Here is a 57,671-nt window from a genome sequence, read left to right as displayed (position 1 = left end):
AGCACCGCACGCGGGGTGTTGGCCAGGCAGACCAGCAGATCGAACTCCGTCGGCGTCAGGTGCACGTCCTCGGCGCGCACCCGGACCCGGCGCTGCGCGTGGTCGATCTCCAGCTCGCCCAGGCGCAGGATTCCGCTGCGCGGGGTGACCGCGGCCAGCGCCGCACGCTCCACCCGGCGCAGCAGGACGTGCACCCGGGCCGCCAGCTCGCGCATGGAGAACGGCTTGGTCATGTAGTCGTCGGCGCCGACGCCGAGGCCGACCAGCATGTCGGTCTCGTCGTCGCGGGCCGTCAGCATCAGCACCGGCACGGGGCGCTGGGCCTGCACCCGGCGGCAGACCTCCAGCCCGTCGAAGCCGGGAAGCATGATGTCGAGCACCATCAGATCGGGCTGCCAGGCCTCGGCCGCGTCCACGGCCGCGGGCCCGTCCAGTGCGGTCTGCACCAGGAAGCCCTCGGCCCGCAGCCGGGCGGAAATGGCGTCGACGATCGTGGGGTCGTCCTCGACCACCAGCACCCGGCGCTGAGCCCCTGGGGTGGCCGCGACGCCGTTGTGGGTGGTGTGTGTCTGTTCCATCGCCCCGCCCCTGCCCGTTTCTCACGGGGGTCATACCCCCGCAAGGCACGGTCTTCGCTCGTGGATTTCGTGGGTGATCCCTTGCTACCGCTCAGCAGCGTAAAGGCAGCGGACGGCTCCCGGCTACGCAGGGTGTTGTCACGCATCGACGAGTTGGGCCCCGCGGTGAGGCGGATCGTCGGCCTTGTACCGGATGCCCCGGGGCGCGACGGGCCCCCGCATGCCGGACAGGGGTTCAGTCCGTCCGGAGTGCGAGATGGACCACGTCCGGTACACCTCGGGCAACGGCTACCTCTTCCGTCCTTACCGCACTGAACCCGGCATTCCGCAAAGCCTGTTCGAAGGCGTGCGACGGCTGCGCGGACCACACGGCGAGCACTCCGCCCGGGGTCAGACGCGCGTGGCAGTCCGCCAGACCGGCGGGGGAGTAGAGGTTCCCGTTGTCGTCCGTGACGGTCCAGTCGGGTCCGTTGTCGATGTCCAGGCACAGAGCGTCGTAACGCTCCGTGGTCGTCCGCAGGTGTGCGACCAGGTCCGTGTGCAGGATCTCGGTCCGTGCGTCGGCCAGCGCCTCGCCGGAGATCCGGTCCAGCGGCCCCTCCCGGTGCCAGTCGACGATCGCCTGTTCCCGCTCGACGACGACGATCCGCCCCCAGCGCTCCTCGGCGGCGGCCCGCGCCAGCGAGAACCCGACCCCGAGTCCGCCGATGAGGACGGCGGGGCCGGGCCGGCCGGCGGGGAGCGCGGCGAGCGCCGCGTCGATCAGCAGCCGCTCGGACCGCCCGTCCGAGGTGTCCATCAGGAAACAGCCGTTGGCGATGATCTCGAAGTCCTCCCCGCGCTCGCGCAGGACGACCTCGCCGAAAGGTCCTTCGCGTCGGTCGAGCGTGACGGGGCTGGTGCTGGCGGACATGACGTGGCTCTCCGGTCTCCGGTGGCGGTGGACGATGTCCCGCCATCCTGTCCCGGCGGACCCGGCCGGGGCCAACGCTTTGGCACATCCGCCCCGGTGGGGGCCGGTTCACCGTCTTTCCGGACGCTGCCCGCGCAGTACGAGGAGACCTCCCCCCACGATGTACGCCGACAGTGCCACCGCCCACGCGGCGGTCTGCGGCCCCGGCTGCATCGGCCAGGCCCAGAGGGCCGCGGCCCCGCCCGGGGCCCGGGGCGCGGCCAGGTAGACCGCGCTGCCGTAGACCGTCATCGGCAGCCAGCTGGGCCGCGCCCCCAGCAGGGCCGCCGAGGCCGCGACCACCCCGGTCGCGCCCAGCACGTTGCGTACCATCGCCGGGGCGCCGAACTCCTCCGGATGCCCCGGTACGGCCAGGGCGAGCACCCCGGCGGCGAGGGCGGTCAGGGCCAGCAGATGGGCCAGCCGGAGCGGCCACCACCGGCGTACGGCGGTGCGGTCCAGCTCGTCACTGTGCGAGTACAGGCTGGTGCCGATGGCGGACGAGGCGAGCAGCGGGGCGAGCGCCACCACCGGTGCCCGCGCGCTGTGGTCGAAGTACGGCCGGTCCTCCAGCCAGTCGGCGGCCCACGCGGCGAGAAGGGCGAGGCAGACCAGTGCCGCGACGGTGGCCGGGAAGGCGCGGGAGCGGAGGTGGAGGGCGGGCAGCGCCTTCGGGTGCGTACGGAGCCGGCGCGGCACCGGACCGGCCGGGGTGGCAGGGATCCCGGGAGGCGGTACAGGAGGAGTCGCGGGAGCGCTCACAGGACCGGGACCTGCTTCGGGTCGCAGCTGCCTGCCGAGGCCAGATAGCGGCCGAGCCAGACCCTGCGGTCGGCGTCCGCCATGGCGGTGAGCCGGGCCGGATGCGGGGAGCCGGTGAAGCGCTCGTCCCGGGCCGCCAGCCAGCTCGCCACCGCGTCATCGGTCTCCAGGAGTCGCAGACGTTCCGCCGGGCCTCCGTACTCCGCGTCCGAGCACTCGCGGTGGGTCAGCTGGTACGCGACCTGCGAGACGTAGTCCGCGGGGTCGGGCAACTCGTCGCGGATCACGCCCCAGCCGCGGGTCAGACCCGGCAGGACTGCCTCGCCGCTTCCGGGCCGGGCCTCGCCGTCCACGTAGCGGACCGGGGCACCGGGGACGCCGTCCAGCCGGGACAGCATCCCGGCCAGCGCCCCGGACACCTCGGGCAGCAGCGGGCCCTCCAGGCCGGCCACGCAGATCTGCGGGACGGTGTCGCCGCAGACCGGGCGGGCCGCCGCCGGGTCCGCCCGGAACATCCCCTCACCGGTGCTCACGATCAGCGGAGCGGCACAGAGGGCCGCCGCGAGCGGCACCAGAGCGAGGACCCGGCGCCGGGCCGCGTAGCCGAGCACCAGCGCGAGCGTCAGACCGCCCGTCCAGACGGCCATGACGGGAGCGAACCACCACACGGGTACGGAGTCACGGAGCCAGTACTGCGTGGCGGGGCTCAGGAACCGGGCCTCGGACGACAGATAGCCCGGGGCTCCCAGGCCCACGTACAGGAGTCCGGCGAGAACCGGAGCGGTCAGCCGCCACCGGCACACGCGTCCCACCACGAGGCCCACGAACGCCAGGCACACCAGCACGCTGAGGTCGCCGACGGCGAGCGCCGGGGAGGGGCCGCCCGCCCCGGCGTACGGCCAGGTCGCCGCCAGCACCCCGGCGAGCGCCACGAGATACCCGACCGCCGCCCACAACGCGACGGGAAGAGCCGCCATCACCAGCCGCGTGAGGCGGGCGCGGGGCACGGACAGCCACAGTCCTCCGGTCCGCCGCCGGTGCTCACGGCCGCCCTGCCAGCAGCCCGCAGCCGCGGTGAGCGGCCCGGCGACCAGGGTGGCCGAGACATGCAGCAGGTCCTGGGTGTCGTTCCAGGACCCCTGCCACTCGGCGGACTTGGCGACCATCGTGGTGAGAATGGTCGCGGCGACGGCGGGGCCGGTCCACGGGGCGGAGCCGCGCCGCAGCTCGGTGCGGAGCACGGTCATGGCGGGGCGGGGGTACGGCCGCCCCGCGGCGGCGGTCCCGGCAGGCTCCGGCGGGCCGGGGGCCTTCGTCCGGAGCTCGCGGGGCCCGTGTTCCCCGGGTGTCAGGCTCATCGGGCCGCCACCGCCTCACGGTGCGCGCGCAGGGCGGCGGTGTAGCCGCGCTCGATGGGGTTGGCGCCGAGCCCGTCCGGCTCGCCGCCCAGCTCCATGAGCTCGGCGGTCGTGCCCCGGTAGGCGATCGCGCCGGCCTCGATCAGCGTCACCTCGGAACAGGCCACGGCGACGTCCTCGACCAGGTGCGTGGACACGATCACGGTGGATGTCCTTCCCAGCTCCCGCAGCAGCGCCCGGAACTCGACCCGCTGCTCCGGGTCGAGCCCGGCGGTCGGCTCGTCGAGCAGCAGCAGCGCGGGTTCGTTCACGATGGCCTGGGCGACCCCGACGCGCCGGACCATGCCGCCCGACAGCGTCTTCACCTTCGCGTCGATCCGGTCCGCGAGACCCACGCGCTCCACGGCGTGTTCCACGGCGGAGGCCACCCGCGCCCCGTCCATCTCCTTGAGCCAGGCCACGTAGGAGATGAACTCGCGGACCGTGAATCCGGGGTAGTGGCCGAAGTCCTGCGGCAGATAGCCGAGCCTGCGCCGGACCGCCGCGCGGGCCCGGTGGTCCGACGCGGCGCCGACCTCGCTGCCGAGCAGTTCCACGCGCCCGGCCGCCGGTGCCGCCACGGTCGCCAGCACCCGGATCAGCGAGGTCTTCCCCGCGCCGTTCGGGCCGAGCAGGCCGTGCACACCCGGCGCGAAGTCCAGGTCGACCGCGTCCAGTGCGGTTTTTCTGCGGTGCCGGACGGTCAGTCCGGTGACCTTTGCGCTCACAACGTCTCCAGATGGTCGAAGGATCTACGGCGTACGGCGAGGAGCGCCGCACACATCAGGGCCGCCGCCGCCCAGCAGCCCTGGACACCCGGCCCGGCGAAGTACGGGCCGGCCCCGGCGACCAGCGCGTCCGCCCCGGCTCCCGACGCGGAACCGACGGACGGCAGCACGACCGCGGCGGCCCAGCCCACGGCGACGGCCGAGGCGCCCGCACGGCAGCCGACGTACGAGCCGAGGGCGAGCGCCGCGAGGGTCAGCGCCAGCCCCGGCAGCAGCCACGCCGCGGCACCGGGTCCGCCAGCCGACGCGGGCAGCAGCGCCCCGGCGCAGGTCAGCGCCGGAATGCTCAGCCCGAGCACGGCGGCGGTCCTGGTGAGCAGCAGCCACAGCCCGCCGGACGGGGTCGACGCGGCGATCTCGTGCAGGGGGTCGGCATGCCGCCCGTACGAGACGACGACCCCGGCGAGCGGCAGGACCGGCGCGGTCACGAGCAGCAGGGGGCGCGCGGCCGGTCCCAGCCCCGCCCCGTACGCCAGGACGACCGCCCCCACGGCCACCAGCACCAGCGCGAGCGGCCACGGGCCGCGCAGGGCGGGCCCGGCGGCCCAGAGGACCCGGGCGAGGCGAGTGGCGGCGGGCCTTCGGGCCACCCCGGTTCCGGGTCCGGTTCCGGGCTCGGCGGCCACATCCGTTCCGGGCCTGACAACCACCCGCGATCCGGGTTCGGTGAGCAGTCCCGCTCCGGATTCCGCCCGGACCGTTCCCGCCCGTGCCTCGGCCAGTACCGTCGCCAGTACGGCCGCCCGGACGTCCGCCAGCACGGCTCCCGCCGCGGGCCCCGGCGTCTCCGCTGCCCCTGCCGCCGCCCCCGCCGTCCCCGTTGTCGCCCCTCCGGCCCGGACCGCCGCGGACACGCGGGCCGCGCAGGCTCCGCAGGCCTCGACGTGCATCTCCAGTGACCAGGCGTCCGGCTCCGCCGCGGTGCCGTCCGCGTACCGCGCCGCCAGATCCCGGCCCACGTGCCAGGCCTCGCCCGCGGCCGTCCCGGGTGTCATTCCGAGCCTCATGCCGTTCCTCCCAGCGGTTCGCCGTCCGGTGTCAGCCGTTCCAGGGCGGCGCGCAGTTCGCGTCGCGCCCGCATCGCGCGGGTCTTGACCGTGCCTTCCGGGACGCCGAGCAGCTGCGCCGCCTCCCGGGTCGTCATGCCGTCGATGACCGTCGCGCGCAGCACCTCCCGCAGCTCGGGCGAGATCCGGCCGAGCGCGGTGCCCACGTCCCCGTACTCCAGACCGGCCAGCACCCGGTCCTCCGCGGAGGGTGCGGCGGCGTCCCGGCCCGTGCCGACGGGCGGCTCCGGCCGGGCCCCGGCCCGCCGGGCGTCGACCAGCCGACGGGCGGCGATCACCCACAGCCAGCCGCCGACCCGCGCTCCCCGGTGCGTACCGGCGGAGCGCCAGACCGTCACGAAGGTGTCCTGGAGGACCTCCCTCACGGTCTCGGCGTCCGCGCACCGGCGGCTGAGCCGGGCGTGCAGCCAGCCCGCGTGCCGGTCGTAGAGCGTGCCCAGGGCCGCCGTGTCCCCCCTGGCGACCGCGCGCAGCAGCTCGGTGTCGTCGGTGTCGTCGTTCACGTAGTCCCGGTGGTCCGGGTCCTCCCCCGCAGGGCGCAACAGCCTCACACCTCCCCTATCGGAGGCCGGACCGTATCCGGTTCACGGAAGGCGGGAGCGGCTGCCGGTGTTGCACCCGGTACGGAGGCGCGGAGCGGGGGGCGCGGCGGCCGGGCCGGTGGGTGATCGCTCAGGGCGAACACGGGGCGGGGAACAATCAGACGCTCAGGAGCATTGAGTCGACATAGCTCAACTTGCCTGCCGAAGGGGAGATCATGACTACGGAGTCCAAGGCGTTCACAACGATCGACCTGCCCGTGCTGCCGCTCGACGACGAAGTCGTACTGCCCGGAATGGTGGTGCCGCTGGATCTGTCGGACACGGAGGTACGGGCCGCCGTCGAGGCCGCGCAGGCCGCCGCGCGTGCCGGTGACGGCAAGCCCGAGGTGCTGCTGGTGCCACGGATCGACGGGACGTACACGGGGACAGGTGTCCTCGGTACTGTCGAGCAGGTCGGACGCCTCTCGGACGGTGACCCGGGCGCGCTCATCCGGGCCCGCGACCGGGTGCGGATCGGCGCCGGGACCAGTGGGCCCGGCGGGGCGCTGTGGGTGGAGGGGACCAGGATCGACGTGGTCGTCCCCGACCCGCTGCCCGGTGCCGCCGCGGAGCTGGTCAAGGAGTACAAGGCGCTCGCCACCAGCTGGCTGAAGAAGCGCGGCGCCTGGCAGGTCGTGGACCGGGTCCAGCAGATCGAGGACATCTCCGCGCTGGCCGACAACTCCGGCTACTCACCCTTCCTGACCACCGCCCAGAAGGTGCGGCTGCTGGAGACCGCGGACGCGGTCGCCCGGCTGAAGCTCGCCATCCAGTGGCTCGGCGAACACCTCGCCGAACAGGACGTCGCCGAGTCGATCGCCAAGGACGTCCAGGAGGGCGTCGACAAGCAGCAGCGCGAGTTCCTGCTGAGGCGCCAGCTCGACGCCGTGCGCAAGGAGCTCTCCGAGCTCAACGGCGACCCGGAGGACGAGTCCGACGACTACCGGGCCCGTGTCGAGGCCGCCGATCTTCCCGGGCATGTCCGTGAGGCCGCGCTCAAGGAGGTCGAGAAGCTGGAGCGCTCCTCCGACCAGAGCCCGGAGGGTTCCTGGATCAGGACGTGGCTGGACACCGTTCTCGAACTGCCCTGGACCGAGCGCACCGAGGACGCCTACGACATCCGCGGCGCGCGGGAGATCCTGGACGCCGAGCACGCCGGTCTGGCGGACGTGAAGGAACGGATCACGGAGTACCTCGCCGTGCGCAAGCGGCGTGCCGACCGCGGCCTCGGGGTCGTCGGGGGGCGGCGCGGCGGTGCGGTGCTGGCGCTCGTCGGCCCGCCCGGGGTCGGCAAGACCTCGCTCGGCGAGTCCGTCGCGCACGCGATGGGCCGCAAGTTCGTCCGGGTCGCGCTCGGCGGTGTCCGGGACGAGGCGGAGATCAGGGGCCACCGGCGTACGTACGTGGGCGCGCTCCCCGGACGTATCGTGCGGGCCGTCAAGGAGGCCGGTTCGATGAATCCGGTCGTCCTGCTCGACGAGATCGACAAGGTCGGCTCCGACTTCCGGGGCGACCCGGCCGCAGCTCTGCTCGAAGTCCTGGACCCGGCCCAGAACCACACGTTCCGTGACCACTACCTGGAGGTCGAACTCGACCTCAGCGATGTGGTGTTCCTGGCGACGGCCAATGTGCTGGAGGCCATCCCGGAGGCACTGCTGGACCGTATGGAGCTGGTCCGGCTCGACGGCTACACCGAGGACGAGAAGGTCGTCATCGCCCGCGACCACCTGCTCCCGCGCCAGCTGGAGCGGGCCGGTCTGGAGAAGGACGAGGTCGGCCTCGACGAGTCCGCGCTGCGCAGGCTGGCGGGGGAGTACACCCGGGAGGCGGGCGTACGGAACCTGGAGCGGGCCATCGCCCGGCTGCTCCGCAAGGTGGCGGCCCAGCACGAACTGGGCGACCGGGAGCTGCCGTTCACGGTGTCCGAGGAGGATCTGCGCGGTCTGATCGGACGGCCGCACCACGTTCCCGAGTCCGCCCAGGACCCGGCCGAGCGCCGTACGGCGGTGCCGGGCGTGGCCACCGGACTCGCGGTCACCGGAGCCGGCGGGGACGTGCTGTTCGTGGAGGCGTCGCTGGCCGACCCGGAGACCGGGGCGTCCGGACTGACCCTCACCGGCCAGCTCGGCGACGTGATGAAGGAGTCGGCGCAGATCGCGCTGAGCTTCCTGCGGTCGCACGGCGCGGAGCTGGAACTGCCGGTCGCGGACCTCAAGGACCGCGGCGCGCACATCCACTTCCCGGCGGGCGCCGTCCCCAAGGACGGGCCCAGCGCCGGCATCACCATGACGACGGCGCTGGCCTCCCTGCTCTCGGGGCGGCTGGTCCGTACGGATGTGGCGATGACCGGCGAGGTGTCGCTGACCGGCCGGGTGCTGCCGATCGGCGGACTGAAGCAGAAGCTGCTGGCGGCCCACCGCGCGGGGATCACCACCGTGGTGATCCCCAAGCGGAACGAGGCCGACCTGGACGACGTCCCGGCCGAGGTCCTCGACACGCTGGACGTCCACCCGGTCACCGATGTCCGCCAGGTGCTGGAGATCGCCCTCGTCCCGGCCTCGGCCGGGGTGCGGGAGAGGATCCCGGCCGCGGCCTGACTGCCACGGCGTGACGGGCGTGGCACCAGGTGCGCGGCCGGTACGGACGGCCCGCCCACCCGAGTCAACGGGGGGCGGGCCGTTCCGCGTCCGGGAGCGGCGGAGGGCGGCGGAGAGCGGCCGGGGCGGGGGTGCCGGTCCGGTCAGCGGCGCCGGTCCGGTCAGGGGCGGTAGATGGTGCCCGGCACCGGCGTGGCGGGTGCCATCAGCTCGGGGACCGTCACGAAGGTGTAGCCCTTCTTCTGGAGCGCGTCGATGATCCCCGGCACCGCGGGCACCGTGCCCTTGTAGATGTCGTGGAGCAGGATGATGCCGTCCTTGCCCGCCTGGTCGAGTATCCGCTTCTTGATCAGCGCGGAGTCGTTCGTCGAGTAGTCCTTGGCGGTGGCGCTCCACAGGATCTGCGAGAGCCCCAGGTCCCTGCTGATGTCGGAGACCGTGTCGTCGGTGCGGCCCTGCGGCGGACGCATCAGCCGGGGCTTCTTCCCGGTGATCTTCGCGATGGCGTCCTGGGTCTTCTTCAGCTCGGCCCGTATCTCGTCGGGCTTCTTGTCCGTGAGGATCTCGTGCGACCAGGTGTGGTTGGCCACCTCGTGGCCCTCGTCCTGGATGCGCTGCACGGTGTCGGGGTGCTTGAGCACGTGGTTCTTGCCCAGCAGGAAGAAGGTGGCGTGGACCTTCTTCTCCTTGAGGATGTCCAGGAGGCGCGGGGTGTCCTTCGCCGGGCCCGCGTCGAAGGTGAGCGCTATGCACTTGGCCTTGCGGCAGTCCACCGGGCCGAAGGAGCCCTTGGCGTCGGAGGCGGCGTCCTGACGTGCCGAGCCCGGAGCCGTCGTCTCCATGGAGCAGCCGCTCAGTGTGAGGGTGAGCGCGGTCACAAGGGAGGCGGCCAACCCCATACCGAACGACTTCGTCTTCCTGGGCAAGGCAGGTCACTCCTCCGTGGATGGCTTCCGCACACTCGTGCGGCACGGCGAGGACTATACACAGCGCGTATACGCGTGATTCATAGTGGGGGCGGGGCGCGGCGCGACGCCCCGGCGACGCCTGCTCGTCACCGGGGCGCGGTCGTGCGGAGTCGCGGGGTGCGCGACCGGGGATCAGCCGTTGGCCAGCGCCTGTACGCGGTCCAGAGCGCCGTTGAAGCGGTTGTGGTCACCGACCGTCGGACCGGACGAGGTGTACTGCCACATCGTGTAGAAGCCCCAGCCGGCCGGGAGTTCGCCGACGGTCGAGTTGTACCGGGCCACCCAGAGCGGGTTGGTGGCGCCGAAGCTCGCGTTGTTGCCCGTGCAGTCCTTCCACCAGCTGGTCGCGGTGTAGATCACCGGGTCCCGTCCGGTGCGCGCCCGGTAGGTGTTCACGAAGTCGCGTATCCAGGCGACCATGCCCGCCTGGGACAGGCCGTAGCACTGGGCCCCGTACGGGTTCCACTCGATGTCCAGTGCTCCCGGCAGCGTCTTGCCGTCCCGGGACCAGCCGCCCCCGTTGTCCACGAAGTAGTTCGCCTGGGCGGCGCCGCTGGTCGTGTTCGGGGTGGCGAAGTGGTACGAACCCCGGATCATGCCGACGTTGTACGAGCCGTTGTACTGCTGGGCGAAGTCCTCGTTCTTGTAGTACGTGCCCTCGGTGGCCTTGACGTAGGCCCATCGCACGCCGCTGTTCCACAGCGTCGCCCAGTTGACGGCGTTCTGGTGGCCGCTGACGTCCACGCCCTCGGTCTGCACGGCGCGCGAGTCGCGCGGCAGTCCGCCCTGGCCGTCGTGCTCGATGACGCCCTGGCCCATCCGGGCCGTACCCCGGGCGGGGGTGTCGCCCGCGGTCGCCGTACCGGGCAGGGTGATGAGGAGGGAGAGGGCTGCGAGAAGGGTTCCCGCGGCGGCTGTGCGCGAGCGGCGGGACGATCCGAATCTGAGGACAGGCATTCTGGGTTGCCTCCGAGGCCTGAGTGGGGGGAGCTGGGGGAATTGCTGCCGGGGGCGGTTGGGGGAGCGCCCCTGTCGGGCTGCCATGGTGTGTCCATGCCATCTTTGACAGTGATGACGCTACGCACGTAGACCGGCGTGGCGGAAGGGGGCCTGCGCGCCGCCGTTGGTCTACGCCTGCGAAATACTGACCGAGCTGCGGCGATGACCGGTGGCGAAAGAAACTTTCAGCGGCGGGAAAGCGTATGAGGGGTGCTGACGTGCACGGGAGCGAACGAGGGCGTGAACCCGGCGCAACCGCCGGAAGTGGTGTGGACCACGAATTCCTCGCGCTGGAGCGTGAGTTGGCTGTCTTCCTGCGCCGGGCGCGCGCCAATTCGGGCGAAATGGCCCGTGAGGTGCACCCCGATCTGGAGGCGGCTGCCTATGGCCTGCTCGTACGTCTGGAGTCGGCGGGGCGGCAGCGGGCCACCGATCTCGCGGCCTACTTCGGTGTCGGCAAGGCGACGATGAGCCGTCAACTGCGCGCCCTGGAAGGCCTCGGACTGGTGGCGCGCGAACCCGATCCGGCGGACGGCCGGGCCTGGCTGGTCCACCTCACCGACGAGGGGCTGGCCCGGTTCCGCAGCGTCCGGGACGCCCGTCGCGGCCGTTACGTGCGCAAGCTCGCCGACTGGGACCGGGCGGAGGTCGCGGAACTGGCCCGGCTGCTGCACCACTTGAACGCCCGCGCCGAGGACTGAGCGGGACCCGGGGCGTACGCCGCCCGGGGGCGCGCGACGGGGCTCGGCCGGGATGCGGCTCAGAACTCCGCGTACACCGCCGTGGCGTCGTCGTGCGTCTTGCTCCGCCGCAGATACGCACGGTCCGTGTCCGCGTTCTCCAGCTCCCGGACCCGGTCGACCAGCCCCTGGGGCCCCGCCTTGCGCAGCAGCCCCAGAGCGGCCGTCCAGTCGCCCTCGTGGAACATCTCCGTCCAGCGGCCGGCCCCGTCCGTCAGCGCGGCCAGCGCCCGCACCTCCGTGCGCGGGGTCTCACCGGTCACCGCGCGTGACGCCGCCCCGGGGTCGGCGGCGGCGGTGAAGAACCCGCCCTCCTGGTTGCGGAACTGCGTGTCAACGATCGCCTCGGAGGCCAGCGCGCCGGGCGGCAGCCGGTCGAGACGGTCGTCGAGCACCGGCCGGACCGTTCCGTCCGGTGCCTCCAGGAGGAGGGCGGAGTCGGACAGCACCAGGTATTCGACCCGGTGTTCGTCCCAGCGGGCGAGGACCACCGTGGCCTGAGGTGTACGCACGTGAGAAAGGTCACACGTGGCCCGATGGGCGTCGGCGGTGCGCCGGATGGACTCCGCGAGAATCTCGGCGAGCGTCAGATCTCGGCGTGAACCGGACAGTTCGGCCAGCGCGCCGCCCAGCCGCGCGGTGAACCAGGGGACCGAGTGCACACATCCGTCGTCGCCCTGGGGTGGAGTGACGCCGTCCAGCAGGACCAGCGATCCACCCTGGCCGGACGCGGGAAGAGCCGTGGAGACCCAGTCCTCGTTGGGGCGTTCGGGATTGCCGGGGGCGGAGGCGAGTTCGATGCGCATACTGTCAGTCTGCACGAGCTCTTCACAGAGCCTGCACGAGGCGGGCATTGGCTTGTACCAGCAGGTCAGCGCGGCCCGATAGGGCGGAAGGAAAGGCTCCGGGGCGCGTGCGGGCGGGCATCCTGCCAAAGCCGGGGCCGAAGTTCCACCCGGTGTCCGTGCATGGCCGACGGCGCGCGCGGGGAGACTTGTTCGTCAACTCGGGAGTGTTGTTCACTCGTTTGAGTGGCGGAGCGGTTGATGCGCGCCCCCCTCTCAAAAGCGCTGGAATGGTCGGAAGCCGTACCAGGAGCGGGGTGCCTCCATACGTGACCGAGCGTCACCTCCGCTTCAAGGGTGGACGAGTCGAGATTGCGAGCACCGGTGCAGAAGAAGCGGCCGCGGAGCAAGGGCAGCACGCGCGACGGTTCCGGGGCGATGCCCCCGGTGGCAGCGGAAGCGGGAACGGGCAAGCGCACTGTGCGGGTACGCAGCCGGCTCGTCGCGGGCGTCGCCGTGGTCGGGATCACCGTCATTGCCGCGGGCGCGCCCGCGGCTCTCGACGCCTCCTCGGAGCTCAACGAGTCCCAGAGCCTGGTCACCCTCGCGGAGCTGAACCAGCAGGCCATCACCTTGGCGCACTCCCTCGCCGACGAGCGCGACGCGGTCACCGCGTACATCGCCGCCGGCCGTGACGGGGGCGGCAAGAAGGGGGGCAAGAACAGCGAGGCCGCGAGCCGCAGCGCCCGCGTCGACCAGCAGATCGACGAGATCCGCGCCGAGGCCCCCGACATGCTGCGACGTGACCTCTCCACGGTCCCCTCCCTCCGCCGTGACGCCCTCACCGGCAAGGGATCGGCACTGGAGGCCCACCAGGCGTACTCCGAGGTCATCTCCAAGCTCCACGACCTCGCCGACGAACTCGCGGAGAAGACCCCGCCGCGCGCCGCCGACGCCACCCGGGCCCCGCTCGCGCTGGCCGGTGCCGTCGAGCAGGCCTCCGCCACCCGCGGACTCCTCCTGGCCGCCCTCGCCGTCCCCGGCGAGAAGGACACGGCCCCGCGGAACGACCCGCTCACCGGGCTGCCGCTCCAGGACGAGGGCGACTCCGACGACACCCGCGACCGGGACGAGCTGAGCGCCGCCGCCCAGCAGGCCCGTGTGCGTGAACTGGCCTCGCTCGCCGACTTCGACCAGGCCGCGAGCCCCGCCGCCCGCGACAAGCTCGCCGCCACCGTCACCGGCTCCGAGGTGAACAGCGCGGAGAAGTACCTCTCCAGGCTCACCGACCGGCCCGAGCTCTCCGCCTCAGAACGGAAGACCGACCCCAAGAAGACCGGGGAGGCGCTCTCCGCCCGGATCGAGCGCATGCGCGGCGTCGAGTCCGCCCTCGGCACGGAGCGGGTCCGGCGCCTGGAGCGGCTGCGCGACGACGACGTCACCGCGCTCGAACTGAGCATCGCGCTGCTCGGCGGCTGTTTCCTGCTCGCCGTCGGCGTCTCCACCGCCGTCGCCCGCACGCTCACCCAGCCGCTCGCCGTCCTCCGTCTCGGTGCCGCGCGCCTCGCGAGCGAACCGGAGAGCGTCGAACCGGTCCGCTACACCGGCCGCAACGACGAGTTCGCCCAGGTCGTCCGGTCGATGAACACCCTGCACGGCAAGGTCCACGGGCTGCACCAGGAGTTCACCGGCCGCTTCGAGAGCCTCCAGGGTGAGCGGAGCAAACTGATCGCGGGCCGCGAGGCACTCACCCTCCAGCGGGCCGAACTCCAGGTCCACGCGGCCGATCTCGCCACCCAGCTGGAGCGGCTGAGGAACACGGTCCACCACACCTTCGTCAACCTCTCCCTGCGCACCCTCGGACTGGTCGAGCGCCAGCTCGGCGTCATCGAGAGCCTGGAGGAGCGCGAGCAGGACCCGGAGCGCCTGGGCACGCTCTTCAAGCTGGACCACATGGCCACCGTCATGCGCCGGCACAGCGAGAACATGCTGGTCCTCGCGGGCGCCGAGCACGGCCACGGCCACCCGAACCCGATCCCGCTGGTCGATGTCCTGCGCGCCGCCGTCAGCGAGATCGAGCGGTACGAGCGGGTCACCATCCAGTCCCTGCCGCCGCATGCCCAGATCGCTGGTTTCGCCGCCGACGACCTCAGCCACCTCGTCGCCGAACTCCTGGAGAACGCGACCTCCTTCTCACCGCCCGACTCCCAGGTGGAGCTCTCCGGCTGGCTGCTGGAGACCGGTGAGGTGATGCTCTCCGTGCAGGACGAGGGCATCGGCATGTCATCCGTACGGATGGGCGAGCTCAATGCCAGGCTGGCCGACCCGGCCTCGTTCGAGGCGGGGGAGCAGAACGCCGACGGCGCCGGGCTCGGCCTCCAGGTGACATCACTGCTGGCCGCGCGCCACGGCGTGCGGGTACAGCTGCGCGAGCAGAAGGGGAGTGGAGTGACGGCCGTAGTCGTCCTGCCGCAGACCCTGCTGCCGAAGGCTCCTCCGGCGGCCTCGCCGCCGCCGGTGCAGACGCCCGGGGCCGCGCCCTCGCTGAACCTGCCGGGATCGGTCGCCGAGGCCAACTCCAACGCGCTGCCCGCCCGCTCGGCCACGGCCCCCGCCGAGCCCACGGCGCCCGCCGAGCCCACGGCGCCCGCCGAGCCCACGGCGCCCGCCGAGCCCACCGAGCCTGCCGCGTCCGCCGCCGCCCCGGCCCCTGCCGACCCGCTGATCGCCGCTGCCGAGCAGACGATCCGGGACGCCGGTGTCCAGCCGTACACGGCCGCGCCGGCCCCGGCCCCCGCCGAGCCCGCCGACCCGCTGATCGCCGCCGCCGAGCAGACGATCCGGGACGCCGGTGTCCAGCCGTACACGGCCGCGCCGGCCCCGGCCCCCGCCGAGCCCACCGCGCCCGCCGGGACCCCCGCTCCGGCACCCGGGGCCGCGTCCGCACGGACGCCGGAGCCCGAGCCCGAGTCCGAGTCCGAGTCCGAGTCCGAGCCCGAGCCCGAGCCCGAGTCCGAGTCCGAGATCACCATGCAGGTCCGGATGCCGGTGGCACCGGTGGTGGCCGAGACCGCCGATCCGTACGCGATCGGGCCCGACCGGCACGAGCGCCCGGCCGACCCCGACCCCGCCCGGCAGGCCGCCCCGGCTCCCCAGGAGCCGGACGCCGCGCCGAGGCCGCACGAGACCCCGGCCCCCGCGGAGCCGCTGCCCGCCCAGGACCCGGTCCCCGCCCCGGCGGTGGACGCCTTCCCCGGCCCCCGGCAGCCACTGGCCGAACGGATCACCGACAAGGGGCTGCCCAAGCGCACCCCCAAGATCGTCCAGCCCGCCGCGGCCCCCACCACCGAGCGCAAGGGCAGCATCGACAAGGAGGCCCTGCGCCGCAGACTCGGCGGCTTCCACCAGGGGGCCAAGGACGGCCGGCGCGATGTCGAGGCGGAGATCGCCGAGAGCACCGGCAAGCACACCGTGGCGGACCACCACGGCGAACGCACCGTACAGACCGAGCTACCTGAGCCGGCCGGCCGCACGGGCGGCCGGACCGATGAGACGGGGGACACAGTCGAGGAGGCACGCAGTTGACTGCGCCCAGCACATTCGGGCTGAGTACCGAGGCCCGGAACCTTCACTGGTTGCTGAGCAATCTCGTGGAGGAGGTGCCAGGGGTCCACTCGGTCACCGTCGTCTCGTCCGACGGGCTCATGCTGCTCTCCTCCGACCCCGGCCATCTCACCACCACCCCGGTCACCGGCCGGCAGGACGGCCCCAAGGGCTCCAGTGCCGACCTCGCCACCATCGTCTCGGGCATCGGCTCCCTCACCATGGGAGCCGCGAAGCTGATGGACGGCGGCGGCGTCAAGCAGACGATGGTCGCCATGGACGAGGGCAGCGTCTTCGTCATGTCGATCAGCGACGGCTCCCTGCTCGGCGTGCACGCCACCCCCGACTGCGACATGAGCGTCATCGCGTACCACATGGCGCTCTTCGTCGGCCGTGCCGGACACGTCCTCACCCCCGAACTCCGCAGTGAACTGCGCAAATCGATGGAGAGCACCCAGTGACGCCCGCTGCTGAACCCGCCCGCAGGCTCCCCGTCCGCGGGTCCGACAAGAAGCCCGCACGGGTCCGCCCGTACTCCCTCACCGGGGGCCGCACCCGCTTCGGCCACGTCCTGCTCGTCGAGACGTTCGTCGCCGCGCTGGAGGCCCCCGAGGAGCGCCGCGAGCTCACCAACGGCAATCTCGCCTCGCGCGTCATGCCCGAGCTCCAGGCCATCGTCGAACTCTGCCGCCGGATGCGTACGGTCGCGGAGATCTCGGCCCTCCTGAAGATGCCGCTCGGTGTGGTCCGGGTGCTGCTCAGCGACCTGGCCGACCAGGGAAAGATCCGCGTGTACGGAACCGGTCACGGCACCGGCCAGCCCGACCGCGCACTGCTCGAAAGGGTGCTCAATGGACTCCGCCGTCTCTGAGTCGCCGCTCTTCGCCCCGCGACAGCCGGGGCCCAGGGACCAGGCCGACGAATCGATCCAGGCCTGGCAGCTCGACCACACCAGGGCGCCCATCGCCACCAAGATCGTGGTCGCGGGCGGTTTCGGGGTGGGCAAGACGACGTTCGTCGGCTCGGTCTCCGAGATCACCCCGCTGAAGACCGAAGCGCTGATGACCCAGGCCAGCGAGGAGACCGACGACCTCTCCGCGACGCCCGACAAGGTCACCACGACCGTCGCGATGGACTTCGGCCGGCTCACGCTCGACGACGACCTCGTCCTGTACGTGTTCGGCACACCCGGCCAGCAGCGCTTCTGGTTCATGTGGGACGACCTGGTGCGCGGGGCGATCGGCGCGGTCGTGCTCGCGGACACCCGGCGGCTCGCCGACTGCTTTCCCGCGCTCGACTACTTCGAGAGCTGCGGGCTGCCGTACATCGTGGCGGTCAACCACTTCGAGGGCACGCCCGGTTACGAGGCGGAGGACGTCAGGGAGGCCCTGACCGTACCCCCGCACGTACCTGTTGTGATCATGGACGCGCGCAACAGGATCACGGTCGTCGAGTCGCTGCTGGCCCTGGTGGGCCACGCGCTCGACGCCACCCCGGCGTAGAGCCCCCGGCGCAAGCCGGAAACACCTAACGGAGAAACCGCGATGCGGAAGATACTCATAGTCGGAGCCGGTCAGTCCGGACTCCAGCTGGCCCTCGGCCTCCAGTCCAAAGGGTACGAAGTCACCCTGATGTCCAACCGCACGGCCGACGAGATCCGGGCCGGCCGGGTCATGTCGACCCAGTGCATGTTCCACACCGCGCTCCAGCACGAGCGCGACTACCAGCTCAACTTCTGGGAGTCGCAGGCCCCGAAGATCCAGGGCCTGGGCGTCTCGGTCGCCGCCCCCGACTCCTCGCGGGCCGTCGACTGGGTCGGAAAGCTCGACGGCTTCGCCCAGTCCGTCGACCAGCGCGTGAAGATGGCCGGCTGGATGGACACCTTCGCCCAGCGCGGCGGTCAGCTCGTCATCCACGGTGCGGCCGTCTCCGACCTGGACTACTTCTCCCGCACCTACGACCTGGTGATGGTCTCCGCGGGGAAGGGCGAACTGGTCTCCATGTTCGGCCGGGACGCGTCCCGTTCGCCGTTCGACGCCCCGCAGCGCGCGCTGGCCGTCGCGTATGTGCACGGCATGGGCGTGCGCCCGGAGCACCCGGACTACGACGCAGTCCGCTGCAACCTGGTCCCCGGTGTCGGCGAGCTGTTCGTGATGCCGACCCTGACCCTCTCCGGCCGTGCGGACATCCTGTTCTGGGAGGGCGTCCCCGGCGGTCCGCTGGACGTCTTCCAGGGCATCAAGGACCCCTCCGAGCACCTCGCCAAGACGCTGGAGCTCATGGAGAAGTTCACCCCTTGGGAGTATGCGCGCGCCACCAAGGTCGAACTGACCGATGCCAACGGCACGCTGGCGGGCCGTTACGCCCCGACCGTCCGCAAGCCGATCGGCCGGCTGCCCGGCGGCGGCCTGGTCCTGGGCGTGGCCGACGTGGTCGTCGCCAACGACCCGATCACCGGGCAGGGCTCGAACTCCGCCTCCAAGTGCGCGAATGCCTACCTGGACTCGATCATCGAGCACGGCGACCGCGAGTTCGACGCGGAGTGGATGCAGTCCACGTTCGACCGCTACTGGGACACCGCGCAGCACGTCACGAAGTGGACCAACGCGATGCTCGGCGTACCGCCGGAGCACGTGCTGAACCTGATCGGCGCCGCCGGTCAGTTCCAGCCGGTCGCCGACCGCTTCGCCAACGGGTTCAACAACCCGGCGGACTTCGACAACTTCTTCTTCGAGCCGGAGAAGACGAACGCGTACCTCGCCGAGGTCGCCGGGGCCTGACCCCGTACACCCGGAGGCCGGGCCGACGGTCGACCCTCCGGTCGGCGCGACGGCCCGGCCTCCGCGTGAGCGGCGCGGGGGCTACGCGTCCGGCGGTGCCGCGTCCGCGCTGTAGCCGGTGTCCGCGCCGTCCGAGGCACCCTCGGGCAGCTCCGGCGGGGTGTACGTGGTCAGCGGCGTGCCCCCCGGATCGGGGCGCACCGCGCCCAGCAGCGGATTCGACGCGACCGGCGACACCTTCACCGAGGAGCCGGGCCGCGGTGCCTGCACCACCATGCCGTTGCCGATGTACAGCGCCACATGGGTCGCCTTGGGGAAGTAGACCACCAGGTCACCCGGGCGCAGCGAGGCGACGGACACCTTCGGCAGCCGGCGCCACTGCTCCTGCGAGGTCCGCGGGATGGCCCGGCCCGCGCTCGCCCAGGCCTGCGAGGTGAGCCCGGAGCAGTCGAAGGAGTCCGGGCCCTCGGCGCCCCAGACATACGGTTTGCCGATCTGGCCGACCGCGAACGCGACGGCCTCACCGCCCTGTTCGGTCGGCGGGCGGGTCGAGCTGAGCGCTCCCGAGGCGACCAGTTCGCCCTGGGCCTTGTCCGTGTCGCGCCGCTCCAGGGCGGCCAGTCCGGCGAGCTGTTCGGCGGAGAGTGCGGCGAGCAGCCCCTCGACCTCGTTCAGTTTCGTCCGTACGGTGTCGCGCTGCCGCTTCTTGCGCGCGGTCAGCGCCTGTTGTCTTTCGAGCGCCTCGCGGGACTTGACGGCCAGCCCGGCGGCGCGTTTCTCGGCGGCGGTCAGCCGGTTCACGGTCGCGGCCCGTCCGGCGGCGGCCCGCTCGATGACATGGCTCTGGTCCAGGGCGTGCACGGGGTCACGGGCCAGCAGGAGACGCAGATAGGCGGAGAATTCGGACTGCCCCTGGTACTGCTCACGGGCCAGTCGCCCCGCGTCCCCGCGGGCGCGGTCGAGGGCGGTCCGGGCCTTGCTCAGGTCGGCGTTCAGCTTCCTGGTCTCCGCGGTGCGCTTCTTCAGCTGCTCCTCGGTGGCGTTGTAGGCCTCGGTGGCTTCCTCGGCCCGCTGGTAGAGCCTCCGCAGTTCTGTCAGCAGCTCGGCGATGCTCCGGGTCTCCCCGGCGCCCCGGTCCGGGCCCGGACCGGCCTCCGCCCCGGCGTCGGCATCGGCCTGCGCCTCGGTGTCCACGTCGGCCTCCGCGTCGGTGTCCGCCTCCCTGCCGGACCCCGTCCCCGGATCGTCGGGAGAGGCGGGAGAGGTGGGAGAGGCGGGCGGGACGGGTGAGGAGGACGAGGCGATGGCGGGGGACGCCGTCACGACCGCGGCCAGCGCCGCCGCCGTGCAGACCGCGCGCAGGACCCTGCCGGACACGACACCACCTCCGTGGACGGATTCGGAGCTGTGAAGGGCTCCGGACGAGTGAGCGAATCTGATTCATCCGGTCACTCGGTGTCGGACGATGCAAGCACCGCGCGGCGTGGCGGCCGGCGGATCCCCCGGAAGGCGGTGCGGGGAATCCGCCGATGGCGGGTCAGGCCACCGTGAAGGCGTAGAAGGCCCGGTCCCGCTGGACGACGACGGTCCTTCCGGTGGTCAGGGTCCGGTACGGGGCGGTCACCGCGGCCCCCTTCGGATCCTGCACACCGATGTCCTGGAACTTCCACAGCCGTCGTCCGTCGGCCGCGGCGAACGCGGTGACCTGGGAGGCGTCGGCGGCGATCAGGGTCTTCTCACTGGAGCTGAGGGTGATCGCGGGGGCACTGCCACCGAGCGGCACCTCCGTCGAACGCCGCCACACGAGCCGGCCGGTCTCGCGCTGCACCGCACCGACCTCCTGGCTGCGGTTGGTGGTGTGGAGCAGCGGCCCGGCCACCACGGGCGTGCCGTAGACGGAACCCGTACCGCCGTTCAGCCGCCACAGCGGCTTGGCGGTGTCCGACTCGAACGCCTGGAGGTCCGCGCCGTCCGCGCCGTACAGCCGCCCGTCCTCGTCGCCCAGGATGCCCGCCGCCGGGGCGAGGGCGCCGTACTGCTTCACCCACAGCAGCTTGCCGGTCTTCTGGTCGAAGGAGCGGATGGAGCCCTTCCCCTTGGCGGCGCCGACCTCGGCGGGCGTGAGCGTCACCGCGTCCTGGCGTACCAGGAGGTCGGCGGAGCGTTCCGCGATCAGCCGGTAGACGGGGGTGCCCGGGGCCCGGCCGGCCGGGACGGCGGTGCGCCACAGCTCCTGGCGCCGCACGATGTCGTAGGCGAAGAAGTGGGCCTGGGCGACCTGCTTGTCCTTGCCCGGCTTCTTGCCCTTCTTCGGCTTGGGGGCCTTCACGGTGACCGTGGTGGAGCCGGTGAACCAGATGACGGATCCGGACTGCCCGGTGATCGTGCCCATCCTCAGGTTCGGCAGGCCCGTGAACTGGTCCGCGTACCGCAGCCGGTGCTTGACCGCACCGTCCTTGGGCGACAGCCAGAGAAACTCGGTCGGGCTCGCCACGAAGCAGAGGTCCGCACCCGCCGCCAGGGCGGCCTGCCCCTTGGCGGCGTCCGCGCGCTGCCAGACCCGCTTCCCGGTGCGCAGGTCGACGGCGCTCGCCTGGCTCTCGCTCGTCAGCACCAGCAGCTTGTCCCGCCACACGGCGGTCGTGAGCGGTGACGACTCGGAGGCCGGGTGCGCATACGTCCACCGCGGCTCCGGGGCCTGCCCCGGGAGGGTGCGGCGACGGTCCGGGGCGGGCTTGCCGTCGTCGGCCGCCGCGCTGTCGTCGGACCCCAGGAGGCCCACGGCGCCCCCGCCGACGATCAGTCCGCCGGCCGCGGCGGCGGCGGTGATGAGCAGGGCCCGGCGGCTCGCGGTGGGGGAGGGGGCCGGAGCCGGGGGCGGCAGCGGGAGCGACACCATCGGTGTGGCGGCGGGCGCGGTGGCCCCCGGAAGGGCGGCCGGGGCATAGGGAGCGGGGCCGCCCGGGGCGTGCTGGTAGGGCGTGCCGGGGGCGGGGGCCTCGGGGGACAAGGGGGACGAAGCGGACGAAGGGGATGAGGGGGGCGTGGGCGGCACCGGGCCACCGGACGGCTGCGGAGCGGCCGGAAGCGCGGCGGGGGCCACCGGGGCGGCGGCCGAGGACGCGGTCAGCTCGCGGGGGACGGCGAGCTGGGTCGTCGGGTGGTCGGTCCGCGCGGCGCCCGGCACCGTACCGAGGTAGTGGGTGGTCCCCCCGCTCTCCTTCCCGGCCCCGGGGGCGGCGGCAGGCGCACCGGCGGCCGCGACCGCGTCCTCGGGGGTGCCGGCCGGCCCGCCGCCGGGCGCGCGTGCCGCCATGCCGACGGGGGCGTCCTGGGGCTCGTCCGCGTCCGCCGCCGCGTCGAGCGGCGTCTCCAGCGCCCGGACCCGCGCCTCCTGGTCCGCCACGGCCGCCGCCAGCCGCTCGGGGAGCCAGCCGCCCCTGGCGAGCCCGGCCGCACCCTCCAGCGCCAGCTCCGCGGCGACCGCACCGGCGTCCGGCCGCAGGGCGGGGTCCTTCGCGAGGCAGCCGGCGATCAGTTCCCGCAACGCGTCGGGTACGGAGTCCAGTTCGGGTTCCGCGTGCGCGATCCGGCCGGCCGCCTCCTCGGGCGGGCCGTCGGTGAAGGGGGTCGTGCCGGTGGCCGCGTACGCCAGCAGCAGCCCCAGGACGAAGAGGTCGGAGGGTGCGCCCGCCTCCACGCCCTCGACCTGTTCGGGCGTGAGATACCCCAGCCGGACCGAGAGCTGCTCGCCCCTCGCCTCGGCGGAGGCCGCCGCCCCCAGCGGGCCGAACGCGGTGAGCCGGGGTCCGTCCTCGGCCAGCAGCACCGTTTCGGGTGCGAGCCCCTGGAGCACGGCCCCGGTGGCGTGCACCCGGGAGAGGATCTCGGCGATGCCCGCGCCCAGTATCCGCACCGCGCGTTCGGGCAGCGGTCCGCCGAGGCCGATCGCGTCGGCGAGCGTCAGTGCGGGGACGTAACCCGCCGCCGTCCACAGGGCGTTGGGCGCCTCGGTCGTCGTGCCGGAGTCGTCGTCCGGGGTCACCCGGGTGTCCAGCGGCGGCGTCACCCAGCCGCCCGCCAGACGTTCGGCCGTCCGAGCCTCCGACTGGAAACGGCGCCGGAACGCCGGGACCGCGGCGAGTGCGGGCCGCGCCGCGGTGATCACGACCGGCTCGCCGTCAGCACTCTCCCGGGCCAGGTACTGCACGGCGGCGGCACCCTCGCGGAAACGGGCCAGCACGGTGTACCGGCCCAAATGGCGTGGATCGTCCTGACGCAGCGCCTCCATGGCGCACCCCCCTCGTGACCGTCCCTCGGCACCTGACCGTCGATCTTAGGGCCTGCCCCGCGCCGGACCGCCCGCGCCGCTCAGCCGCCGCTGGAGGGCTTCGTCCAGGGCCACTTGGGAGTGCGGGACCCGCGGCCCTCGGGGGCGTACTCGTACACCCAGCCGCGCTGGATGCCGAGCCGTTTCGAGTACCCGGCCGGGACCCGCCGGTAGGCGTACACGGTGGGCGGCCCGCCGTCGGCGTCCGGTACCGGGACCTCGTACCACTTGGGGGGATGGCCGGTCGGGCCCAGGAGGACGGGCAGCACCCTGCCGTCCAGGGGGCCGCCGGTGAAGGGGGTGTTCTCGCTTCTCACCCGCTCAGTCTGACGCAGCGGGCCCCGGGAGCAGGTGCGCCGCCTCGTCGACGACCGGGATCACCAGCCCCGCCAGCCGTCCGGCCGGTCCCCCGGCGGTCTCCAGGGCCAGGAGTTCGGCCATCGCGGACGCGGTCTCCCGGTCTGTCGCCGCGGTCGCCGCGAGCAGCGCGATCAGATGGTCGACCAGCCAGCCGCGCAGTTCGGCCGCCGGGGGCTGCTTCTCCTCGTCGAGCCAGATCAGGGAAGCGGCCTCGACGGCGGCGATCCAGGTGCGCACCATCATCCGCAGCCGGGGCCCCGCGGGACGCTGACCGGGTCCCTCGCCCCGGCCGAGGTGCAGCAGGATCTGCTCGGCCGCCGCCCGTCGTACGCCGTCGACGATCGCCGTCGTACGGGAGGTCTCGGCGACGCTGCCGCCCCGGAGCAGGGCGCTGAAACCCGCGTCGTGCTCGTCGACGAAGCCGAGATAGCGGTCCAGGACCCTGCTCACCCGCTCGGTGGGCGGGCCCACCGCGGGTTCCGTGAAGCAGAGCTTCAGCTCGTCCGCGGCGGACCGGAGCGCCGCTTCGTACAACTGCTGGCGCCCGCCGGGGAAGTAGCGGTAGACGAGCGGCCGGGAGACACCGGCGACCGCGGCCACCTCGTCCAGCGAGACCTCGTCGGGTGCCCGGTGCGCGAAGAGGCTGAGCGCCGCGCCGAGGAGCTGGGTGCGGCGCTCCTCGACGCTGAGCCTGCGGTACGCACGGGGCGGCGGGGCCGCGGCGGTGGAGGTCATGGCCCGAAGCCTAACGGCCCGGTCCCGGCCGGGACGGGGGCTCAAGCCAGCAGGCCGGAGCGCTTCCACAGGCGGCGGCCGACCCCGTTCAGGACGCCGATGTCGTCGAAGAAGTCCGTCAGCCGCTTCGCGCCCGACTGCATGACCTCCGTGCGGTGGCCGCTCGCCTTCACCTGGGCGACGGCCTCCCGGCGGTCCAGGCCGACGTTGTCGTACACCTGCGGGTTGATGAAGCAGATGGAGAAGACCCGGGCGGCCTCCCCGCAGCTGACCCGGGTGAGTTCGCGTTCCCAGCGCGGGGCGGTCACCATCTGGCGGCGCAGCTCCTCGCGGGCGTACCGGACATGCCGGGCCTCCTCGACCACATGGATACGGGTCACACCGCGCACCAGGGTCTGGACCCGCTCGTCCGGGAAGGTCAGCCGCTGCATCCAGTCGAGGATCTCCTCGCCGAGCAGGGTCGCGGCGAACGAACCGGGCGTGGTGGACACCGTCTTCAGGACCCGCGCCAGATTGTGGTAGACCCGGGGAACGGGGTAGGCGGGCGCGCCGCCCCAGTCGATCATGCGGCCGAACATGATGGAGTGCCGGCACTCGTCCGCGATCTCGGTGAGCGCGTAACGGACATGATTGCTGGTCACCGGCTTGTCATAGACGTGCCGGACCAGCAGCTGCATGAGGATGATCTCGAACCAGATGCCGAGCGAGGAGAGCGCGGCCGCCTCGTGCCGGGCCAGGTCCATCCGCTGCTCCTCGGACATCCTGTCCCACAGCGGGGTGTCGTAGAGCGAGACCAGCTCCGGTGGCCAGAACCACTTGCCCTCCTCGACGGCGGAGTCCCAGTCGAGTTCGGTCTCGGGGTCGAAGGAGTGCTTGGCGGAGGATTCGAGCAGCCGCACGGCTGTCTGCTCGCGGTCGCGGAGCGGGCCCAGCGCGTCGCGGAGCACCCGCGCCTCGCGGTCGGTCAGGGTCGTCATGGCGGGGGCACCTCACAGATGGGTTACCGGCGGTCACCTCTTATGAGACTGCCTGTCAGCAAGGCAGTCAATCCCTTGCGCACGACTTGTTGACCCGGCGTCTACCAACGTGTGAACCTGCCGGGGGAACAGTCGGTCAACGTACCCCCGGGGTAGCCAACTGACGCCGGAGCCACGGAACTTATCGAGTCAAGCGAGGCGAAGGAGCCGTCCGTGTCGACACACGACCTCTACACCACCGCCCCCGAAGAGCCGCTGTGGCAGGTCCCCGCCACGGGGGCCGCCCGGTTCAGCTGGGACTACGACGACGGCCGTGAGCGCCTTCTCGCCCTCTACCAGAAGGGCAAGGACAAGCAGTGGGACGGCAACAAGCGGATCGACTGGTCCCAGGAGGTCGACCCCGCCGACCCGCTGGGCACTCCGGACGAGGCCCTCACGCTGTACGGCACCCCGCACTGGGCGAAGATGACCGACCGGGACCGCGGTGAGCTGCGCAAGCACTACACCTCCTGGCAGTTCAGCCAGTTCCTGCACGGCGAGCAGGGCGCCATGATCTGCGCGGCGCGGATCGTGGAGTCCGTACCCGACCTGGACGCCAAGTTCTACTCCGCCACCCAGACCATGGACGAGGCCCGGCACGCGGAGATATACGGCCGGTTCCTGCACGAGAAGATCGGGATGCTCTACCCGGTCAACCACAGCCTCCAGGGTCTGCTCGGCGACACCCTGCGCGACTCCCGCTGGGACATGCCCTATCTCGGCATGCAGGTCCTGATAGAGGGTCTGGCCCTCGCCGCGTTCGGGATGATCCGCGACACCACGACCAAGCCGCTGCCCAAGCAGATCCTCGCGTACGTCATGCAGGACGAGGCCCGGCACGTCGCCTTCGGGCGGATGGCGCTGCGCGACTACTACACGCAGCTGAGCGACGCCGAACTGCGCGAGCGCGAGGAGTTCGTCATCGAGGGCTGCTACCTCATGCGCGACCGGCTCAGCGGCGTCGAGGTCCTGGAGAACTTCGGTATCGCCAAGCAGGAGGCCAAGGATCTCTCCGAGCACTCCGAGTACCTCCAGCTCTTCCGCAAACTGCTGTTCAGCCGGATAGTCCCGTGCGTCAAGGACATCGGACTGTGGGGTCCCGGGCTTCAGAAGGCCTACGTCGACATGGGCGTCCTCGAACTCGGCGACTCCAGCCTGGACCTCCTCATGGCCCAGGACGAGGAGATGGCCGAGCAGTTGGACCGGGACCGCTTCGCCGTGGAGGAGCGGGCCAGGGTGGCCGAGGTCGCGGACGCGATAGCGCAGGGCGGCGTCCTGTCGGGAGCCTCGGGCGACTGAGCCGGGGAACGCGGCCACCTCCGCCGTCCGCTCCGGCGGCGCCCGGGTGGCCGCCACGGGCTCGGCGGGGTCGGCGGTCTCGGCAGGGTGGGCAGGTTCGGCAGGGTCGGCGGGTTCGGCGGTCTCGGCAGGGTGGGCAGGGTGGGCAGGGTCGGCGGGGTCGCAGATCTGGACAAAGCCGGTGTGCTTTCCGGGATTCCGCAGGGTTTCTCCGCCGGTTTCTCCGCCGGTTCCTCGGCTGATTCGTCCGCCGGTTCCTCTCGACCTGATACCGATCAGGTACCTGTCGAAATTTCGTTCGCAAACGTGACGTAACTTGAACGCATGACCACGCCGCCTCAGCCGCCGCAGGGCCCGTACGGGCCGCCCCAGCCTCAGCAGAATCCGTACGGCCAGCCCGCCGCCCCGGGGCCCTACCCGCAACAGCAGCAGCCCTACGGCTACCCGCAGGCGCCCCCGCCCCAGCCCCAGCAGGGCGGTTGGGGCCAGCCGGGCATACCCGGCGGTCAGCCCCCGATGCCCGGTCAGCCCCAGATGGGCGGATGGCCGCCGCAGGGTCCGCAGCCGCCGCGCAAGAAGCGCACGGGCCTGATCGTCGGGATCGTGGCCGGCGCGGTCGTGGCCGCCGGCGGGGTCGCCTTCGGTGTCTCCCAGCTGGCCGACAAGGGCGCCGACGCCGTGTTCCCGGAGGCCGAGTACCGGCTCGTCGTGTCCAAGAAGCTGCTGGACGACGAATTCACCCTGGCCAACGACATGTCGAAGACCGAGGGCAAGGAGATCGAGGACACCCCCGACCCCAGCGTCCGGGACGGCAAGGCGGTCATCGCGCAGTACTCCGCCGACGGCGGCAGCGCCCTGGTGCTCTCCGGGATGTACGGGCGGCTCGCCAGCCCCGACTTCATGCGCGGCAAGATCATGGAGGGGGCGGCGGAGGCGGACGGCGCGACTCTCGTCGTACCCGCGAAGAAGGTCACCCCCGAGGGGTACGACACCACCATCGAGTGCCAGGTCGTGCAGTCGAAGGAGAGCGGCGGCATCGCCAACATCCCGATGTGCGCCTGGGGCGACGACAACACCGCGGCGATGGTCGCGGTGATCCGGCCCGAGAACGTGCTGAAGGACGCCAAGTCCATCGACCTGAAGCAGGCCGCCGAGGAGACCGCCAAGGTCCGCGACGAGACACGCAAGCCGCTCGGCTGATCGACGGGGCCCGAGGGTCCGCGGCTGGTGAGTTCCCGGGTCCGCGGTCCGTGGCTGAGCGAGGCCGTGGATGGGGTCCGGGGGTCGCGGCCTGCGGCCGGGTGCCCGGGGGCGCCGGGTGGCGGGGCGTGCCGTGGGTGCCTCCCCGTGGCTCATGGCCGCGCGGGCGGAAGGACGGCCTCCATCGCGCGGGCCGCGCCCAGCAGTTCCGTGTCCGCGCCCCGGTCCGCCACCAGCTGGAGACCCACCGGGCAGCCGTCCGGGGTGAACCCGGCGGGCAGGCTCGCCGCCGGATGGCCACTCAGGTTGAACGCCCAGGTCAGTGCCGTGGAGTAGAGCTCACCCGGCCCCTCGTGCCCGTGCGGCCGGTTCGGGGTGGCCGGGGTCAGCAGCAACGGCGCACGGGCGAAGTGCGCGGCCAGCCTGCGGTCGTTCTCGCGCCGGACGGCCAGGGCGCCGTCCCGGTCCGGCCCGCCGCCGCGTATCGCGATCCACGCCGACGCGGGGTCGAGCAGCGCGCAGCCCCCGTCCAGCAGAGTGACGGCCCCGGCCGCGGCCAGCCGCTCCACCGCACCCCGCACCACCGCCTCGACCTCCGGGTCCACGTCCGCGTACCCGAGGTCCGGGCTGTACACGGCGGGCAGCGGCAGCGCGGGGACCACGGACGGCGCGCCGTCGTCGAGCACATGGCGCAGATACCGCTCCGCCCCGGCCGCCGACCGGGCGAGCACACCCGCCGCCGCCAGCCCGGAACGGTCGGGCGAGGGGAGCAGCCCGTTCGTCGTCTTCAGCCCGAAGACCCCGCACCAGGCCGCCGGGATGCGCACCGACCCCGCCCCGTCGCTGCCCGTCGCCAGCTCCACCAGGTCCGCCGCGACAGCGACCGCCGAACCGGCCGAGGATCCGCCCGGGGTGCGGTCGGCCCGCCATGGGTTGACCGTGCGTCCGTACCGGCCCTGCCCCCAGGTCTGCCAGACCGTGCCGGGGCCCGGCACGGAGGTCGAGCCGACCGGGACACCGCCCGCCGCGATCAGCCGGCGCGCCGCGTACGAGCGGACACCGGCCGGTCCCTTCACCGCGAACGGCAGCCCGGCCAGGGGGAGCCGGCGGGCCTCCGGTTCACGGGCGAGCGCCTCCTCGTGCCAGACCTCGGTGAACGCGCACAGGCGCGGGTCCAGCCGGTCGATCCGCTCCAGCGCCCGCGCCACCGCCGATACATGAGTCATGGGGCGAGTGTCCCGGGCCGCCGGTCCGGCCGTCGAGCGCCGTTCGCCCCGGCGGCCCGGCCCGGCCCGCCCCTCCCCGGCTGCTCGCCCGCCCGCCCGCCCGCTCGACCGATCGCCCGCCCGCCTCCTCACCCGTCGAGTGCCGCCTCCATCACGGCCCGCGCGATGGGCGCCGCGCTGCCGCCGCCGCTGATGTCCGCCCGGTCGGCGGAGGCGTCCTCGACGACCACCGCGACCGCGACCGCCGGACGTCCCGAGTCCGGAGCCTGCGCCCAGGAGATGAACCAGGCGTACGGCGTACCGGAGTTGTCGATGCCGTGCTGCGCGGTGCCGGTCTTGCCGCCGACCCGTACCCCGTCGATGGCCGCGTTCGACCCGGTGCCGTTCTCCACCACGTCGACCATCATCCGCTGGAGCTGCACGGCCGTGGACGGGTTCATGGCCTGGTGGTACGAGCGTGAGCCCTGCTGCCGGACGGTGTCGCCGTCATGGGTGGTCGTACGGTCCACGAGATGCGGATACCTCAGATCGCCGCCGTTCGCCACGGCCGAGGCGACCATCACCATCTGGAGCGGGGTCGCGGTCGTGTCGAACTGTCCGATCGAGGACAGCGCCAGCTGGTCCTCGCTCATGTCCGTGTCGAAGTTGCTCTTCGCGACCCCGGACGGGATCCGCAGGCCGTCGTCGTTGAAGCCGAACTTCTCCACCGCCTTCACCATCCCGTCGAGCCCCACCTCGACACCGAGGTGCGCCATGACGGTGTTGCAGGAGACCCGGATCGCCTCGGCCAGCGACGCCTCGTCGCAGCCGCTCGCCTCGTTGGGCAGGGTGGTCGTGGTGCCGGGCAGGACGTACGGCGACGGGGTGTCCGTGGCGGCGTCCGGGTCGGTCACCACCCGGGCGTCCAGCGCCGCCGCGGCTGTCACGATCTTGAACGCGGAGCCCGGCGGATAGGTCTGCCGGATGGCCCGGTTGAGCATCGGCCGGCTCGTGGCGGCGTTCAGCCGCGCCCAGGCGTCGGTCACCTCGGGCCCGGTGCCCGACAGCCGCTCGGGGTCGTACGAAGGCGTCGAGACCAGCGCCAGGATGCGGCCGGTCGAGGGCTCGACGGCGGCGACGGCCCCCCGGCGGCCGCTCAGCCCCTCGTACGCGGCGCGCTGCATCGAGTCCTTGATGGTGGTGACGACATCGCCGCCCGGCTGCCGGCTGCGGGTGATCTCGTTCCACAGGGGGAGCGGGGCCAGCAGCGAGTCGGTGCCGGACAGAATCCCGTCCTCGGCGTTCTCCAGGAGGGTGGTGCCGTACGTCTGCGAGGCGTAACCGGTGACGGGCGCGTACAGGGGGCCGTGCGAATAGGTGCGTTCGTACGCGAGCTGTTCGCCGGTGTCCTCGGAGCCGGTGACGGCCCGCGCGCCGACCAGGATGTTGCCGCGCGGCTGGTCGTAACGGTCGATGGTGTTGCGGCGGTTGGCGGAGTTGTCGTTGAGTTCGTCGGCCTCGAAGACCTGGACCCGGGCGGCGTTGAGCAGGAGTGCCACGAGCAGCAGCAGACAGAAGGCGGCGGCCCGGCGGATGTAGCGGATCACCGTTCGTCCTCCAGGATCGGGGCGATGACACCGGTCTCGGCCTGACCGGGGCGGGGTCTGCGGGCCAGATCGCTGACCCGGATCAGCAGCGCGACGATGATCCAGTTGGTGACGACGGACGAACCGCCCTGGGCGAGGAACGGCATGGCCATGCCGGTCAGCGGGATCAGCCCCATCACGCCGCCCGCGATCACGAAGACCTGGAGGGCCAGGATCGAGGCGAGCCCGATGGAGAGCAGCCGCCCGAACGGGTCGCGCAGCGCGAGTCCGGCCCGGTAGCCCCGGGCGACGAGCAGGGTGTACAGCAGGAAGACGGCGGTCAGCCCGGTCAGGCCCAGCTCCTCGCCCGCGGTCGCCAGGATGAAGTCGGACTTGGCGGCGAAGCCGATCAGGATGGAGTGGCCGAGCCCCAGACCGGTACCGAGCATGCCGCCCGCCGCGAAGGCGAACAGCGACTGGGCGAGCTGGTTGGGCCCCTGGCCGGCGTCGATCGAGGCGAAGGGGTCGAGCCAGTCCTGCACCCGGCTGTGCACATGCGGTTCGAAGGAGCCGACGACGAAGGCGCCGACCGCGGCGAGCAGCAGTCCGACGGCGATCCAGCCGGTACGGCCGGTCGCCACGTACAGCATGATGACGAAGAGTCCGAAGAAGAGCAGCGAGGTGCCCAGATCGCGCTCCAGGACCAGCACCCCGACGCTGAGCAGCCAGATCGCCACGATGGGGCCGAGCACCCGGCCGGTGGGCAGCTGGAGCTTCCAGATCCTGCGGCCGGTGTACGCCAGCGCGTTGCGGTTCGCGGCGAGGTAGGCGGCGAAGAACACCGCGAGCAGGATCTTGGCGAACTCGCCCGGCTGGAAGGAGAGTCCGCCGACCCTGATCCAGATCTTGGCCCCGTTCACGGCGGGGAAGAAGATCGGCACGATCATGAGCACCAGTGCGGTGGCGACCGAGAGGTACGCGTAGCGCTGGAGCACCCGGTGGTCGCGCAGGAGGACCACGACGGCGATGAACAGCGCGACTCCGAGCGTGGACCAGATCAGCTGCGTCGGCGCCGCCTGGTCCCTGGGGGTCTCCAGGTCGAGCCGGTAGATCAGCACCAGGCCCAGACCGTTGAGCAGGACGGCGATCGGCAGCACCAGCGGATCGGCGTACGGGGCACGTAAGCGGACCGCGAGATGGGCCAGCAGCGAGAGCAGGCCGAGCCCGGCGCCGTACCCGGCGACATCGGGAGGCACCGCGCCGTTCCTGGCGAGACCCACGGCGGCGTAGCCGAAGACGGAGATGAGGACGGCCCCGACGAGGAGCGAGAGCTCCACCCCGCGCCGCTTGGGCAGGCGTAGTTCGGGCGGGGGAGCGTCCGCCGTCGTTGCGGTCATGCCACGCAACGTAGCAAGAGGTGTGCGGTATTTCCCTTATGCGGTGAACTTCGAGAACGCGGCCCGGGGGAGCGGGGGAGCGGGGGACGGGGCCCGGGGACAGGCGGCCGGGGCAGGGGGCGGAGGTGCGTAGGGACGGGAGGGGCGTAGGGGCAGAGGTGGAGGCGGAGGCGGAGGTGGGGAGCGGCGGAGGGGGGAAGCGGCGCGCGGCGGGTGCCGGGGCCGGCCGTGTCCGTCCTAGGGCCGGCGCCCGTCGGGTCCCGGGGCCGGGCCGGTGGCTTCCGGTTCCGGCTCCTCGTCGGACGGCACGTACTCCGGCAGCGTCAGCCGCGCCACCGCCCCGCCGTCCTCCGCGTTGCCGAAGACCAGTTCCGCGCCGATGACCCGTGCCTGGCCCACGGCGATGGTGAGCCCGAGCCCGTGGCCCTTCCCGCCGCCGTCGGTCCGGAACCGCTGAGGCCCGGTCTCCAGCAGATACGCGGGGAACCCGGCGCCGTGGTCCCGTACGGTCACCACCGGCCCTTCGACGGTCACGACCACCGGCGGGCCGCCGTGCCGGTGCGCGTTGGTGACCAGATTGCCGATCACCCGCTCCAGCCGCCGCCGGTCCGTCTCGACCCGGGCCGCGCCGGTGATCCTGACCGTGGTGTCCGTGCCGGACGTCCGCACCACTCGTTCCACGACCGGCGCCAGCTCGTGGACCGCGGGATCGGTCTGCTCGGTCCGGGCGTCGAGCCGGGAGATCTCCAGCAGGTCCTCGGTCAGCGCCCGCATCGCCCGGACCCGGTCCTGGACCAGTTCGGCCGGGCGGCCGGGCGGCAGCAGTTCGGCGGCGGCCGACAGCCCGGTCAGCGGGGTGCGCAGCTCGTGCGCCACATCGGCGGTGAACCGCTGCTCGGTCTGCAGCTTGCGCTGGAGCGTGGAGGCCATGGTGTCCAGCGCCCCGGCGACGATCGCCACTTCGTCCTGGGCGCGCGCCGGGCGTGCGGTACGGGGATCGCCGACCCTTGCGTCGAGGTCGCCCGCGCTGATCCGGCGGGCAACCCGGGCGCTCTGGTGCAGCCGCCGGGTGACCCGGCCGACGGCGAACAGGCCGACCAGCAGGGTGGCGGCGATGGCCAGCAGCGAGGAGCCGACGATCGCCCGGTCGAGGCCGCTGATCGTGCGTGCGCCCTGGCTGTAGTCGATCCAGGTGGCCAGGGCCCGGCCGTCCGCCGGACCCGCTGCCCACATGGCCGGGGTGCCCGTGTCGTCGGTGACCAGCGTGCCCCGCTCGCCTCCCATGGCCAGGGCGCGCAGCGAGGCGGGCAGGCCGGCCGGATCGATCCCGGAGCCCCGGGGGAGCGGCTCGCCGGCCTCGTACGCCCTGGTGACCTCCTCCAGCCGGTCCAGGGCCTTCTCGCGGGCGTGGCCGACCGTCTGACGGGTCACCGCCGTGTGCACGAGGACACCGAGCAGCGCGGCGAGCGTGCAGCACATCACGGTGAGGAAGACCGCGGACTTCCAGGTCAGGGTCGCGGTCCAGGCGGGGGCGCGAACTCTGCGCCGTCTCATCGCTGCCCCGTCGCGATACCGGGCGCGGAGGCGGACGGAGAAGCCGACGGGAAAGCCGACGGAGAATCCGACGGGGAAGCGGCCGAGGGCGCGGGCGGGGCGGCCGACGGAGAAGCGGAAGGGGCGGCGGAAGGGAGGACGGCGGACGGGGAGGCCGGGATCCGCCGCCGCGGCATGCGCAGGATCTCGTCCCGGGCGGGCAGCATGGCCTGCTGCCGCTCGTCCCAGGTCCAGGCCGTGCGGTACTCGTACCCGGTGATCGCCGAGGGCGCCCGCATGATCAGGTCCCGGCCCGCGATCTGCACGCTGATCACCGCGTCCGAGGTGGACATGATCCGGGTCAGCCCGCCGCGGTCGGGCATGTAGACCCGTACGGCGAGCTGACGGTCGGGCAGCGTGATGCCCAGCACCAGTTCGTCCCTGCCGTCACCGGTCAGATCGCGGAAGTACGGGGCGAGGACGGGGCAGGTGCCGGACTTTCCGGGGCAGCCGGCCAACTGCGCGACGGTCTTCGCCGGGAGCTCGTCGGTACCGCTGTCCCGGTCGGGCCGGGCCTTCAGTCCGGCCCGCACCACGGCCACCGGGTCCAGCGCGCGCACATCGCCGCCGGGGACCCTGATGCCGGGGATACGGGCGGTCTCGCCCTCCCCGTAGTCGTACGGGGCGGCGGAGGCGGCGGGCAGCTCCGGCCAGAGCCGGGAGGGCTCGACCGCGGACGGCGTGCGCCCGGCGCTCACCAGTTCCCCGGCGGAGCCGCAGCCGGTGAGCAGCGCGAGCGCGGCGCCGACCGCCGCGGCGGCGCGGGCCGCCGCCGGAGCACGGCGCGTGCCCACGGGAGCTCGTTGCGGGCGCACGGCTCGGCCTCCTCTTCGACGACAGGGGCCTACACCCTAATCGGAAGCGAGCACGGAACGCCTGTTTAGTGATGCTATGGGGCGCTGTGGGGCTTTCTGCCCGGGCGGCCCGTTCCGGTGCTGCCCGGCGGACGTCAGCGCTGGTACGGGTTCTGTCCCGGCGGCGCGTACCCCGGCTGCTGCGGAGCCTGGCCGTACGGGTTGCCGTCCTGTCCGGCGTGCTGCTGGGCGAGCAGCGCGTCCGCCTGCTCCTTCGGGATCTGCTGCTCCCCGCCGCAGAAGGTGCACTGCGTCGCGTACTTCGTCGAGAACGGGAACAGCGGCACGAAGAACAGCGTGAACTTCGTGACGCGCTTGCGCAGGGTGTGCGCGGCCGGATTGCCGCACCAGCCGCACACCATCGTCATGATGGCCAGCTGGTACAGATAGCCCCGCGTACCGAAAATGATCATTCCGTGTTCCCTTTCCCCGTCTACCCGTGGAGCGCCCGCCGGCACAGGGCCAGCAGTTTTTCGTCCTCGTACGTGTCGTGGCTGCCGTACCCGCCGTCCATGGCGTTGTGGCGGCGTACGGAGGCGAGCTCGGCCCGCAGCACGTGCGCTGCCTGTGACCCTGCACCAGCGGGCCCCATCCGCGCCAGGGCTTCCGCCACCCGGACTCTGACGTGACGGTTCTTCTCCCAGGCGGCGAGGAGCACGGGAACGCTCTCCCCGGCCCGTCCCGACACCTCCCACAGGGCGATCGCGGCGTCCACCCGCAGCCACAGCTCGTCGTGCGCCAGGAGCGCGCGCAGCCGGGGCGCGACCACCGCCGCCCGCGGCCCGAGCCCGCCCAGCGCGGACGCCGCCGTACGCCGGTCGTGCACATGCTCCGCCCGTAGCCCCTCGATCAGCACCGGCAGCACGGCATCGGCGTCACCGGCGACCGCCCACAGCGCCTCGGCCGCCTCCGTGGCCGCCGCCGTCCCCGGCCGCCGGATCAGGGCCCGCAGCTCCGGTACGGCGCAGTGCGCCGCCGGTCCGAACGAGCCGAGCGCCCGCAGCGCCGCCGTACGCAGCCACTCGCCCCGGTACTCCGGCGCCCCGCGCAGCACCCGCAGCACCTCGGGCGCCGCCTCGCCCGCCCGCAGCCCGGTCAGCCCGGCCAGCAGTGGGCTCGCGCGGTCGTACGCCCCCTCGTCGAGGCTCACCTCCCCGAGCCTGCGCCGCAGCGCGTCCGCGAGCGGCGCGGCGGCGGCCCCGAGGTGGCCGATGGCGTACCCCACGTCGTGCGGCACCTCGGACCGCTCCAGCGCCGCCGCCAGGGCGGGCACGGCGCGGGCGTCGCCGAGCCGGGCCAGCGCCTTCACGGTGGGGCCGAGCCCGGGAGGCCCGCTGGCCCACGCCTTGACCCAGGCGCCGGGGTCGGCGGCCAGCCGGGCCGCCAGGGCGTCCGCGGCGGGGGCGGCCAGACCGAAGAGCTCCTCAAGGACGTGCGAGGCGGCGTCCGCCAGCCGGGGTTCCGGATCCGCGAGCTGGTCACCGATCAGCCGGACGAGACCGTCGTACGAGCCGCGCCAGGCCCGTATCAGCCCGCCGCTCATCCGTACGGCGTCGATGCGCTGCCAGCGGTCCGGGCTGCGCAGCTGGTCGGCGAGCAGGGCGGTCCGGTCGTCCACCCGGTCGTCGAGCCCGACGTGCAGGGTGCGCAGCAGGTCGGCGGCCCAGGGGGTGCTGCGCCCGGCGCTTTCCTCGGCGGACAGGGCGCGCAGTTGCCCCACCCTGGTCGGACCCGCGCTGTGCTCCGCCACGGGTGCGCCCGCGCCCGTCCCGGCGTCGGTGCCGGCCTCGGGGCCGGGTTCCGCTTCGGCGTCGGGCGCGGCCGCCACCGCGCCGTCGGCCTGCGGTGCCGTGCCGGCCTCCGGGTCGGGCGGGATGGCGGGTGCGAGACCGGCTCCGGTCGCGGAGGCCGCCCCGACATCCGCCTTCTCCGGCTTCTCCGCCGGCTCGGCCCTGTCCGCCCGCTCCGGCTTCTCCGTCGTCCCGTTGCGGTACGTCCCCGTCGTGGAACGCAGCTCGCCCAGGAGCCCCGAGACCACCGGGACCACATCGCCGGGCAGCACGTCGGGGGCGCACCGCGCCAGCTGGGCCAGCGCCGCGAGGCGCAGCCCCGGCGCGTACGACTGTGCCGCCAGGAGGCTCAGCCAGTCCGCCACCCGGCCGGCCAGCGGGCGGTGCCGCAGGGCCACCCGCCCGGCCGCCTCGACGAGCGCCAGTCGTACCTCCTCGTCGGCCTCCACCGGCAGCCGCTCCCGCAGCAGCGCGAGTACCCGGACGGGGTGCCGGTGCAGCGTGGCGAGGGCCAGCGGGGCCGCGAGCCGTACCCCGGGGTCCTCGTCGGCGATCAGCTCGAAGAACACCCCGGCACCCGCGGTGACGGCCGCCGCCGCCATCGCGTAGTTCGCGGCGCCCTCGATCTCGTCCTCATCGATCTCGTCCTCGTCGTCCTCGTCCAGATCGAAGCCGCCGATGCTGGTGAGCAGCTCGACCACGCTGCCCCGGTCCTGCACACCCGGGTCCACGGCGAGCTCGAACAGGAACGGAATGCACGCGAGCGTGCAGGCGTAGACATCGCCCTGGTGGTGAACGGCTCCGTACATCCCGTCGAGCGCCATCTCGCGCTCCGCCGGATCGGCCGAGGCGAGCCCCCGGAGAAGTCCGGGCACATCGTCGGCCGGTCCGTAGGCATGCTCCATCGAAGCCCAGTCGACCTCGTCGATCCCCGCGAACACGCCATCCCCTCCCCACGATTACGGCAGCGTCCGAAGACATGTGCCCTTCCGGCACATTCGTCCGGCGTATTCGACCGGCACAGCCTTCCGGCACACTCTTCCGCACGCCCCGAAGAAGCGTCTGGGCAGAGTGTGCACCACGGCCCGGACAATCCACCCTCCACTTGCGGCCTTTCCTCAGGCCGTGACCAGGTCATGACCGCTTCATGACCGGACCGCCGGGCGAACCTCTCCCCGGCCGCTTCAGCGGCCGCCCTCCCCCCGGTCCCCGGGCAGCGGACGCGCCGCTTCCGGATCGATCAGCGGGGCGAGCAGATCCCCGTACCGGTCCAGCCGCGCCGCTATGTCCCCGGCCAGGAACACCAGCTCACCGGGTGCCCGGCAGCCCTCGATCTCGTCCCAGGTGACGGGAGCGGAGACGGCCGGCTCCGCCCTGGCGCGGAGGGTGTAGGGCGTGGCGGTCGTCTTCGCTGCGGCGTTCTGGCTGAAGTCGACAAATACCTTTCCCGGCCTCAGGGCGCGGGTCATCCGGTGCACGACCAGCTCCGGCAGGGCGCTCGCGGCCTCCACCGCCAGCCCCTTCGCGTACGCCGACACCTGGCCGGAAGGGGTGGGCTCCAGCGGCACGAGCAGGTGCAGCCCCTTGGAGCCGGAGGTCTTGCCGTACGGGAGGAGGCCGTCGGCGGCCAGCCGTTCCCGCAGCCAGAGCGCCACCGTGCAGCACTCCACGATGCTCGCGGGAGCCCCGGGATCCAGATCGAGGACCATCCGGTCGGCGATCCCCGGCGCGTCCGTGCGCCACTGCGGGGTGTGGAACTCCACCACCAGGTTCGCCGCCCACACCAGTGAGGGCAGGTCCTGGACGAGCACCTGCCGGGCGTTCTGCCCCTCATGGCGGGGCACGACGGCGGTACGCACCCAGGCGGGCGTACCGGGCGGCGGATTCTTGGTGAAGAACAGCTGGCCGCCGGGCCCGTCCGGATAGCGCAGGAAGGACACCGGCCGGTCGCGCAGATGCGGGAGCAGTGCCCCGGCCGCGGTGGCCGCGTAGTAGTGCAGCACCTCGCCCTTGGTGGTCCCGGTGGCCGGGTACAGCACCTTGTCGAGATTGCTGAGCGCCAGGCGCCGCCCCTCCACCTCGGTGATCGGCGTCATACGATAAGAATCACATGAAAACAGGTATAGGTGATCTTTAATGGCAAAAGGGGTGAACGGTGAGGTCCATATGGAACGGCGCGATCTCCTTCGGGCTGGTCAGCATCCCCATCAAGCTGGTGAACGCCACCGAGAGCCATTCGGTCTCCTTCCGGCAGATCCATCTCGCCGACGGTGGCCGGATCCGGTACCGCAAGGTGTGCGAACTGGACGAGGAGGAGGTGGCGGCCGCCGAGATCGGCAAGGCGTACGAGGACGCCGACGGCTCGATGATCCCGATCACCGATGAGGACCTCGCCTCCCTTCCGCTGCCCACGGCCAAGACGATCGAGATCGTCGCCTTCGTGCCCGCCGAGGAGATCGACCCGCTCCAGATGGACGCGGCGTACTACCTCTCCGCCAACGGAGTCCCGGCCGCCAAGCCCTACACCCTGCTGCGCGAGGCCCTGAAGCGCAGCCGGAAGGTCGCCGTGGCCAAGTACGCGCTGCGCGGGCGCGAACGCCTCGGCATGCTGCGGGTGGTCGACGACGTGATCGCGATGCACGGCCTGCTGTGGCCCGACGAGATCCGCGCCCCGGACGGCGTGGCCCCGGAGACCGACGTCACGGTCCGTGACGCGGAACTCGACCTGGCGGACGCGCTGATGGCGACCCTCGGCGAGGTCGACATGGACACGCTGCACGACGACTACCGCGAGGCCGTCGAGGAGCTGATCGCCGCCAAGGCCTCCGGCGAGACGCGGGAACCGGCGGCGGCGGAATCCGGTGGAGGCAAGGTCATCGACCTGATCGCGGCCCTGGAGAACAGCGTCCGCGCGGCGAAGGAGTCCCGGGGCGAGGACGACATGGCGGAGGTCCACCCCATCCGCGGGACGTCGGGGAGGACGGGCGGCAGGGCCACGGCGAAGACCGCGGACAAGGCCACAGGCAGGACCAAGGAAGAACGCGCCGAAAAGACCACCGGCCGGACCACCGGCACATCCACCGGCACATCCACCGGCACATCCACCGGCACATCCGCCGGCAAGACGCCGCGGAAGACGACGCACCGCACCCCGACCGGCAAGACGGTGTCACGCTCGGGCGGGGGCGGCACGTCCTCCGCCACAGCGAAGAAGGCGGCCCCCAAGGCCACCGGGGCGAAGAAGTCCACGGCGACGGCGAAGAAGGCGGCCGCGCGGTCCTCGGCGAAGAAGACCGCGGCGAAGAAGACGGCGTCCGACAGCCGCGGCGCGTCGAAGAAGGCCCGGTCCTCGTCCGGGAAGCGCGCCTCGGCCTGAACCCCGGCCCCGGCTCACTGCCCCGACTCACTGCTCCGGATCTCCGCCCCGGATCTCCGCCTCGGCCTGAACCCCGGCCCCGGCTCACTGCCCCGGCTCACTGCCCCGGCCCAGGGTGACCGCTGTCGTACCGCCCCCGTACGCTACGGCCCATGAGCGCAGAGGCCCCTTCGGAACGGGTGATCGACGGCCGCTTCACACTGGTGGAGCGGCTCGGCAGCGGCGGCATGGGAATGGTCTGGCGGGCCCATGACCTCGCGCTGCACCGCGATGTCGCGCTCAAGGAGGTCCGCCCCCCGGACCCCACCCTGGCCGACTACGACCCGGAGGCCGCCCGCACGCTGCGCTCCCGGGTCCTGCGCGAGGCCCGCGCGCTCGCCCGCCTCGACCACCCCAACGTGGTCACCGTCCACCACATCGTCGACCCCGGCGAGGACGGCTACCCATGGATCGTCATGGAACTGGTGCCCGGAGCATCCCTCCAGGAACGCCTCGCCCAGGGGCCCATGGAGCCGGCCGAGGCCGCCGGACTCGGCCGCGGCATCCTCTCCGCCCTGCGCGCCGCCCACGCGGCGGGCATCCACCACCGTGACGTCAAGCCCGCCAACGTCCTGCTCCGCGCCGACGGCCGCCCGGTCCTCACCGACTTCGGCATCGCCGCGATCCGCGAGTCCACCAGCCTGACGATGACCGGCGCCCTCATCGGCTCACCCGACTACATCGCCCCCGAACGCATCCGGGGCACCGAGGGCGACCCGTCCTCCGACCTCTGGTCGCTCGGCATGCTGCTGTACGTCGCGGTGGAGGGCCACCACCCGCTGCGCAAGGCCACCACGCTCGCCACACTGGCGGCCGTCCTCGACGAGGAGGTGGCGCCGCCGGTCAGGGCGGGTGTGCTCACCCCCGTCCTGACCGCGCTGCTGACCAGGGACATCCCCGCCCGCCCGGACGTCGACGAGCTGGACAGGATGCTGGCGGCCGCGGCCGCCGGAACGTCCCCCGCGCCCCCGCCCGCCCCCGCGGCGCCGTCCGCCGCGACTCCCGCCGCGCCGCCCACCCTTCCGCTGGGCCCGGCCGGCCGCACGCCGGGGCCGGGGTTCCACACCCTGTCGGGTACCCCCGCGGACCGCATACCGTCGGCGCCCGCCACCGGGCCCGCCCCGGTGGACGCCCCCGTCCCCCCGCCCGAGGCACCCGCCCCGTTCGCCGTGAAGGGCCCGCCGCGCAACCCCTACGCCCCGGGGCCACCGACACCGGCCGACCTCGAACGCCAACGCAGGCTCCGCCGCCGGTTCCGCGTGATCGCGGGCGTCGCCTCCGTCGTGACCACCGCGGTGGCGGGAGGCGTCCTGGTCTGGGTGCTGTCCATGTCCGGATCGCCCACGGACGGGGACAAGGACCGGCCTACGACGGCCGCGAGCTCCTCGGCCGGCGCCCGGGGCACCAATCCCACCCCGAAGATGTCCACCGCGAAGGAGATCCCCGCCGGGCAGACGAATCTGCTGACCCCGAAGGGGGCGCGGGAGGCCATCAAGGGGCTCAAGCCGCTCATGGGCGGCACGAAGGTCACCGACTTCACCCTCTACGACGAGCACGCCTCGGCCCAGGCACCCCTGCCGTCCAACTCCACGCTGTACGACCAGTTCAGCTACCGGGACGGCGAGGCCAGCAACGACGACATGGGCGGCACGCTCACCTCCGGGGAGACCGCCGTCGACCTGCTCTCCGTCGACTGGGACGCGCTGCCCGCCCTGCTGCGCACGGCCGACAAGACCCTCAACATCCCCGTCCCGGACAGTCATTACGTGATCGTGGACCCGTCGTCCCCCTTCCATGACGACCAGCCGGTGCTGCGCGTCTATGTCTCCGACAAATACGGCGGTGCCTTCCTCACCGCGCACCTCGACGGACGGGTCATCGAGAAGAACCCGCGCCCCAAGGGCTGACGCACCCGCCCGTTCAGCGGCGCGGAGCCGACGCGGGACTGAACGGATCGGGCAGCGTGGGCGGATCGAGCCCCAGCGGGTTCCGCTCGATGACATACGTGCAGCTCGTGTACGTATAGCCGGGCTGGATGGTGGACCCCGAGGTGTAGCTGTCCACGGCCGCGGTCGCTCCCGAGCCGTGCTTGTACAGGAAGTGGTATTTGCCCGCGGGGAGTTGGAGCCGCGCCTTGGGGTATTTCTTCCCGCTCGCCCGGCAGGCCCGCGCCGACCCGGTGGAGGCGCTGTAGCGCTCGCAGCTCCCACAGGACTTCAGCTTCACGGTGCCCGTCACCGGCCCCGTGTAGAGCACCTCGACGGCGTTCGGCGCGTCATTGCTGATGACGAGCTCCATCCGGGCGCCGCCCGGCTCGCGGGACGGCGGCAGCCGCTTGCCGGCCGAGGGCCGGTCATCGGCGATCTCCGCGGCGATGGCGATGTTCCGCGCCCGCCGCACCCGCTCGTCGTCCTTGTACGTACGGGCGAACCCGGTCAGCGTCCGACGCGCCTCGGTGAACTTCTCGTCCTCGAACTCGTCCACCCCACAGGCGTACACCCCGTCCCGCACACCACGGTCGGCCTCGGCGCCCAGCGCCGACACGCTCTTCTCCGGCAGCCCGGAGGCCGCCGCGCCGAGACTGCGCAGCACCTCGGTGGCCGCGCACGGCTCGGCCCCCTTCAGCGCCGCCACCTGCGCCCTGATCCTCCCCGATATCGCCGGTCCCACCTGCTTCGCCGACGCGGAACCGGGGAACGTGCGCAGCAGCTCGCCCAGTTCGGTGCCGCCACCGCCCACGTTTCCGAGTCGGGAGACGCCGCACGCGTACAGCGACTCGGCGAGCGGCGCGTCGGGCCAGCGGGCCAGATCACCGAGCAGCTTCGCGTCGACGGAGCCGGGGAGTGTACGCAGATACGTCAACGGCTCGACGGCCGGGCAGTACTGCTCGTCCCGGTACGGCGCGGAGACGGACTCGTAGTACGCCTTCAGCCGGGCCGGGACCAGCTTTCCGGCCCGTGAGCCGCCGTGCTCCTCACCCAGTTCGCGATAGACGGCGAGCGCCGACCGGTAGTCCGCCCGCGCGCTGCCGAACGGCAGCCGCGACGCCGCCCTGACCGCCTCGTCCCCGGTCTCCAGCCGGTCGAGCAGCATCTGCTCGACGGCCTCGTCGCGCTCGGAGCCGTAGACCACGACGCCGCCCACAGGCACGGCCAGCAGCACCACACCCAGACCGGCCGCGAGCACCGGTCGCCAGGACCCGCCCACGGCCGAACGCCGGGCGGTCCGGGCCCCGTCCGCGACGGCGGCGGCCAGCACCACGAGGCAGCCGGCGAGCACCCAGCCCGGCACCCCGTCGGGATCGGCGGGCAGCGCCGCCAGCAGCAGCGCCCCGGCCGCCGCCCAGCAGCGCGCGGCCCGCGACCAGCGGCGCATCAGGACATATCCGAGGCCGAGCCCGCTCAGATTGAGCAGCCCGACGGCCACGGAACGCACGAGCGAGCCGGGCGGCGGCGGCCCGATCGTGGGCGGCCGGAGAGGCGGCGGCGGAACGGACGACAGCACCTCGGGCTCCCGCCCCGGCCCGCCACCGGCCCCGCTCCCCGCTCCACCGCCGGATCCGTCACCTGCTCCGCTGCCGGGTCCCATGAACCGATCGCCGGACTCCATAACGGTCCCCCCACCGTCGAGCCACACAAAGTCCCCGTGAATCTGCCCGGTTCCGTCACCTTTCACGCACGCTCCGGGCGCGATTCGATGCGGGCCCCGGAGACGCGACAGCACTTAGACTGCGACCTGCCGCGACTGGCGCGTGCCCCGGCAGGGGCGCTCCGTGGAAACGACCACGAGGGAGCGGCACACCCCGGGCATGCCCGGGGCGTCATCTCCGGAGGGCCGTCCGCCTGGGCATCCGGGTCCACGCCGCACTTACGCGGCCGACCCGGAAGGACCACTTCCATGACCACCCGCGCACCCGGCATCCCCACTGCCACCGCTCCCACCACCGCACCGCGCCATCCGGCACTGGCCTCGGCGGACCCGGACCTCGCCGCTCTGGTGGTGGCCGAGGAGCAGCTCCAGGCGGACACCCTGAGGCTGATCCCCAGCGAGAACTACGTCTCCGCGGCGGTCCTCGAAGCCTCCGGCACGGTGCTCCAGAACAAGTACTCCGAGGGCTACCCCGGCAAGCGCTACTACGAGGGCCAGCAGATCATTGACCAGGTGGAGACGCTGGCCGCCGAGCGCGCCCGCGCACTGTTCCGCATGGACCACGCCAACGTCCAGCCCTACTCGGGCTCCCCGGCCAACCTGGCCGTGTACATGGCCTTCCTCAAGCCCGGTGACACCGTGCTGGGCATGGGACTGCCGATGGGCGGCCACCTCACCCACGGCTGGGGCGTCTCCGCGACCGGCAGCTGGTTCCGCGGCGTGCGGTACGGGGTCCGCCGCGACACGGGCCGCGTCGACCTGGACGAGGTGCGCGAACTGGCCCTCGCCGAGCGCCCGAAGGTCATCTTCTGTGGTGGTACGGCGGTTCCCCGCACGATCGACTTCGCGGGCTTCGCCGAGATCGCCCGCGAGACCGGCGCGGTCCTGGTGGCCGACGTCGCCCACATCTCCGGCCTGATCGCGGGCGGTGCCCACCCCTCGCCCGCCCCGTACGCGGACGTGGTCTCCACCACCACCCACAAAACCCTGCGCGGCCCGCGCGGCGCGATGCTCCTGAGCACGGCGGAACACGCACGTGCGATCAACCGCGCGGTCTTCCCCGGCCTCCAGGGCGGCCCCCACAACCAGACCACGGCCGCCATCGCGGTCGCCCTCAGGGAAGCCGCCACCCCCGACTTCAGCGCCTACGCCCACCAGGTGGTGACCAACGCCCGCGCCCTGGGCGACGAGCTCTCCGCCCGTGGCTTCGACCTGGTCTCCGGCGGCACGGACAACCACCTCCTCCTGATCGACCTCACGGCCAAGGACGTCCCCGGCAAGATCGCGGCCAAGGCCCTGGACCGCGCCGGCATCGTGGTCAACCACAACACCGTCCCCTACGACCCCCGCAAGCCTTTCGACCCCTCCGGCATCCGCATCGGCACCCCGGCCCTGACCTCCCGCGGCATCCCCGCCGCCGCGATGGCCGCGGTCGCGCAGTGGATCGACCAAGTGGTCGAGGCATCCCGTACGGGCGACGAATCCACCATCACCAGGATCAGGTCCGAGGTGAAGGACCTGATGGACAGCCACCCGGCCCCGGGCCTGCCGGTGGGCTGACTACCCGAAAGGCTGCCAGGCGGCGGTGTGCGGCACCGGGACCGCCCTGGTGCCGCTGTGACGGCCAACATCTCATCCAGAGAGGATCTGGAGCCGGTTGACCGCCCGGTGGCGGATGCGAGCGGGATGAGAGAAAGCGGATGTGGCCGTCAGACCGGGACGCCTGCTGGCACGTGAGGTGCCGGCCCGTGCTGCATCGGTCGACCGACGTACCGGTGAATAGTTCGCCGCCCGGGCCGTACAGGTGAGGGCTGTCAGTCACCCGGCGTTTGTCGCGCGGACTGGAACGTAAACCTGACTGGCCCGCCAACGGCTTCTGCTGCCCCGTCGAGGTCGGCCAAACGGGCAGCCAGGGTTGCCTCGGCCAGCCGTGAGGGTAGTGCTGCGCTGAACTTCAGGCCATGGAGAGCGCGAGGGTCCACCGAGGGGAGGCAGAGCCGTCCTGCCGCATCGGACTTGGCCTGCTTCCATTCCTGAGGCGTGATGTCTTCGCGGAGACGGACGTACGCGTCCGTTGGACGCTGCAGAGGATCTGCGGCGGAACCGAGCGAGGCTGCCAGGGTCGCGTTGGCCCTGGACCCGGCCCACGTCCACCACCGCACGTTGGTGTCCCGTCCGCCGCGCAGGATCACCGAGGCCTCCGGGTGCACCAGTTCGGCTCCTCTCTCCCGGACCTGATCGAGGGCGCTGTCAGCACGTCGGGTGAAGGTGACCGGAGGCGTCTCACCGAGAAGAATCTCCCGTGCCGCGCGCGTCAACGCGTGGGAGCCGGAACGGGACAGACCCAGCCCGCCCCATCGGGCTTTCCCTCCCCCGTCCACCGGCTCGACGAAGCAGCGGCGTCGCGACCAATCGATGTAGCTGACCTGCCAGCTGCGTCCAGAGAGCAACAGCCGCCGCGGCCCGGCAATTTCTTCAGTCAGCAGTGCGGGATCCGTTGTGCCGATCTCGGTGCGGCCCGACAGGACGGTGAACTCGGGGGCTGCGATGAATACGGCCGTGAGATCCATGAAGTGCCGGTATCCGAAGCGTTTTTCGGCCTCGGGGCCGATGAACAGCATCCCGCTGTCACGGTTCAGATAGCCTTCCGCGATCAGATGGCGTACGAGCGGCTCGGCGGACGGTCCGAACGGTCCGAGCCCACCCCACCAGTCCTGCCACATCCGGTCCCCGACGCGGTGTTCCTGAAGGCAGAGCGCGAGCACCTGCTGAGCGACGATGTGCCGCGGTTCGGGCGGCGCGACGACTGGTTCGACCCATCCGCGTGACCAGAGCAGCAGAAGCGCGGCGGCCGACAACAGGCCGGCCTCATCGAGTGTGAGGAAGAGGCAGTTGCGCGTCGACCCGGGCCGCCGTCCGGTCCGTCCGAGACGCTGGAGGAAGGAAGCCACCGTCCCGGGTGCGTCGACCTGGATGACCCGGTCGAGGTCACCCACATCGATGCCGAGTTCCAGCGTGCTCGTGGAGACGATCACACAGTCTCGTGCGTCCGCGAAGGCTTCCTCGGCGCGCCGCCGTTCGTCCGCGGACAGCGACGCATGGGACAGGAACGCCGTCACGCCTTTCGCGCGCAGCGCCTCACCGAGCTCCTCGACCTGCTTGCGCGACTCGCAGAACACCAGACGCTTCTCGCCTCTGTGCAAGGCCGCGATCACTGTGGCCGCGTTGGCCAGTGAACCTACGTAGTCGAGCTGGATATCCCCTGAGGGAGGAGACTGCGGTGCCGACGACGCTTGGGTGCGCAGATGAGGAGCGACCACTCGTGGGTTGCCCTCTTTCGAGCCGCCCCGAGCCCCCCGCAACCAGGTGAGCAACTGCTCCGGGTTTCCCACGGTCGCCGAGAGGCCCACCCGTTGGACCGGGCGTCCGGCCACGCGCTCCAGCCGCTCCAGTACGGCAAGCAGGTGCCATCCCCGGTCGTCCCCGGCGAAGGCGTGCACCTCGTCCACGACGATGGTGCGCAGCCCGGAGAAGAATGCCTTGTGGTCGACGTTCGCGCTGACCAGCATGGCCTCCAGGGATTCCGGAGTGGTCAACAGAACGTCCGGGCGATCCCGCAGGATACGTTTGCGACGGGTCTGCGGTACGTCCCCGTGCCAGAGTGCTGCCGTACGCCCGAGCCACGATGTGTACGCTCCCAGCCGGGGCAGCAGGTTGTTCAGCAGAGCTTTGAGGGGACAGACGTACAGGACCGAGGTGCCGGTCCACTTTTCCCGCGCCATGCGTGAGAGCAACGGAAAGGTCGCCGCCTCGGTCTTCCCTCCGGCGGTGGGCGCCAGCAGCAACGCGTCCGAGCCGTCGATGAGCGGCGTGATTGCCTCCTCCTGGAGCGGACGCAGCCCTGGCCAGCCCAGGGTGTTCACGATGTGATGGACAATTCCCGGGTGGAGCAGATCCAGTGGATCGGGCGCCGTGGTCATGGAAGGTCCAGTTCGATCTCGTCCGGACTGTCGGCCGCCGCGTTGCGTTCGACCTCGCTCATCTCCGCTGCCTTGACCGTCAGAGCGTAGTGCTTGCGCGGATCGAAGTCGTCGAACTGGTCGACACGGTCCAGAACGTCGCCCACGAGCTTCTTCAGGAACAGCCGGGGTGCCACACCCACCCTTCCGCCGAGCGCCCCGCCGACGGCAGCTGCCAGTTCAGCGATGTAGGCGTCGTCCACCACGGTTCTGACGCGCTCGGAATCATGGATTCCGTCCGCGTACAGGTCGCGGATGGTCGTCCCCAGACCCACCAGCGACTCCTGGGTGAAGCCGGGCAGCCGGACCTGCACGGCGCGTGGATTGTCGAAACGGAGGTCGGTGCTGAAGTCGGTGGCGAGGCGCTGCGCCAACGGCGCGAGACGCTGGACCCCCTGCTGGCCTTCGTAGAACGCCGGAGTGCCCGTGATCAGTAGATACAGGCCGGGGAATCGTCCGGAGTGCACCTCGTCGATGAGTTGCCGCAGCGCGTTCAGTGCCTTGTCGCGTGCGTCGGAACGGACCCGCTGAAGAGTTTCCACCTCATCGAGCACGACGAACAGACCCTTGTGCCCGGAATCCCGCAGCACGGTCAGCAGCCCCTGCAGGAATCCGAAGGCGCCGAAGTGGTCAAGGTCGCCGCGGACCCCGGCGGCTCTGCGTGCCGAGGCGGCGACATGTGGCTGACCTCCCAGCCAGGCCATCACCGCGGCGGCGGTCACCTCGTCGCCGGAGGTGAGCGCGGTCCGGTAGCCGCGAAGGGCTGTCGCGAAGGACGGGGCGTGCCGGGAAACGTCGGTGAGCCGGGCTGCCATGAGTTGTTCGACGGCCTCCGCCAGGTCCTCCTCCGCTGCCCCCGCGGCGAGCGAGTCCTCCTCCAGGGCGTAGAACCACGCGTCCACGACCGGGCGCAGCGCGCTCGGGGGAAATCCTGAGGTGGTCAGCCGCTCGGTGAGGCGGCGGTAGACCGTCTCCAGTTTGTGCAGCGGCGTCTCGGTCTCGGAGACCTGAATCTCGGCGACGGCGAAGTTGCGCCTTTTGGCGCGCTCGCCGAGCCACCTGGTGAAGAAGGTCTTGCCGGACCCGTACTCTCCCCGTACCGCCTTGAAAACGGACGCGCCCGAGGCTACTGCGTCGAGTTCGGCGTCGAGCGCCGACTCGAACCTCCCCAGGCCGGTCGCGAGCAGATCGAGGCCGCTCTCGGGAACGGCACCGCGCCGCAGTGCGTCGATCACATCGCGGCGCCGGGCTGCGCTGACGGGGCCGGTGCGTTCGGGTCTGTCGATACTCACCCGCTCAGTCTCCCATCCGAGGGGAGTTCCGGGGGATCGGCCGGAATATGCCCTTAACGCCCCTGCTGTGCCCGCATTGGATTGACACCTGGGCGACCCGCCGGTCAAATTCTCAGTGCACAGTTCTGGTAAGAGTGGGGGAAGAAGCGGCGTGGCGCTCGACAATCCGAATCTGAAGGACGTACTTACGGAGGTCGCATCCGGCGCCCTCCAATTGCCCGACTTCCAGCGGGAGTGGAAGTGGGACGACGAGCGCATCAGGGCACTCATCGCGACAGTGACGCTGAAGTATCCGCTCGGTGTGGTCATGTCACTGCATACAGGTGGTACCTCCCAGTTCAAACCGCGGACGCTCAAGGGCGCCGAGTCCGCCGAGGGCCGGACCCCCGACCTGTTGCTGCTTGACGGGCAGCAGCGGATGACCTCGCTCTTCCAGGCGCTGCATCACGACGCTCCGGTCGCAACGGTCGATTCCCGGGGCAACGACCTGAAGTGCTGGTACTACGTCGACATTGCCAAGGCCGTCGGCGCTCCCGCCGACCGTGACGACGCGATTGTCTCCGTGCCCGAGGACCGCAAGCTGAAGCGGGACTTCGCCCGAAGAGTCGTGCTGGATCTGAGCACGGTCGAGGGTGAGTGCGATGCCGGTTACTTTCCGCTCCACTTCGTCTTCGATACTCATCGGGTAAGTGAATGGCAGAAGGAGTTTGTGAGGGATCGGCCCCACAACTGGCCGCTGTGGGGCGAGTTCCAGGCGCAGGTCCTGCACAACATGCTGTCGTTCGATGTTCCGATGATCAAACTCGCGGCCACCACGACCACGGATGCCGTGTGCGCGGTGTTCGAGCGGGTGAACACCGGAGGTGTGCCCCTGAATGTCTTCGAACTGCTCACGGCCACCTATGCGGGGAACCAGGAACACGTTGCCGAGCACGGCGACTACTACCGACTGCCGGACGAGTGGCAGGAGATCAAGAAGGAACTGACGTCCGCGTACCCGGTCTTCGGCCGTCCGGAGGACGGTCCGGAGGACGGCCTGAGCAGCAGCGACTTCCTTCAGGCGGTCTCGCTGGTCCGCACTTGGGAAGCCAAGCAGGCAGGAGCAGGAACGTCCGTGTCCTGCAAGCGCCGGGATCTTCTCAACCTTCCGCTCGCAGATTTCCGGAGGCTGGCGCCCCGGGTTGCGGCTGCGTTCGCATGGGTGGGCGGGTTCCTGGAGCGTCAGTCCATCGTCCGCACCGGAGACCTGCCCTATCGCACGCAGTTGGTTCCGCTGGCCGCCGTGCGCGCGCTCATCGGCACGGAGACGGACACCCCGCTCGCCGACGAGCGGATCACACAGTGGTACTGGTGCGGCGTCCTCGGCGAGATGTACGGCGGCTCACTGGAGACCCGATTCACCAGGGACGTCGAGCAGCTGATCGGCTGGGTCGGCGATGCGGTCGAAGCGGCCCCCGACACAGTCAGTGAAGCGGCCTTCCTCGATGACCGACTGGACACTCTGACGACCCGCAACAGTGCTGCCTACAAGGGGATCTATGCCCTCCTGATCAAGCAGGGCGCCGTGGACTGGTATTTCACCGACAACCCTCTCGCTCCGGCGCAACTGGTGGAGCATGCGGTCGATGTACGGCTGATCTTCCCCAAGACGTGGATCGCCAAGAACGAGCCCACCTGGGCCAAGTACGCCACGTCGATTGTCAACAAGACCCCGATCTCTCTTCGGGCCAGCAAGAGCATGTCAGGTCCGCCCGGTGCCTATCTCAAGACGCTCTCGCTCGAATCCGGCATGCGCAACGAATGGTTCGAAGATGTCGTGGCCACCCACCTCGTTGACGTGGACGCTTTGAAAGAGAGCGACTTCGTTCGTTTCTACGAGAACCGGGCGAAGCAGCTCCGTGATCTGGTCAGGGCTGCCATGGGCAAGCGCACCGTCTTCCGCGACGCGACGGAATGGTGAGTGCGCCCATGCTTCAGAACCCCTCCGGGGAAGACCTCCTCGCACTCAAGGGCAAGCGGATTCCTGTCCTGGAGCTCCTGGCCCTGTTCGGCACGCGCCTGCGCAACGATCTGACAGTGCCGCGCGTTGAACAGGCGCTCAAGGACGTCGGCCTCGCCACGCTTCCGTACTTCGCCAACTGCAACAACCGCGCCGACATCCACATAGTGCCGTGGCAGCAAGCTGCCCCTCAGGAATCGGCCGACCATGCCGAGGACGAGACGGCCGACGATGCCGAAGAGCTGCCTTCCGGCGGGCTGCCGGCGCGACCTCTGCGTATTGGGGACATCCCCTCCGCGGTGAGTGGGCTGTTCTCCGTGACGCCGGACACGGCGCTGACGGAGGTGACGTACCTCATGAGGACGAAGAAGTACTCCCAGATCCCCGTCATCGAAGGGGGATCGACACTGCATGGCGTCGTCACCTGGAGCTCGGTGGCGAAGATGTACGAAACCACATCCGCCGCTGTCCTGGCGCAGGCGATGGTGACCGACGATGTGCCGGTGGTCGAGGCGCGCCACGACTTCTTCGCGTTGCTCTCCCGGGTCAGCGACGAGGACTACCTGCTGGTCCGAGCGAACAACGGCACATTCTGCGGCATCGTGACGGCGGCCGACATCACCGACCGGTTCGGCACAACGGCCTGGCCCTTCTTCGTCGTGGGGGAGATCGAGTCCCGGCTCCGGAAGTGTCTTGGTGCGAAGCTCGACGCGGAGGCCATCCGTGCCGTGCAGGGACCCTCGGCAGCGAAGAAGACGGGGCTGATCACTGACCTGATGTTCAACGGCTACGTGAAGCTGCTGGACGCCGATCAGCAGAACCCGACGCTCCGCGCCCTCTCGGACGACAACTGGAAGGCCCTCGGCTGGCCGGGGGTGGACCGGGGGCAGTTCGTTCGCCAGCTCGACCGCGTGCGCGAGATCCGCAACGGCATCGCACACTTCGAAGCGGAGCCGCTGACCGCGAAGCGGTCCGATGAACTTCGTGAATTCGTTGGGCTGTTGCGCCAGATCACCTGAGGCCGCGCCCTCGGGCCGGGCTGCCGTACGGCAGCCCGGCCCGAGGTGCTTACCCCAGCTCGAACTGTTCCCGCAGCAGTTCCCTGTCCAGCCGAAGCGTCCGGCCGTCAGGCAGGTTCTCCAGCACCTGGGCGCTGTCGTAGTTGAGCAGTTGCCGCAGTACGGCTCCGAAGCCGTCCGCTCCACTGGCGCGTACGCCCGCACGCTGCGCGAGCGCGGTCACCGGGAGAGTGCCCCCCGCTTCCAGCAGTGCCCGGACGGCCTTCTCCACCTGTGCCAGATTCGGTTTGCGGCCGAGCACCTTCACCTGCGTGTCGAAGAGTTCGGACGCGAAGAGAGCCGTGACCAGGGCATCGTCCGGCAATCGCAGCTCGACGGAGACCATCGCACTGTCCGCCCGGGGCACCTCAGCGGTGGCTGTCAGCACCACATCGAAGAGCGATTCGTCACTCCGGGCGAATACGGCGTCGGCCTTCGCCCGCTTGGACGCCTTCTTCGGCGCGACACCGCCGGACACAGCCGAGCGCACCGGCTCCGCCGGCCGGGGCGTGAGCGACCACCACGGCGGTTGCTGGCTGCCAAGCTCCCGCCAGCCGTGCGGCGGCTCGGCGCCGAAGGGCAGAAAGGCCAGCACAGGAATGGTGAACTCGGCCAGAGCCGCACCGCCGTGATAACCGGCCTTCTGCGCCGTGTACCGCGAATCGGCGTCCCACAGGGCGACGATCTCGTCACCGGACTCTGGTGCGACGACCCGCGGGCCGGAGAGCATGATCTCCGCCTCCTGGAGCGCGGCGCCCTTTGCACTCCGGTGCCGGGCCGACTGCACACCCGACGCCTCGATCTTCACCCCGTGCCTGTCGATCACATGACCGTGATCGCTGACCAGGATCACCGCACGCCCCTGCTCGGCGGCGAGGCGGAGCAGCTGACGCAGTCGCCCTATCTCGCCGAGCCTCCAGGCACCGTCTCCGAGCTTCTGCTCCTTGGCGAGACGGTCGTCGATGGTATTGAGTACGACCGAGACATGTGCCTGGTCCCCGACCAGCGCGTCGTGCAGCTCCGGGCCGACGGTGTCACCGCTGCTTTCGCCCCGTAGATCGTCCTTGTGGAACACCGCCACGGTCTCGCCGCCCCAGAACCGGTGGTTCGGAAAGAGCCGTTTCTCGTCGGCCTGAGTACCTGCCATCACCCTGGCGGCGAAGAGCGAGGTTCGGGAGACCGACGTGACGGTGGGCAGGGCGGCAGCCATACCGCGGCGCTGCGGGTAATCCTTGGCCTTGGGCACCGGGTCGTACTCGACCCAGTGCTCACGCAATTCCTCGCCCAGTTCGGCGGCGATCGCCGCACTCATTCCGTCCAGGACGAGCAGCAGTACGCGCCGCCCTCCGGCTTTCACGACGGGTGCGACCACGATGGGCAGGAAGGTCTCGACCGTGAGCATCGCACCGGGGTCCGTGCCGTTCGCCGTCCAGGTGGCGAGGGCCTTCGCGAAATGCCGGTCGATCGCGCGGCGTGTAACACGTACCGAAGTGCACAGCGTGTCGTAGGCGGAACGCAGGGAGGCATCGGGGTCGCCCCCCGCCTCGATGTGCTCCAGCGCCAGATCCACCCAGCCGGTCTCGGCGATATGACGCCTGACCCCTGATGCGACGGTTTCGCACTCCGCCCCCGGCTCGGCCGCAAGCCATTGCATGAGCCGCTGAGCCATTTTCGCCCGCGAGATACGTGTCCGGGCATCGGGGTCCGTGGCCTGTCCGTGCTCGTCGAGCGCGCGCACGGCCTGTGCTGTCGCCACGACGTTCCCCGAGGCCAACGCTCGCCCGACATCGCCGAACCGGGACTCAAGCCCCTCCGTCAGTACGGGACTTGTCCGGGCCGCCCGTTCCGCACCGAATTGCCGTACGAGAGACCCGGCGCGGTCCAGCGCGGCGCCGCTGAGCCGCCGCGCGGCTGCCGCCGCCTCGTCCCGACCGGTCCGCCCGGCCAGCAGGAGCCCGGAGACGAAGCTCTCGCAGCTGCGGCCGAAGGCGGCCGCAAGAGCATCCAGGGCCCTGTCCCGCGCGGGTGGCTCTTCCCCGAACCACCGCTCGGCCCGCCCCCTGGCCCGGTAGTCCTCCGCGTCCGCCGTCGCATCGGCGTGCCCCCACAGAGCGGCGCAGACGAGGCCGAACGCCACGGCATCGGACCCGTGCTCCGCGCCCACGAGCGCCAGCAGCGCCTGCCCGGCGAGCCCGGTCTGGTCCTCCTCGCCGAGAAAGCGCGTCAGCCCGTTCCGTTCGGCCGGACGCAGGGAGAGCAGCCGCTCCGGACCACCGGGCGACATGGACCACCGCAGCAGTGCGTGTATGTCGAGTCCGTCACCGTTCGGGACCGTGCCCGTGACGAGCGCACCGGAACCGGTGTCGGCGCCTCCGCCCGATTGGGTGGCGAACTCCTCGGCGGATGCCCGCGGATCGCGGTCCGGATCGTACCGGCCGATGCCCAGCCTGCGCAGGGCGAGGGCGGTAAGAGATTCGCTCCAGGTCAGTATGCCGCCGGCCAGCTGCGGCCAACCGCCGGGCGGTGTGGCATCGAGGAGCGACTCGGCGGCCCAATTCTCTTTGTAGAGCCTGCTGTCGGTGTCCACAGCCCCGAACGCCTCGCGGACGACGTCCCAGGTGTTGACGGCGTTCACGCGCTGCTTGTGCACCTTGGCCAGCAGATCGGGCCCGAGCTCCGCCTCTTCGCGGTCGGTCAGCACCACCAGCACCTCGGGGCCCGTGGCTGACGCGTTCTGATGTGCCAGGATCAGTTCGTGCACGGCCAGCGGCGACGGCGCGCTCCTGACGACCGCCCGCCAGGGCTCGCCCCAGCTCAGTTCGGCAGGCCCGTGCCACACCGGTTCGGCACGCAGCAGCACCACCCGCCGCTTGCTGGACTGGAGACCGGACTGCGAGGCCAGATACTGCTTCACGGTGGCTCTGTTGAGCCGCACCGCGCTCGTGGCAGCCGCCGTGGACGCGGTCGCGCTCGTCGCCGTACTCACTTCACGCTCCTCATTCCACGACTCGCCAGCTGATCTCGATCGTCGCGTCGGGTTCCACCGCCGACAGACCGGCCAGTTCCGCCTGGAGCTCGGCGATCGCCCGCGCAGCCGTCGTCCGGCCACCGCCCGAGCGCTTCGGGGCGCGACCAGAATCCGGATGAGTGGTCGGCACAGGAGGCCGATCGGCGTCGGTGTTCAGGTCGACGTCGTTGGGTGTGCTGTGCGTGTTGTCCGCAGGCGTGACGGTCGGCGTGGGCGACGGCGCCGGGGGGTTCTCCGTGTCGCTCCGGTCGATGACGGCCACGATCGAGTCCCGCGCGTCCTGGAGCGCATCCTCCAGCTTGCTGGTGTGCTGGTCGGCCTGTGCGTGACCCCGCAGCGTCTCCAGTACCGCCCGCCCCGGTGCCCCGTACTTAGGGGCGAGCTTGAACATGTCCCACGCAGCACCGACCAGGGCGGTCGTGACGGACTTGGCCTGCTTGATCGCAGCGCCGTACCGAGTGGACGACACCTCGCCGAGGTCGAACGCCGCGAACGCCGTGATGATCTGCTTGGCACCGGCCGAACCACTCGCGGCTGTACGGTCCAGACCGACCAGTTCGTCGAGCAGGTCGCGCGAGCGCCGGGTGATCGCGAGCCTGCCGTTCTCGTCCGTCCCGTCGAGACCGAGTGCGGCGGCGCGCTTCTCCAGCTCCTGCACGAGAGCGCCTGCGAGCGGCTGATGAGCATGAGCCTGGCGGCTGATGAGCCGCGCGAAGAGGCCGACCATCCGCCCGCGGCGGAGCGTCGGCGGCGCCGGCTCCGCGAACATGTCCCAGTACCGCCGCAGGGCCTCCTGCCAGACGTCCTCGTCCGGCAACGGCTGCGTGCGCAGCGCGTACAGGGGCTTGACGGTCGACGGCTCGGGCGCCGGGTCCAGCAGCGCCCCGCCCTGCACCCACACCCGGTCGTCCATCTCCGCGTAGGACGCGATGACCAGGTTGGCCAGGAGGGGATCGAGCCCCATCGGCTCGGGCCGGTCCAGCCACTCGGTGAGCTGGACGACGCTCAGATCGCCAGGACCGCCCTCGTTGCGGGCCTGGAGCCCGAAGTGGTCCACCCACTGGCTGGACAGCCGGAAGTACGCCTCCTTCTGCCGGCCGAGCCCGAGCGGAGCCGCGACGCGCTGCATCACCGCACGGTCCTTGGCCGGGATCTCGGCCTGCCGGTCCCCGGCTTCCGCGGCGGCCCTGATGTGTCCGAAGACGGTCCGGACATCGGCCGGGCGGACGGCGGTACCGGTGTTCTGTGGGTCGAGTTCGGGATGGGCGGGGAACTGGTGCGCCAGCAGCTTGCCCGCGATGTGCCGGACTCCGGCATGCAGGGTCATCCCGACGGATACCCGCAACTCGGCCACGTTCGGCAGCGGCTCGAAGTGGTCCTCGAAGGACACGTCGACATCGGCAGGCTTCTTCTCCGCGCAGCCGTACGCCTGCTTGAACGCGGCCTTGACCGTCTTCCTGAGTGCCTCACGCTGCCCTTCGAGGAGCACCTTGGCGCGGGCCCGGTTGTCGGCGTTGAGATGCCGGGCGTAAAGGGTGTCGAAGCGGTGCTGGTCGGCGAGCGTGTATTCGATCACGACCAGTCGCTGGAAGTCCTTGAACCGGGCGGCCGAAAGATGCGTGGGAATCCAGGCGACAGTAAGCGGGGGCACTCCGGGCAGGGAGCGCAGCCCGCCCATGCGGTTGGCGTCTTCGACGGGACCCTGTACCCCCTCGTCGTAGGGCAGGTCGATGACCATCCGCCACAGCCCGTTCTGGCTGGGTGAGAACTCGTGGTCGGCCAGCTGGTCGGCGTCGGCGATATTGCCGAAGACGATCTCCACCGTACGGTTCGAGCCGCGCCAGACGAACGGCAGCTCGTCCGCGCCCAGCCGCTCCTGGAGCGACAGGCCCAGCTCCTCGGCGACCATGCGCTTGGCGAGGGCGCGACGGTTGGACGCGCTGTTGTTGACGTCGGCGTTGGCGATCACGGAGTCGACGTCCACGCCGGCCAGTTCGAGCCGCACACCCGCGTTGGCACCGGTCCCGGTCGCCTTGATCTCGGCGAAGCGCGTCGCCCACTCGTCGACCTTGGCCTTGATGACACCGACCTCGGCCCCGGGAATCGGCGACACCACCGAACCGTGGTTGAGCGCCCCGAGCCGCCGGATCGTGAGGTCCCGGAGCGCGGGCACACTCGGCGCCAGGGCGGACAGCAGCAGGGTGCACATGAGCCGGTCGTCAGCGATGAAGCCCTTGCACCGGTCGGCGAGCTGCGGATCGGTGATCGAGTCGCGCCGGTGCCGGTAGCGCTCGATGTCCTCTTCGGTGATCTCGTACGTGGCCAGCAGGTGCGGCCGCAGTTTGGCGCGGTACAACTTGTCCGCGGTCTGGAACTCCACTTTCAGACTGTCCACGAACGGCTTGTCACCGCCGTCCGCGATCACCGGGTACAGATCGCCGAGCGGGATCAGGTTCTCCAGCGTCGCGTCGTCGCGGTGTGCGGCCAGGAGCTGGCCCATGAGCTTCAGACCCGTGCGGGAGCGCTGGAGCGCCGAGGAGATGTGCACCAGCGTGTCCATGAACGCGGGCGTGAACGGGTACGTCAGCCGGAACGAATCCTCGTCCGCTCCCGTCGTCCCCTCGTCCGACCCCAGCAGCACGTCCCACACCTGCGGCCCGACCCGCTTGATCTTGGTGAAGGCGGCGTCCAGCTTCGCGGTGGCCTCGGCGTCCTTCGGCCTGAGGAGACGTGCGTGGGCGATCTGTGGAAGGTTGCGGTCCTCCAGCGTGATCGTGTCGAAACGGCCGGAGGCGAGCCGGAGGCTGTCCTGGATCGCGGCCTCGGCGGCCCCGGAGATCTCCTCACCGACCAGTTCGCGCAGGTCACGCTGGCGCGCGATGAATGACACGATCGGTACGGCCCGCCGTGAGTCGGCCCCCTCCACGAAATTCGTGATCTTGTCCGCTTCGCGGGAGACGAACTTCTGGTCGTGGACGCGGTTGGCGAGCCACAGGATCAGCTCGTCCATGAAGAGGATCAGCCCGTGGTAACCGAGCGACTTCGCATGCTCGGCGATGACCGCGAGACCGGCGTCCAACGAGATGAACCCGTGTTCGTCCTCGGCCGCGTTCCGGGCGAATCCGGGGAACCAGGTGCTGCTCGCGTCATGCACCAGCTTGGCCCGCAGCTCGGCAGGAGTGCTCGGATTGACCAGATCCAGCGTGATCTCGCCGCCGTCCAGCTCCTCGGCCTCGAGCGCCGTGGAGAG

42 protein-coding genes (2 of these 42 only partly in view) are annotated in these 57,671 nt (G+C 71.7%); 14 read left to right on the top strand and 28 right to left on the bottom strand.

Features of this window, described 5'->3' with window-relative positions; translation table 11 throughout:
* From ACIGJO_RS05435 to ACIGJO_RS05405, 7 genes are all read right to left on the bottom strand, one after another.
* Nucleotides 1-578, bottom strand: partial view of a response regulator transcription factor gene (locus ACIGJO_RS05435; protein WP_028438790.1) — the 5' portion only. 160 nt of this gene lie to the left of the window's left edge; the window shows 578 of its 738 coding nt (coding positions 1-578); it begins with the start codon at nt 576-578; the stop codon falls past the left edge of the window.
* Nucleotides 579-813: 235 nt separating this feature from the next.
* Entirely contained in the window at nt 814-1,491 is a 678-nt protein-coding gene (locus ACIGJO_RS05430) for a spermidine synthase (RefSeq protein ID WP_266923793.1), read from the bottom strand.
* Nucleotides 1,492-1,599: 108 nt separating this feature from the next.
* Nucleotides 1,600-2,229, bottom strand: a complete 630-nt coding sequence (locus ACIGJO_RS05425; RefSeq protein WP_399952435.1) for a hypothetical protein — start codon at nt 2,227-2,229, stop codon at nt 1,600-1,602.
* 59 nt (nt 2,230-2,288) lie between these two features.
* On the bottom strand, nt 2,289-3,539 hold the full coding sequence (locus tag ACIGJO_RS05420) for a hypothetical protein (RefSeq protein ID WP_399952432.1): 1,251 nt from the start codon (nt 3,537-3,539) through the stop codon (nt 2,289-2,291).
* Between the two features lie 107 nt (nt 3,540-3,646).
* Complete coding sequence (locus ACIGJO_RS05415) at nt 3,647-4,417, bottom strand: ATP-binding cassette domain-containing protein (RefSeq protein WP_399952430.1); 771 nt, start codon at nt 4,415-4,417, stop codon at nt 3,647-3,649.
* Entirely contained in the window at nt 4,414-5,484 is a 1,071-nt protein-coding gene (locus ACIGJO_RS05410) for a zf-HC2 domain-containing protein (RefSeq protein WP_399952427.1), read from the bottom strand. The genes ACIGJO_RS05415 and ACIGJO_RS05410 overlap by 4 nt, the downstream gene beginning before the upstream one ends.
* The gene (locus ACIGJO_RS05405; protein ID WP_399952424.1) at nt 5,481-6,095 is read right to left on the bottom strand and encodes an RNA polymerase sigma factor; all 615 of its coding nucleotides are present in this window, start codon (nt 6,093-6,095) and stop codon (nt 5,481-5,483) included. The genes ACIGJO_RS05410 and ACIGJO_RS05405 overlap by 4 nt, the downstream gene beginning before the upstream one ends.
* 206 nt (nt 6,096-6,301) lie before the next feature.
* Between ACIGJO_RS05405 and lon the strand changes: the two genes are divergently transcribed.
* Nucleotides 6,302-8,722 carry an endopeptidase La gene (lon, locus tag ACIGJO_RS05400; protein WP_399952421.1) on the top strand — a complete coding sequence of 807 codons (2,421 nt, stop codon included), beginning with the start codon at nt 6,302-6,304 and terminating at the stop codon, nt 8,720-8,722.
* A 161-nt stretch (nt 8,723-8,883) separates the two neighbouring features.
* Here lon and ACIGJO_RS05395 read toward each other — a convergent pair whose 3' ends face one another.
* Nucleotides 8,884-9,621 carry a polysaccharide deacetylase family protein gene (locus tag ACIGJO_RS05395; protein ID WP_399953203.1) on the bottom strand — a complete coding sequence of 246 codons (738 nt, stop codon included), beginning with the start codon at nt 9,619-9,621 and terminating at the stop codon, nt 8,884-8,886.
* 201 nt (nt 9,622-9,822) lie between these two features.
* Complete coding sequence (locus ACIGJO_RS05390; protein ID WP_399952418.1) at nt 9,823-10,647, bottom strand: lysozyme; 825 nt, start codon at nt 10,645-10,647, stop codon at nt 9,823-9,825.
* A gap of 245 nt (nt 10,648-10,892) precedes the next feature.
* On the opposite strand from ACIGJO_RS05390, the gene ACIGJO_RS05385 reads away from it, so the two are divergent.
* Nucleotides 10,893-11,390, top strand: coding sequence for a MarR family winged helix-turn-helix transcriptional regulator (locus ACIGJO_RS05385; protein ID WP_399952416.1), 498 nt, complete (start codon nt 10,893-10,895; stop codon nt 11,388-11,390).
* A gap of 59 nt (nt 11,391-11,449) precedes the next feature.
* On the opposite strand, the gene ACIGJO_RS05380 is transcribed toward ACIGJO_RS05385, so the two are convergent.
* Entirely contained in the window at nt 11,450-12,235 is a 786-nt protein-coding gene (locus tag ACIGJO_RS05380) for a protein phosphatase 2C domain-containing protein (RefSeq protein ID WP_399952413.1), read from the bottom strand.
* 363 nt (nt 12,236-12,598) lie between these two features.
* Between ACIGJO_RS05380 and ACIGJO_RS05375 the strand changes: the two genes are divergently transcribed.
* Genes ACIGJO_RS05375 through ACIGJO_RS05355 form a run of 5 tightly spaced genes read left to right on the top strand, consistent with a single transcriptional unit; the run spans nt 12,599 to nt 18,597 of the window.
* Nucleotides 12,599-15,799 carry a nitrate- and nitrite sensing domain-containing protein gene (locus ACIGJO_RS05375; protein ID WP_399953200.1) on the top strand — a complete coding sequence of 1,067 codons (3,201 nt, stop codon included), beginning with the start codon at nt 12,599-12,601 and terminating at the stop codon, nt 15,797-15,799.
* Nucleotides 15,796-16,278 (top strand): roadblock/LC7 domain-containing protein, encoded by a 483-nt coding sequence (locus tag ACIGJO_RS05370; RefSeq protein WP_399952410.1) that lies wholly within the window; start codon nt 15,796-15,798, stop codon nt 16,276-16,278. The genes ACIGJO_RS05375 and ACIGJO_RS05370 overlap by 4 nt, the downstream gene beginning before the upstream one ends.
* On the top strand, nt 16,275-16,688 hold the full coding sequence (locus ACIGJO_RS05365) for a DUF742 domain-containing protein (protein WP_399952407.1): 414 nt from the start codon (nt 16,275-16,277) through the stop codon (nt 16,686-16,688). The genes ACIGJO_RS05370 and ACIGJO_RS05365 overlap by 4 nt, the downstream gene beginning before the upstream one ends.
* On the top strand, nt 16,669-17,319 hold the full coding sequence (locus ACIGJO_RS05360) for a GTP-binding protein (RefSeq protein WP_399952404.1): 651 nt from the start codon (nt 16,669-16,671) through the stop codon (nt 17,317-17,319). Before ACIGJO_RS05365 ends, ACIGJO_RS05360 begins: the two co-directional genes overlap by 20 nt.
* Before the next feature lie 42 nt (nt 17,320-17,361).
* The gene (locus ACIGJO_RS05355; protein WP_399952401.1) at nt 17,362-18,597 is read left to right on the top strand and encodes a styrene monooxygenase/indole monooxygenase family protein; all 1,236 of its coding nucleotides are present in this window, start codon (nt 17,362-17,364) and stop codon (nt 18,595-18,597) included.
* 81 nt (nt 18,598-18,678) lie between these two features.
* On the opposite strand, the gene ACIGJO_RS05350 is transcribed toward ACIGJO_RS05355, so the two are convergent.
* The 5 genes from ACIGJO_RS05350 to ACIGJO_RS05330 form a co-directional block, all read right to left on the bottom strand.
* Nucleotides 18,679-19,974 (bottom strand): NlpC/P60 family protein, encoded by a 1,296-nt coding sequence (locus tag ACIGJO_RS05350; RefSeq protein ID WP_399952398.1) that lies wholly within the window; start codon nt 19,972-19,974, stop codon nt 18,679-18,681.
* A 160-nt stretch (nt 19,975-20,134) separates the two neighbouring features.
* Nucleotides 20,135-22,888 (bottom strand): PQQ-binding-like beta-propeller repeat protein, encoded by a 2,754-nt coding sequence (locus ACIGJO_RS05345; RefSeq protein WP_399952395.1) that lies wholly within the window; start codon nt 22,886-22,888, stop codon nt 20,135-20,137.
* Between the two features lie 80 nt (nt 22,889-22,968).
* A complete protein-coding gene (locus ACIGJO_RS05340) occupies nt 22,969-23,244 on the bottom strand; it encodes a hypothetical protein (protein WP_399952391.1) in 276 nt (91 codons plus the stop codon).
* Nucleotides 23,245-23,248: 4 nt separating this feature from the next.
* Nucleotides 23,249-24,022 (bottom strand): TetR/AcrR family transcriptional regulator, encoded by a 774-nt coding sequence (locus ACIGJO_RS05335; protein WP_399952388.1) that lies wholly within the window; start codon nt 24,020-24,022, stop codon nt 23,249-23,251.
* 41 nt (nt 24,023-24,063) lie between these two features.
* A complete protein-coding gene (locus ACIGJO_RS05330) occupies nt 24,064-24,999 on the bottom strand; it encodes a diiron oxygenase (protein WP_399952385.1) in 936 nt (311 codons plus the stop codon).
* A gap of 213 nt (nt 25,000-25,212) precedes the next feature.
* Between ACIGJO_RS05330 and ACIGJO_RS05325 the strand changes: the two genes are divergently transcribed.
* The gene (locus ACIGJO_RS05325; protein ID WP_399952382.1) at nt 25,213-26,337 is read left to right on the top strand and encodes a ferritin-like domain-containing protein; all 1,125 of its coding nucleotides are present in this window, start codon (nt 25,213-25,215) and stop codon (nt 26,335-26,337) included.
* 324 nt (nt 26,338-26,661) lie between these two features.
* Nucleotides 26,662-27,537, top strand: a complete 876-nt coding sequence (locus tag ACIGJO_RS05320) for a hypothetical protein (RefSeq protein WP_399952380.1) — start codon at nt 26,662-26,664, stop codon at nt 27,535-27,537.
* 152 nt (nt 27,538-27,689) lie between these two features.
* Here ACIGJO_RS05320 and ACIGJO_RS05315 read toward each other — a convergent pair whose 3' ends face one another.
* The 8 genes from ACIGJO_RS05315 to ligD form a co-directional block, all read right to left on the bottom strand.
* Entirely contained in the window at nt 27,690-28,763 is a 1,074-nt protein-coding gene (locus ACIGJO_RS05315; RefSeq protein ID WP_399952377.1) for an amidase, read from the bottom strand.
* A gap of 128 nt (nt 28,764-28,891) precedes the next feature.
* Complete coding sequence (locus ACIGJO_RS05310; RefSeq protein WP_399952374.1) at nt 28,892-30,349, bottom strand: penicillin-binding transpeptidase domain-containing protein; 1,458 nt, start codon at nt 30,347-30,349, stop codon at nt 28,892-28,894.
* Complete coding sequence (locus ACIGJO_RS05305; protein ID WP_399952372.1) at nt 30,346-31,725, bottom strand: FtsW/RodA/SpoVE family cell cycle protein; 1,380 nt, start codon at nt 31,723-31,725, stop codon at nt 30,346-30,348. Before ACIGJO_RS05305 ends, ACIGJO_RS05310 begins: the two co-directional genes overlap by 4 nt.
* A 237-nt stretch (nt 31,726-31,962) precedes the next feature.
* The gene (locus ACIGJO_RS05300) at nt 31,963-33,279 is read right to left on the bottom strand and encodes an ATP-binding protein (protein ID WP_399952369.1); all 1,317 of its coding nucleotides are present in this window, start codon (nt 33,277-33,279) and stop codon (nt 31,963-31,965) included.
* A complete protein-coding gene (locus ACIGJO_RS05295; protein WP_399952366.1) occupies nt 33,276-34,112 on the bottom strand; it encodes a hypothetical protein in 837 nt (278 codons plus the stop codon). The genes ACIGJO_RS05300 and ACIGJO_RS05295 overlap by 4 nt, the downstream gene beginning before the upstream one ends.
* A 155-nt stretch (nt 34,113-34,267) precedes the next feature.
* Entirely contained in the window at nt 34,268-34,585 is a 318-nt protein-coding gene (locus ACIGJO_RS05290; protein ID WP_399952363.1) for a zinc-ribbon domain-containing protein, read from the bottom strand.
* A gap of 20 nt (nt 34,586-34,605) precedes the next feature.
* Nucleotides 34,606-36,903, bottom strand: a complete 2,298-nt coding sequence (locus tag ACIGJO_RS05285) for a HEAT repeat domain-containing protein (protein WP_399952361.1) — start codon at nt 36,901-36,903, stop codon at nt 34,606-34,608.
* A gap of 243 nt (nt 36,904-37,146) precedes the next feature.
* Nucleotides 37,147-38,058: a non-homologous end-joining DNA ligase gene (ligD, locus tag ACIGJO_RS05280; protein ID WP_399952358.1), complete on the bottom strand. Its 912-nt coding sequence runs from the start codon at nt 38,056-38,058 to the stop codon at nt 37,147-37,149.
* 59 nt (nt 38,059-38,117) lie between these two features.
* Here ligD and ACIGJO_RS05275 point away from each other — a divergent pair, with 59 nt between their 5' ends.
* Together ACIGJO_RS05275 and ACIGJO_RS05270 are read left to right on the top strand one after the other, a co-directional pair.
* Entirely contained in the window at nt 38,118-39,338 is a 1,221-nt protein-coding gene (locus ACIGJO_RS05275) for a Ku protein (protein ID WP_399952355.1), read from the top strand.
* A gap of 152 nt (nt 39,339-39,490) precedes the next feature.
* The gene (locus tag ACIGJO_RS05270; RefSeq protein WP_399952352.1) at nt 39,491-41,284 is read left to right on the top strand and encodes a serine/threonine-protein kinase; all 1,794 of its coding nucleotides are present in this window, start codon (nt 39,491-39,493) and stop codon (nt 41,282-41,284) included.
* Nucleotides 41,285-41,297: 13 nt separating this feature from the next.
* Here ACIGJO_RS05270 and ACIGJO_RS05265 read toward each other — a convergent pair whose 3' ends face one another.
* Nucleotides 41,298-42,986 carry a hypothetical protein gene (locus ACIGJO_RS05265; protein ID WP_399952349.1) on the bottom strand — a complete coding sequence of 563 codons (1,689 nt, stop codon included), beginning with the start codon at nt 42,984-42,986 and terminating at the stop codon, nt 41,298-41,300.
* Between the two features lie 288 nt (nt 42,987-43,274).
* Between ACIGJO_RS05265 and glyA the strand changes: the two genes are divergently transcribed.
* Nucleotides 43,275-44,585, top strand: coding sequence for a serine hydroxymethyltransferase (gene glyA, locus ACIGJO_RS05260; protein WP_399952346.1), 1,311 nt, complete (start codon nt 43,275-43,277; stop codon nt 44,583-44,585).
* Nucleotides 44,586-44,839: 254 nt separating this feature from the next.
* Here the strand turns inward: glyA and ACIGJO_RS05255 are convergent, their stop codons facing one another.
* Complete coding sequence (locus tag ACIGJO_RS05255) at nt 44,840-47,005, bottom strand: DEAD/DEAH box helicase (RefSeq protein ID WP_399952343.1); 2,166 nt, start codon at nt 47,003-47,005, stop codon at nt 44,840-44,842.
* The gene (brxD, locus tag ACIGJO_RS05250; RefSeq protein ID WP_399952339.1) at nt 47,002-48,336 is read right to left on the bottom strand and encodes a BREX system ATP-binding protein BrxD; all 1,335 of its coding nucleotides are present in this window, start codon (nt 48,334-48,336) and stop codon (nt 47,002-47,004) included. Before brxD ends, ACIGJO_RS05255 begins: the two co-directional genes overlap by 4 nt.
* A gap of 151 nt (nt 48,337-48,487) precedes the next feature.
* On the opposite strand from brxD, the gene ACIGJO_RS05245 reads away from it, so the two are divergent.
* Both ACIGJO_RS05245 and ACIGJO_RS05240 read left to right on the top strand, forming a co-directional pair.
* Nucleotides 48,488-50,296: a DUF262 domain-containing protein gene (locus ACIGJO_RS05245; protein ID WP_399952336.1), complete on the top strand. Its 1,809-nt coding sequence runs from the start codon at nt 48,488-48,490 to the stop codon at nt 50,294-50,296.
* On the top strand, nt 50,290-51,354 hold the full coding sequence (locus ACIGJO_RS05240; RefSeq protein WP_399952333.1) for a CBS domain-containing protein: 1,065 nt from the start codon (nt 50,290-50,292) through the stop codon (nt 51,352-51,354). The genes ACIGJO_RS05245 and ACIGJO_RS05240 overlap by 7 nt, the downstream gene beginning before the upstream one ends.
* A gap of 49 nt (nt 51,355-51,403) precedes the next feature.
* Here ACIGJO_RS05240 and pglZ read toward each other — a convergent pair whose 3' ends face one another.
* Together pglZ and ACIGJO_RS05230 are read right to left on the bottom strand one after the other, a co-directional pair.
* On the bottom strand, nt 51,404-54,379 hold the full coding sequence (gene pglZ, locus ACIGJO_RS05235) for a BREX-2 system phosphatase PglZ (RefSeq protein ID WP_399952330.1): 2,976 nt from the start codon (nt 54,377-54,379) through the stop codon (nt 51,404-51,406).
* A 10-nt stretch (nt 54,380-54,389) separates the two neighbouring features.
* Nucleotides 54,390-57,671: the 3' portion of a phage resistance protein gene (locus ACIGJO_RS05230; RefSeq protein ID WP_399952327.1), read on the bottom strand. Its footprint extends 642 nt past the window's final position; the window shows 3,282 of its 3,924 coding nt (coding positions 643-3,924); its start codon lies off the right edge, out of view — the gene reads right to left on this strand; its stop codon occupies nt 54,390-54,392.

Origin of the sequence: Streptomyces sp. NPDC079020, from assembly GCF_044542225.1 — a bacterium.
GTDB lineage: Bacteria > Actinomycetota > Actinomycetes > Streptomycetales > Streptomycetaceae > Streptomyces.
This window is presented reverse-complemented; position numbering and strand designations above follow the sequence as displayed.

What these genes read in the sequence shown, in the direction of transcription:
- ACIGJO_RS05430 (WP_266923793.1), bottom strand. Translation starts at nt 1,491, where the DNA reads ATGTCCGCCAGCACCAGCCCCGTCACGCTCGACCGACGCGAAGGACCT.
- ACIGJO_RS05420 (WP_399952432.1), bottom strand. Translation starts at nt 3,539, where the DNA reads ATGACCGTGCTCCGCACCGAGCTGCGGCGCGGCTCCGCCCCGTGGACC.
- ACIGJO_RS05410 (WP_399952427.1), bottom strand. Translation starts at nt 5,484, where the DNA reads ATGAGGCTCGGAATGACACCCGGGACGGCCGCGGGCGAGGCCTGGCAC.
- lon (WP_399952421.1), top strand. Translation starts at nt 6,302, where the DNA reads ATGACTACGGAGTCCAAGGCGTTCACAACGATCGACCTGCCCGTGCTG.
- ACIGJO_RS05395 (WP_399953203.1), bottom strand. Translation starts at nt 9,621, where the DNA reads ATGGGGTTGGCCGCCTCCCTTGTGACCGCGCTCACCCTCACACTGAGC.
- ACIGJO_RS05390 (WP_399952418.1), bottom strand. Translation starts at nt 10,647, where the DNA reads ATGCCTGTCCTCAGATTCGGATCGTCCCGCCGCTCGCGCACAGCCGCC.
- ACIGJO_RS05385 (WP_399952416.1), top strand. Translation starts at nt 10,893, where the DNA reads ATGAGGGGTGCTGACGTGCACGGGAGCGAACGAGGGCGTGAACCCGGC.
- ACIGJO_RS05380 (WP_399952413.1), bottom strand. Translation starts at nt 12,235, where the DNA reads ATGCGCATCGAACTCGCCTCCGCCCCCGGCAATCCCGAACGCCCCAAC.
- ACIGJO_RS05360 (WP_399952404.1), top strand. Translation starts at nt 16,669, where the DNA reads ATGGACTCCGCCGTCTCTGAGTCGCCGCTCTTCGCCCCGCGACAGCCG.
- ACIGJO_RS05355 (WP_399952401.1), top strand. Translation starts at nt 17,362, where the DNA reads ATGCGGAAGATACTCATAGTCGGAGCCGGTCAGTCCGGACTCCAGCTG.
- ACIGJO_RS05345 (WP_399952395.1), bottom strand. Translation starts at nt 22,888, where the DNA reads ATGGAGGCGCTGCGTCAGGACGATCCACGCCATTTGGGCCGGTACACC.
- ACIGJO_RS05335 (WP_399952388.1), bottom strand. Translation starts at nt 24,022, where the DNA reads ATGACCTCCACCGCCGCGGCCCCGCCGCCCCGTGCGTACCGCAGGCTC.
- ACIGJO_RS05330 (WP_399952385.1), bottom strand. Translation starts at nt 24,999, where the DNA reads ATGACGACCCTGACCGACCGCGAGGCGCGGGTGCTCCGCGACGCGCTG.
- ACIGJO_RS05320 (WP_399952380.1), top strand. Translation starts at nt 26,662, where the DNA reads ATGACCACGCCGCCTCAGCCGCCGCAGGGCCCGTACGGGCCGCCCCAG.
- ACIGJO_RS05315 (WP_399952377.1), bottom strand. Translation starts at nt 28,763, where the DNA reads ATGACTCATGTATCGGCGGTGGCGCGGGCGCTGGAGCGGATCGACCGG.
- ACIGJO_RS05305 (WP_399952372.1), bottom strand. Translation starts at nt 31,725, where the DNA reads ATGACCGCAACGACGGCGGACGCTCCCCCGCCCGAACTACGCCTGCCC.
- ACIGJO_RS05300 (WP_399952369.1), bottom strand. Translation starts at nt 33,279, where the DNA reads ATGAGACGGCGCAGAGTTCGCGCCCCCGCCTGGACCGCGACCCTGACC.
- ACIGJO_RS05290 (WP_399952363.1), bottom strand. Translation starts at nt 34,585, where the DNA reads ATGATCATTTTCGGTACGCGGGGCTATCTGTACCAGCTGGCCATCATG.
- ligD (WP_399952358.1), bottom strand. Translation starts at nt 38,058, where the DNA reads ATGACGCCGATCACCGAGGTGGAGGGGCGGCGCCTGGCGCTCAGCAAT.
- ACIGJO_RS05270 (WP_399952352.1), top strand. Translation starts at nt 39,491, where the DNA reads ATGAGCGCAGAGGCCCCTTCGGAACGGGTGATCGACGGCCGCTTCACA.
- ACIGJO_RS05265 (WP_399952349.1), bottom strand. Translation starts at nt 42,986, where the DNA reads ATGGAGTCCGGCGATCGGTTCATGGGACCCGGCAGCGGAGCAGGTGAC.
- glyA (WP_399952346.1), top strand. Translation starts at nt 43,275, where the DNA reads ATGACCACCCGCGCACCCGGCATCCCCACTGCCACCGCTCCCACCACC.
- ACIGJO_RS05255 (WP_399952343.1), bottom strand. Translation starts at nt 47,005, where the DNA reads ATGACCACGGCGCCCGATCCACTGGATCTGCTCCACCCGGGAATTGTC.
- ACIGJO_RS05240 (WP_399952333.1), top strand. Translation starts at nt 50,290, where the DNA reads ATGGTGAGTGCGCCCATGCTTCAGAACCCCTCCGGGGAAGACCTCCTC.